The organism is Microcoleus sp. N9_B4, assembly GCF_036701635.1.
Taxonomy (GTDB): Bacteria; Cyanobacteriota; Cyanobacteriia; order Cyanobacteriales; family Microcoleaceae; genus Microcoleus.
Window position 1 is genome coordinate 1 of record NZ_JAUBRC010000036.1, and the last position, 57,671, is coordinate 57,671.

Below are 57,671 nucleotides of genomic sequence, written 5' to 3' on the forward strand. Positions count from 1 at the left end.
TTCAGCCTTGTGGCTGGAAACGCTATGTACGGGCTTTCACCGTGATTTACGTTTCAACGAATCGCACTAATCATTCCGATACAACACAAATTGATATCATTCCAGCATATTTAGTATGAGGTTTCGCGATCGAGAACTTTCACAACTTTGTTATACATCTCCTCAGCTTGTTGCGGCGAATTGCCGATACTCGTCACTCCCAATTTGCCAAACTCCGACAAACAACCCATTAAATGAAACACACTGCCCGTCTCTGTCCCGCTGTCAAAGTGCAGTTGATTGTCAGCAATAATATCCATCAAATCGTTCGGTAATAATCCCCGATAGCGCTCTTTTTTCAAATTGTCCGAAGCGACATAATATTTTGGACGGCCCTGCAGGCTGTAAAATAATCCTGTCGAACGTTCGTACCGACCATTTGTTAACAGCTTCAGCGCCATAAACGGATGAGTTGTGCCTCCTTTCCGCAAGTTAATTTCTATTGCTTGCATATCCCAGTTGCCGTCTGATTGCCGCACCGCGAGAAAATCTACTCCAAATCTCTCTAAAGCCCCTTTTTCGGCTAAATTTTTCCCGACTTTCCATCCCAATTCTTGCAATGCCAGCCGGTAGGATTCGTCCGCCGGAAATTGGCAACCCAAGAAAATTTGACCGTCTGGGCCTCCTAAAATTTGGTCGTGGGTTGAGAGAATTTCTACTTCGCCACTGGGGACAATTCTACCTTGAACGCTGGGCGAGAACTTTTCTTCTCCTTCGATAAATGCTTCGGCAATTGCCCCTAATTCGGGAATGCGGCTGCTAAAATTTTCCCATGTTTCGCCTGTGGATTGAAAGCGCAAATTATGGAAGTGCTCGCCAATTGCCTTCTCTCTTTCTGTAGGTGCTTTACCTGCGAGGGACTTCAGATCTAAAATTGCATTTCCTTCCCCCGAAAAACCTTCATTTAACTTAATTACGATCCGTTGCAAATGCGGCTGCCGTGCCCACAAATCGGCCGCAGCTTCTGCTAAATCTTCCGCATTCCAAACCAACTCGGAACCGTCAGGATAAGGCACGCCACATTCTTTAAAAATTTGCCTGCTGCCGCTTTTGGTTCCCCAGTATAACAGATCGGGATCGCTGGCCCACAAAGGAATCCCCAATTTAACAGATAACTCGCGTTCTAAGGGCGTCGAGTTATAACAAACCATATAGGATTTTGTCGGCCGCACTGCTTGACGAATGCGCTCCATCAAGCGGGGGCGCTCTAAAATTTTCTGGGTGAGGGATTTGGCAGAAGCATCGTAAGCACTGAACAGCACAAGCCGATCGCGCGCGTGAGAAAATGGTATTCCCGGCAGCAATTGCAGGTAATAATCCACAATCATCGGGTGCAAGGGCTCGGAGGTAATGTAAATTAAGCGCGTGCGGGGATTTCGCAGCCGAATTAATGAAAATAAATGCCGCTCTTCGTAATGGTAAGCACCCTCAACTTTCTGCATTTCTTGCTGATCTAAGCTGAGAGAAGGAATGATAATAATGTCACAATCTCCGCTGTCAAATTCTTCGATAGCTCGCCAACGTTCCCGTAATTCTGCCTGAAGATTGCGAAACTTCTGCGCGGATTCGGAAGATGAATTATTTAACTCTTGCATTGCGTTTTATCCTAACTATTCAAATAATTATTGCTGATCGTGTCGGGTGTGTCAGCCCCAATAGTTGAGACAACTCACACAGTTTTTTGTCTGACGCACTTTACTAGGAATATTGACAAAAATGCCCAAATAGTGATTTAAGGTGCGTCAGTCGAAATATTTGAGGCAATTAAAACAGTTTTTTCTGCCCCCGCCCAAAAACCGATACCGTGCCACGTACTCCTGTCGTGAAGATCCAAAAATTTTAGACCAAAGTTTAATCTCCCAGATTCATCTGTGGAATAAATCTAAAATCTAAAATCTAAAATCTAAAATCCACTGACGCACCCTACCGGGGATGATCGTCCATTTCTCTCAATCTGCTCTAAGAAGCTCGCCGCGCTCGAAAAAGTCTGGCATATTCCAATATCGGCTCTAAGCGGCGTTGATTTTGTTTGAGTGCCGATCGCAATTTTTCCGAAGGGCGGAATACCAGGGGAGCCGAATATTTGTTCAGCATCTCGATTTCTGGCGACTGGCTCATCAGGATCAACCGCACGTCTTTGTCGAGCAAATAACTCAGAGACAGCAAATCTCCCATGTTCGTAAAATCGTTGCCGCGATCGCTAATTACAATTGTATCTTTAATCGATCGGTTAGCTATCGCCTCTTTGTTAATAATTTTCGCAACTTCAGCATTAAAATAGCTCAAGTCTTTGCTCCACCAAGTATCAGAAAAAGCGCTAACTGTACAGGAGGCTATACTTGCTGTAAATACCAAGGCTAAAATGACTTGCCAAAACCGCTGCTGAGTTTTCAGGTAACAGGCGAGCAAGTAAGCAACTGCTAGCTGCACTCCCGGAAAGCAGGAAATTAGATAACGGCTGACGGCAGAACGTTTGCCACCTAGGATTAGATCCGGTAATGCCAGGATCAAAAAAGGTACAAAAATTGATGTTAAAATAAACAGCCAAGTTGAAGTGCTAGACCAACGGCATATTTTGTAAAGGGCGGCCGCAATTAACAGCAAAAATGGCAATCTCAGCAGATAAGTCCAAATATTATCAAACCCGAAATCGAAGTCAAAAAATAAGGCTGTAAAGCTGAGCGTCCACAATTTGACAAGATACAGCCAACCCGGAGATACCCGCGTCCAATCTGTCGTAGCTGATGCTCGTTGCAGGTTGGTTGCCAGCACATAAATCCACGGAAAATACAATATTAAAGCTGCTATTACTGCTAGGAAAAATAGGGAATTAGTGACGTGACCTTCTAATTCTCTTTTTTTGACAAAAAACCAGTAAGAAATTATAAAAACTCCGTGTCCAATGAGTGTTAAACTGAAGAAAGGATGAGTGTAGAAACCAAGGGCGATCGCCAGCGAGTAAAATACCCAATCTTGCCAACCCCGCAACCGCACTGCTCTCAGCAGCAACCAACTGCTGCCAATAACTGTGGCTGTCAGCAAACTGTACTGCCTTGCTGTCTGAGCAAACAAGGTGTCAAAGGGAGATAAAGCCAAAAGTGCTGTTGCTAATAACGCAGCCAAATTCGAGGCGAAAAGTTCCTGAGCTAAAGCGTACATCAAAGGCAGCGACAGCAAACTCAATATTGCTGGCAAACTGCGAGATGCTGTTAGAGAACTGCCAAATTGCTGCATCCACCAACGAGCCAGGAGAAAGTATAAAGGCGGATGCTGCGGGTCTTCTAGTGCCAAAGAACGAATTGTGTCTGCTTCTGTAGTTCCCGGTTTAATCCGCTGATATTTTTGCAATTCTGGTGCGGGAACAATCCGGTTTTGGAATAGTTCGTCGTCGATTTCTTGGCGGGTGAAACCAGCGGCGCGGATTGATGTGTAAGCTTCGTCGTGCCAGTAAAGTTTGCGATCGATCTCAAAAAACCGAAATCCGATACCTAATAAAATGCCGATCGCCAATAAGCTCATCAGCCAGCGGGAATTTTTGGTATTAACAGATGTGTCTTGATGTGTTGTAGATCCCATGCTTGTCCTAATTGTGGCGATTACTTGTTACCAGGCTCTGCCTGGTAACACAGATCCGGAGGCTCTGCCTCCAATTTTAATGTAAGCTTTTCGAGGCAGAGCCTCGCTTACATCGGTTCCCAGACAGAGCCTGGGAACCAGTTAAATATCTTCTACATCTTGGGCCTTCTGAAGCCTGGAGCAGGCTGAACCACCCCCAAAATCAAGAATCTTCAGCCAGATCCTCCCAGAACCTCCAGAGCCCAAAAATAACTGCTAACATACGTGTTGTACAGTTAATCAACAAGCTCCGCAAGGGGTCTACCCGCGTACCGCAAATGGCAAAAAAAGAAGCGTCTATAAAAACTTCCACTGAAAACTCTGAAAAGCAAAAAGCCCTAACTTCCGTACTGTCCCAAATCGAGCGCAGCTTTGGCAAAGGGGCGATCGTCCGATTGGGAGACTCCACTCGCATGAGGGTAGAAACCATTCCCACCGGAGCCCTGACACTAGACATTGCTTTGGGCGGCGGTTTGCCAAAAGGTCGAGTTATTGAAATTTACGGCCCGGAAAGTTCCGGTAAAACCACTCTAGCCCTCCACGCGATCGCCGAAGTCCAAAAATCCGGCGGTATCGCAGCCTTCGTCGATGCCGAACACGCCCTCGATCCCACCTACGCCTCAGCTTTAGGCGTCGATATTGAAAATCTCTTAGTTTCCCAGCCGGATACCGGCGAAATGGCCCTAGAAATAGTCGATCAACTCGTCCGTTCCGTCGCCGTCGATATCGTAGTAATTGACTCCGTAGCCGCCCTCGTCCCCCGCGCCGAAATTGAAGGCGACATGGGCGACTCTCACATGGGTTTGCAAGCCCGCTTGATGAGTCAAGCTTTGCGGAAAATCACCGGCAATATCGGCAAATCCGGCTGTACCGTCATTTTCCTCAACCAATTGCGGCAGAAAATCGGCATAACTTACGGCAACCCGGAAACAACAACCGGCGGCAACGCACTCAAATTCTACGCCAGCGTGCGGCTCGACATTCGCCGCATTCAAAGCTTGAAAAAAGGTACAGAAGAATACGGCAACCGCACGAAAGTTAAAGTTGCTAAAAATAAAGTTGCTCCGCCTTTCCGTATTGCCGAATTTGACATTGTATTTGGCAAAGGCATTTCTACTTTAGGCTGTCTGACTGACTTGGCCGACGAAATGGGAGTAATTCTGAAAAAAGGTTCTTGGTATAGCTACAACGGAGAGAACATAGCTCAAGGACGAGACAAAGTGATCCAGCACATGGAGAAAAACATCGATTTCAAAAATGAAATTGAGGAGCTAGTTAAAAAGAAACTTGAGACTGGTGCTCTGGTTTCTGCTAATTCTGTCGCTCCTATTGAGGTAGATGATGTAGATGATGTAGATGATGTAGATGATGTAAATGATGTAGATGATGTAGATGGTTTGGACGAAGAAATCTAAGTTTTTTAGTCCTCAATTGTTACTCGTTTACTGATTGTTTACTCGTTTTCCTCGTTACCAGGCTGGAGCGAAAGTAACACTCAACAGCTACCTAGAGCCTCGAATTTAATTTTCGCTCGCGAGGCTCTTCCTCTAGGTATCAGTTCCCAGGCTCCAGCCATAGAACCAGTAAATTGACCCGACATGATATGAGTTCGGGATTGCCGAATATATTGCCGATTGCTATATTTGTGCAGTAAGTAGTACAAGTGTCAAGTAGATGAATATTGTTTCTTTTAGCGAAGCGAGAAATAACCTCAAGGCTGTTTTAGACAGAGTAGTGGAAGATACGGACTATACCATCATCACTAGACGGGATGCGGAGGATGCCGTGGTGATGTCGCTAGAGTTCTTTAATAGTTTGCTGGAAACAGTTCATTTACTCAAATCTCCCGCCAATGCTGCCCATTTGGAGCGTTCTATTGCTCATTTTAAGCAGGGGAAAGTGGTGGAGCGAAATTTGTTGGATGACTAGAAAGTTAGCATGGACGGATGATGCTTGGGGCGATTATTTATATTGGCAAGGGCAAGATAAGAAAAAGTTCAAACGAATTAACAAGCTAATTGAGGCAACAATCCGATTCCCGTTTGAGGGGATCGGAAAGCCAGAACCACTGAGGGAGAATCTGGCGGGAGCATCTCACATTTGTAAAAATACTTCTTCTAGCTCATTCTTTCTGCCTCTTGCCTCAAAACTCCAATTTCTAGCTTGGCTGCTTTCATTGAGATGCTCCCAATTTACAAACACTTATTCAGGCATAGAAACTGGCTGAAAGTATTGAGAATTAGCGCGCACATAACAGTTTTGTCTTGTCCGCAACCAGGGTTGACCGTTCGCCATCGTAATCGCATTTACTCCCCTGAGTTCAGCAGCAATTGTATCTCTATCTGCGCGGTAAACTTGTTGAATTGCTCCGTTTGGCGTCTTGCGGCAGTTGAGTTGTCCATCTCGCGACGTGACTCGCCAAGCAGGCCAAGTTGCAGAACCAGCAGTTTCAGTCAACCAAGTATTAGAATTGCTAGAAGTATAGTCGCCACTTGCATTAGGACGCGGTAAAGGTTCGACTAAATTTACTTTAAATGTCTGGCCAATAGAAGGACAATTTTCTCCTCGTTTCACCTTCCAAGTAACTTCTGCTCCCAATTGGCTGCTCCTTCTAACTTGACGCCTAACAATGGCAATATCTCCAGAACAAACAATTTTTTTTCCAGGGCCGATGGCACTGTCTTTGAAAGTCCCATTGTAATAGTAAGAGCCTGCTGCTCCTTCAGAACGGGTAATTTGAATATTGCCCAAAAATTCCCGATTGCCTACTTTGGTAAAGTAAAAACCGCTGCGATTGTTCCCTTTTTCTGACAGGTTTAAAGTAGTTTTGCCGTTAGGATTAACATAAGTCGTAGCGCTAGCAGCACCGCACCAAATTAATGACAGAACTCCTGTGGATAACAAAATGTAAAGCTTTTTCATAGCACCACCTTGTATGATATGAATCTCTACTTTATTTGTAGCTGTTGGTGAAGATATTTGACCAGTCGCTCAAATGAGTGTCACTCATTTGAGCGACATTCTAACGACATACGGGCAATCCCCCATGATTGCCACGACAAATTCGGCAACTACGGGGGATTGGCACTATTGCGTAATTCCGAAAAATCAACTCTGCATAACTTCACCTTGCTTCTGCTCCCTTCAACTCTCTTCACTTGTATGCACCTGCATCACGATGCCTGCAAGCTTCCACTTCTGACTCATTGCAAGTTCCAATAATTAGCAGCAGAATAAATTTATATACGTAAGTAAGAGGGTTCCAATCACCGCTAAATACTGTAGATTTTACGGGTACTTCCCAGTGAGTCAAGTTGGGATTCCAAACACTAGGGCGATTTTTACAGATAGCAGATTTCACATCGAAGAAGGTTTGTAAAGAAATGTAAAAGCTCCTGATCGCCGATTGCTGTGACAGAAAGTAAGGTTTCTAAGCTGAGTAGGTAAAAAAAATCGTCTTGATTCAGCGCAAAAATGAACTTGACAAACACAAATTAATTTGCTCAAAACTTAAATCCTTATTGAAGGGATAATAAATTATGGCTGACGGTCAATTAGGAGTTATATTAAAGATGGCTCAAACAATTAATCCTCAAATTGAGAGCGCTCGACACTTTGAAATAGACTTGGCAAAATTGCGCCAACTGCCAGCAGGAACATTAGGGTGCGAAGTGGCGCGATTTCTAGACGAACAAGGCTTTGAGCCGATCGCATCGGGAGACTGGATTCAGCGAAACCACGACGTATGGCACGTTCTGACTGGTCTTTCAGCTTCAACTGAAGATGAATTGATACTTCAAGCGTTTACTCGCGCTCAAGTATTTGGTCCTTCTTGTGCGATTTTAGTGTTAGTGGGACTCATCGGCGGCAAATAATGTGCGATCGGACAAATTATCAAAGGCTTAAAACACGGAAAATTAGCCACTCGGTTAATTAATTGGGACGTTGCATCTGATTGGGAAACTCCTTTATCTGAAGTTCGAGAAAAACTCGGAATTCTACCCTTAATTGATTAGATTTTAACTCATTACCTCATTGCAAAAGTATGCAAAGCACAAGTTACAAACCGGAAATTAGCCTGAGCCCACGCGAAAGAGCGATCGCGCAATTAGTAGCCCAAGGCCTGCCCAACAAATGTATTGCCAAAAATTTAAATATCAGTCACTGGACGGTTGCTACTTACGTAAGGCGGATTTTTATCAAACTCGGTGTTTGTTCCAGAACTGCGATGATTGCACTGCTGATCCAAGAAAATTTGCTCTGGGACTGATCAATAAGTAGGGTGCGTCAGATATTAAGAACGGGCTCTCCGGCCCGTTCCACAAAAATTCAATCTTCTTGTGGAACGGGCTCTCCGGCCCGTTCTTATTTGCAAGCGTTAATTTTTTTCTATGCCAAAGCCAAAGAAGGAGAAGAATTTCTCAGAAAACTCAGCAATTCTCGATTCACCGTTTGTGGCGCTTCCTGCTGAATCCAGTGGCCGCAGTGAGGAACTAATTTCAACTTAAACGGAGCCGTAATTAATCTGTCTAAACCTTCTACAAGTTTGTGGCTCAAAAACGCATCTTCTTCTCCCCAAAGCACCAAAGTAGGTACTGTCACAGGTTCTAATTTCTGCCCCAAATTCCAAAGCCTCTGCGGGTGAAACATCTGGCGGTAATAATTGATAGCGGCGGCTAATACTCCCGGCTTTTCTAAAGCAGTCTGATAAATCTTAGTTTCCTCAGCGCTAAAAGATCCTTTGCGAACAGCTTGTCCTTGGAAAACATTGTGTACAAAATCTTTCAAGTTTTGCCGGATCAACCATTCGGGAATGCCGGGAACCTGAAACGCCAAAACGTACCAACTGCGGCGGATTTGATCTAAATTGCTCGCCATTTCCTGCACGAATCGCTGCGGGTGCGGAGCGTTTAGAATTGCCAAGCGGTTGAGTTGTTCGGGGAATTTTTGAGCTAAGTGCCACGCAATCGCCCCTCCCCAATCATGACCTACAACGTGAGCTTTTGTATAGCCGAGGCTCGCAATCAAACCGCGAATATCCGCGCTCAGCGTATCTAAATCATAGCCGCTTTCCGGCTTGTCGGAATCGTTGTAGCCCCGCAAATCCGGCACTACCACCTTGAAATGACGCGCTAAAGCAGGAATTTGATGACGCCAAGAGTACCAAAACTCTGGAAACCCATGCAGGAGGAGAACGAGCTCGCCTTCTCCTTGAGAAACGCAGTGCAGGCGGATGTTATTGGTTTCGACAAAGATGTGTTGCTGTTGGGAATCGAAAGAATTCATAGTTGGAAAGTTAGACTTATTTTCGGGAAGTACAGAACCCGCCGACTGGTAGCAGGCTAAAACGTCCCAATGGTGTTAATTTTTCTACTTTTATTGTAGCTGCTTTTCGATCCCCGCCGCTGCAATCTAATTAAACTTAAAACTTGTAGGGTTTTGTGGTGTCCTGTGTTTTAGGTGTAACGACTGAATTCAAGTTTATTACCTTAAAAGTATTGTTTTAACAGCGGCGCAGGCGATTCAATAATAGCACAATTTCGTCCGTTGCCGATCGCATTTTTGCAGTCGATAGGTCAGATTGATTGACGATAATGCTAAACACCAGCGGCTCGTAATTCGGAACTTCGATATATCCCGACAGCGCCGAAACTCCGCTCATTGTTCCTGTTTTTCCTTGCAAAATTACGCGATTTGGTGTAAAATTAAAGCGATTTTTCAAAGTGCCGCTCTCGCCAGCGATCGGCAGTGACTGGCGGTAAATAGATGCAGTCGGTGAATTGGCCATCAATCTCAAAGTTTCCACTAAGGCTTCTGGAGTAATTAAATTGTGCCGAGACAAGCCGGAACCGTCGGCTAATATGTAGCTGTTTGGATTTACTCCTAATTGAGTTAAAACTGTCTTTAGCTCTTTCAAACCGCTTTCACCTGTATCCTCTTGTGGCACAGGCATCTTGCCTGTGAGTGTTTGTGGCACAGGCATCTTGTCTGTAACTTTTCCCAGCAATCTCAATAAAACTTCTGCATAAAGATTGTTGCTTTCGCGATTAGTTTCTCTCACCAATTCCGCCAGCGGCGGCGATTCAACGGTCGCTAATTCTTGATTTAAATTGCGAGAAGCCGATGCAACTAAAGCCTGTTTAACAGGAATTCCCTCAGTCGCCAGGGCTTGTTGAAAATACTGCAAAAAATTATTAGCAGGGTTGACAACTGCCACATAAGCTGATTCAGGTTCGCCACCAACTTTCAACTGTCCGCTCACTCGAATTATAGGTCGATCGAACTCCCGGCCAATTTCAATAAACTCGGATTCGTTTTGGGCGACTGTTACTGAATTGTTCTGAAGTTGCCACTGATTTGCCAGCTTTGGTTCGGCAAAAGTAACTTTCAGAGGTTGCCCCACATCCTGCGGGGACAATAGAAGGTCGATCGCGTTTTGATTGAAAATTAAACTATTAATTGGCGCTCCATAGCCAGCTTGCGCGTCTTCCCATTCCCAATTCGGATTGACTGCACTGCCTTGAAAATAGCTGTCATCGCCGATTAACTGGTTAACTTGACTGATTCCCCGCTGCTTCAACTGCTGCGCCAAAGATTTCAACTGAGCCTCAGCAATGCTCGGATCTCCCCTGCCGGCAACGTACAAACTGCCATTTTCGCCGCTGTAAACCGATGTCTTAATCCGAAAATCTGCACCGAGTTTCTGCAAAGCAGCGGCTGTAGTTAGCAGCTTGGCATTTGATGCTGGAATAAAATATTTTTGGGCGTCGCGGCTGTAGAGAGTAGTAGAAGAAGATAGAGGTTGAATCAAAATACCCCAGCGCGATCGACTAAATTCGGGACGGTTGGCGATCGCATCTACTTGCGCCCCCAATTCCCCAGGACAAATATCCCCAGCAACCGCCGACGTTTGAGCAGCAACCGCCGACGGACGCCCCAGAATTAGGACTAACAAACTAAGCGCAATTCCTTGGATTTTCAAAGTGCCAGTTCCTTAACAATAACTATTAAAATTAGATGCGCTAGAGCTTGGAAGTTTCACCGAATCAAGTCAATATTAATAATAATAACGCGCATGAATTCTCGGATTGAACAGCGCCTCTACAGGTTTTCCCTCTTTGAGGTGCTCTTCCACAATCAACGGTACATCACTCGGTTTAACTCGACAATACCAAATTTCGTCCGGGGTAACTCGTACAGTCGGGCCAGTGGTGCACTGTCCCTGACAACTACAGGCCTCCACTTTCACCCCGGCAACTTGTTGAGCTTCAAAAGCAGCTAGCACTGCTGCTGAACCATTTTTCAGGCAAGATTGATACTGGCAAACCAATACACAGCGAGCTTCTGGTTGGGAGTCTGGTTTTCGGGCTGGAGATTCTGGCATTGGTAAGGATTTATCCGCTCTTTAATATATCTTAACAATCTTGTCAGGTCGATCGCTCCCCGGAGTCCGGCAAACGGCAGAATTTTATAGTGCGATCGAAAAAAACACCAAAATTCTGGCATTCAAAATTTTTCCTTCTTTCCTACCTTCAAACCAATCCTTTCAGCAGAGTTGCCTTTCTTCAGTCTGTGTCACGCTTTGCCTATATGATCGATAAGGAGAGATAATTCAATCAACCGCTAATCATGCCAAAAACAGTAGCCGATGTAATGAGCCGCGAGCCGATTTTGGCGCGACCCGAAATGCCCTTGAATGAAGCGATTAAAATTTTAGCCGATCGACGCATTAGCGGTCTTCCCGTCGTAGATGAGAATGACTTGTTGGTAGGAGTCATCTCCGAAACCGACTTGATGTGGCGGGAAACCGGCGTAACTCCGCCCGCTTATATCATGGTGCTCGACAGCGTGATTTATTTGGAAAATCCCTCTCGTTACGAGCGAGAACTCCACAAGGCTTTAGGACAAACAGTAGGAGAAGCGATGAGTAAAGAGCCAGTTACCATCGGGCCCGATCAATCTGTCCAAGAAGCTGCCAAACTGATGCACGATCGCAGCATCCACCGATTGCCAGTGCTTGATACTGCGGGCAAAGTAATCGGCATCCTCACTAGGGGAGATATTATCCGCTCAATGGCTGCCGAATCTTAAATTAACTGTTGCAGTTCCAGGACTGTATCAGAAAATTAGTCGTGAAGCGAAGCTATCCCGTAGGGAATCGCTCTTTCAATCTCGCTCACTTTTGGCAATTACCAATTATCTAGATTCACGACACGGAAGTCAGGAATAGACGCAGAGCAATTTTTTCTTTCTTGCTTCTTCTTCTTCTTCCTTCTTCCCTCTTCCTTCTCCCCTCTTCCTTCTTCCTTCTTCCTTCTTCCTTCTTCCCAATTATCAAATCTAAAATCGAATGAGCATTACCCCTGAGTCTGTCGAACAATTGCTGAATTCCGAGGATTTTGGCGAAAGATTGCGAGCAGTCAACCAACTGCGGCAACTAGACCCCGCGATTGCCTATAAACTGATTCAAATTGCGATCGGCGACAAAAACGTCCGGGTTCGCTACGCAGCAGTCAGCCAATTATCAACCCTCGGCACGCAGAATCTGCCGAACGCTTTAGAGGTACTGCGAAACAGCCTGAACAACGACCCCGAACCCGACGTGCAAGCAGCAGCAGCCGATGCTTTGGGCGCATTGAAATTAACCGATGCTTTAGAAGATTTGCAGCAAGTTTATAGCAGTACCTCTGAATGGCTGGTGCAACTGAGCATCGTCGCGGCTTTGGGAGAAATGGGAGATCCGAAAGCCTTTCCGATGTTAGAAAATGCCCTGACTTCTGAAAACGAATTGATCCAAACCATTGCCATCAGCGCATTAGGTGAATTAGGAGATAAACGGGCGCTGCCGCTGCTACTACCCTACGCTTCCAATGCAGATTGGCAAATCCGTTACAGAGTAGCTCAAGCTTTAGGGCGGTTGGGCGGTGCAGAAGCACAGACAGCTTTGGAAATTCTCGCCAAAGATGAGGTTGAACAAGTTGCTCAGGAGGCTAAAGCCGGACAAGAAAATAGTTTGAAATCTTGAGATTGCTTTCGTGATCGCGAACAACCCTGCGCGGTTGTGAATTTTGAATTAATTTAGAATTTTTGGTGAAGATTCTACTAAAAACTCTGTTCGCGATCGCACACATAATTCAGAAACCCGGTTTCTTCCTATATTTCTTGTTCGTGTCTGCAAAACTCGTAGAAACCGGGTTTCTAGCCAGCCAGCGGGCTGGGTGCGTAGCCCAAACCTTACTAATCAGGAAAAATCTAAAATCTCCAATCTAAAATCTAAAATCTAAAATCTAAAATTGTATTGATGCCACGGGCGATCGCGAATTCCTTGAAAACTCTCCTCAAAGTCGATCGCACTTTTCCCTTTCCCAACCAGAGTCTGCCTCTTGACATCCCCACTTTGACAAAAGCTATAATTAAAATAGATAAAGCAGCGGCAGGGATTAACACAATTATTAAATTGTACCCAACCAGCTAGCGATCGGGGAAACTATCGTTAAGACGGTAAGCCATCTACCAGCAAAGCCAAGTCTTAAAACTCTTGATCATCCCCATGCTTGAACAACTACAAAATTCAGGTTCTCAGTCCTCGGACATTTTAGCAGGAGAGCGATCTGCCTCTCAAGTCGCACCAACTCCAACCAATCAAAACTTTATTTATAGAGTTTTAGAACTTACCAACCTAGAACGCAGTAAATTAGGTTTGTCCCCGCTAACTTTAAATACTCAGTTACTAAATGCGGCGGAAAATCACAGCCAAAACATGGCACTGCAAGACTTCTTTTCGCATACAGGCAAAGATGGTTCGTCATTCACCAGTCGCATTACTACCACGGGCTATCAATTCTCAGCGGCGGCAGAAAACATCGCTGCTGGATCTTCTACACCCGAACAAGTTGTATCATCGTGGATGAACAGCAGCGGCCATCGCACTAACATTCTTAACCCCAATCTCAAAGAAATTGGGATTGGTTACTATTTCTTAGCCAACGATACTGGTACAGAAAATTGGAATCACTATTGGACGCAAGTTTTTGCGACTTCTCTTGACGGTAGTGTCAATCCCGCACCAACTCCCACACCGACACCAACACCAACTCCCACACCAACTCCCAACACATTGGTATCGATTACTTCGCCAATACCCAATGCTATAGGGGACGGCAGCCCGACGACAGCACCCAAAAATACAGCTAGCGACGGCAATTATTTCCTATCAGATAGTGCCGATAGTCAAATACCGACAAATGCTGCGGGATTGCCAATTTTTGCCCTTTCCGGCAAAGACAATATCACGGGGGGAGAAGGTGCTGATAGCATTAATGGAATGCAAGGTGCGGATACAATTAATGGCGCAGGAGGCAATGACAGCTTATCCGGCGGCAAAGAATCCGATGTAATTGATGGCGGTGTTGGCAATGATTTTATCAGCGGCAACAACGATAACGATCGACTAATCGGATCGGACGGTAACGATACTATTCGCGGCGGCAAAGAAGATGATGTCTTGATTGGCGGTAACGGCGATGATTTGTTGGCAGGCGATCGCGGGCAAGATATTCTGACGGGCGGCGCTGGAAATGATACGTTTATTTTAGCAGGAGGTTTGTCTGCTTCGGCTACTTTAATTAGTGCAGATGTGATTACCGATTTTGCGATCGGAGATAGAATTGGTTTGACTGACGGTATGGGATTTCCAAACTTGACTTTTGAATCTGTGAGTTTGCAGTTGGATGGAGGCGCAAGCATCGCTTCTACGGCGATTAAGTCTGGTAGTAATTATTTAGGAATCGTGCAGGGTGTCAGTCAAAGTCAGCTTACATCTTCTGTTTTTGTTAACGCCTAAAAAACAGCATATCGAGATTCCCGACTTCTTGGAGAAGTCAGGAATCTAAAAACGAGAGCGCTTTACGATCGCATTACCAGTGAAAGCCAATGGTTCAGCTTAAATGTGGCTGGCAAGAGCGAGAGATGCTGCCTCAGACTGAAACGACTCGTTTAGCAGTTTGGTGATTGTATCAGCGTTAGCAGGGCGGCTGAAGTAAAACCCTTGACCTTCATGGCAGCCTCGCGCTTGCAGGTAGTCACGCTGCTCCTTGGTTTCAATGCCTTCTGCGGTGATCGTTAATCGCAGACTTTTTGCCAGAGCAATGATCGCATCGGTAATGGTGGCGCTGTCCGGGTTAGACAGTATATCGTTGACAAACGATCGATCGATCTTGAGCATATTAACCGGAAACCGTTGCAGGTAGTTGAGGGAAGAATAACCTGTGCCAAAGTCGTCTAGGGCGAGGGACACGCCAAGTTCTCGCAGTTGCGTTAAGATTTTGACCGATCGCTCAATGTCAGTCATCAAGGCAGTTTCAGTCACTTCCAGTTCTAAATACGCAGCTTCGAGTTCCGTCTCGGCCAAAATTTGGCAAACCATCTCAACCAGATTCGCCTGCTCAAATTGTCGAGCCGACAGATTCACCGAAATCCGCAGCGCTGGCAGCCCAGCCAGTTGCCAGCGACGGGTTTGAGCGCAAGCCGTTCGCAAGATCCATTCACCAATGGGCACGATCTCGCCATTGGCTTCGGCGATCGGAATAAATTTTACCGGAGAGACCAAACCCTCTGTAGAATGCTGCCAGCGAACCAGCGCCTCCGTTGCTGTCACCTTTCCGCTGTGCAGGTCGATCAGCGGTTGATAGTAAACCAGCAGTTCGTTACGTTCCAGCGCTCCGCGCAGGTTATTTTCTAGGGCCAGTCGCTCCTGTAACTGAAGGTTCATTTCTGGTGAATAAAACTGATATTGACTCCGCCCTTGCTGCTTTGCCTGATGGAGTGCGAAGCCAGCTTGCTGAAGAAGTTGCTCTGCAGAATTGGTATTTTCTAGATGGTTCAATGTAATGCCAAGACTGGCGGTGAGGTGGATCTGGTTGCCCTCTACAGAGAAAGGTTTTGCCAGCGTACTCAGCAGCAGTTGGGATAGCTTGACCACACTCTCCAGCGAGGGGATTTCGCTGCGAGCGATCGCAAACTCACCGTCGCCCAAACGCGCCAAGACATCTGACCGATCCATGCACTGTACCACCCGCTGGGAAACGGCTCTAATTAGTAAGTCGGATATCCCAGGCTCCAACGCATGGCGCATCCCCGTGAAATCGTCGATACCCAATACCAGCACTGCGACCAAAGGTGAGTGATTTTGGGATCGGGTTTGATTCAGGCGATCGCAGAATAAGTCACGATTGGGCAATCCAGTCAGTTCATCGTAGTGGGTAATGTAATGAATCAATTCATCTAGTTTGTAAAGCGTTTGTGAGGAATTTGCCATCAGCGTACCGACTTCATCAGCAAACTCTGTGGGTAAGTTCGGCAATGTTTTTGTATCGAGGTAGTTTTGTAGAGCCTCCGAGGTTAAGATTATCGGCAGAAGGAGGTAGCGCAGCGTATAAAGCGTTGCTGCCGTACCCGCTAATGTCGCCAGCAGAGCAACCAGCAGAACCCGGACTGATGTCTCTACAGAGTAAGCGTTTGAGGTAAGAAACCAGACCATTAAGGTTAGCAAAGGAACGTGCGTGCCTAAAAATGCAACCACCATAATTTTGGCAGTGTAGCTTTTTTTCAGCCAGGGGAGACCCCCCAAAGATGAGTATAGGTTAAGGTTAGGCTTTGGTTGCATAGGACTTGGTTTGAAATTTCTAAGTGGGTAAAGTATCCAGCAGTCTGGTACTAGGTGCGTTGGCTTCAGAAACGGCTTTTTTAACTAAGGAGCGATCGCCTTAGATTTGACCGATATTTTACAAATTGATCGACAATACCCGGCCGCGATCACTTGTCTGATAAAATATCCAAGCGATCGCCAAACAACAAATATATATACTGACCCTAATCGCCTTTTTCATAAACGTCAGTGATCCGCGCCACAAATCACCGAAATTAATTTTTGAAAGCTCCAAATTAGATTGACCTTCAGCTTTTAGTCTGCTACTAATAACTAATGACTAATGACTAATAACTAAATTACTCAAAAGGAAATTATGAAAAAAGTAGCCGTGTTTGGTAACGCTGGAGGCGGTAAATCAACTCTCAGCAAGAGATTATCGGAAATCACTGGTTTGCCACTTTACATCTTGGATAAGATTCAATATCAATCTGGGGGCGCTGAGGTTCCAAATGAAGAATACAAGCATACCCACGAGAAAATTATGGCGACCGATCGATGGATTATTGACGGGTTTGGTTGCAGGGAAACCCTCTGGCTGCGACTCAATGAGGCGGATAGTCTGGTTTTTGTCGATTTACCGCTATACGTGCATTTTTGGTGGGTGACTAAACGGCTGATTTCAGGTAGCTTTATACCGCCAGAAGGCTGGCCTGAAAACAGTCCGATATTGAAGAGTTCAATTAATAGTTACCGCGCTCTTTGGTTGTGTCACAAGTATTTGACTCCCAGATATCGCGAGTATGTCGATCGCGCTCAAAATACCAAAAATGTTTATCACATCAGATCCACTGAAGAGATTTCACAATTTTTTGAATCGATATTGCAAATGACAGTTGACAGTTGAATGGGAAATGGGGAATAATATCAAATCCGGCAGCATCGGAATTATGTAGTGCTCGCGAGACGCTCGCTCGCGAGACGCTCGCACTGATATCATCCAAATATATTATTCCGATGCAACAGTCCATGATACAGCGTATTCCAGGTTTATGAAGTACACCCCAGAAACCGGGTTTCTTTACAGTTCTCGCCTATAAAATGATTCTGTTCAAGAAACCCGGTTTCTCGCTCTCTACATCTACATGGAATATGCTGTATAACCAATAACCAATAACCAATAACAACTGACTAATGACTAATGACTACTGACTACTGACTAATGACTGCTGACTAATGACTGCTGACTAATGACTAATTGATGCCACAGCCGATCGCAAATTTCCTTGAAACTCTCCCAAAATTCGATCGCACTCTTCCTTCTCCAAATTAGTCCAGTGCATCATCAAAGCTAATTTAACCGACTTGCCACTTTTTTCGAGCAAAAAACCCGCCTCCTCCCGGTTTAAATCAGTCAAATCCTGCAACATCCGCACAGCCCGATCGCGCAATTTCTTATTAGTCACCGCCACGTCAACCATTCGATTGCCGTAAACCTTCCCCAGCTTCACCATTACCCCAGTCGAAATGATATTCAAAGCCATTTTTGTGACTGTACCGGCTTTCAAGCGCGTCGAACCCGCCACTACCTCCGGGCCAACCAACAACCTAATATCAACATCAGCCTCAAAATTGACTTGTTCGACGGGTACGCAGGCCATAAACACAGTCTTAGCCCCCCGCTGGCGTGCCGCCTGCAAAGCGCCCGCAACAAACGGCGTCGTACCTCCAGCCGTAATCCCGACAACTACATCTAAATTGGTAATTTGACGGTGGGCGATCGCCTCAGCCCCATCCTCAGCCCGATCCTCTAAATCCTCCGAGCTCCGCACCAAAGCCCCCGCACCCCCGGCAATTATGCCCTGTACGAGTTCTGGCGGCGTGCAGAAGGTGGGGGGACACTCGGCCGCATCCAGCACCCCCAAACGCCCGGAAGTACCCGCACCGACGTAAAACAGGCGACCTCCTTGACGTAGAGATTCGGCTGCAATGTCGATCGCTTGGGCTAACTGTTCGCGGGCACGGGCGATCGCGCTTAAGGTTTGGGCGTCTTCCCGGTTGAACAAGTCCACTAATTCGATCGAACTGAGTTGGTCTAAATTCTCGCTGTTGGTATTCACCTGTTCAGTCAGCAGATGGCCCCGTTCTTCCAAATTCTTCATGTTTTTTTATTAGTCATTAGTCATTGGTCATTGTCATTAGTCATTGGTCATTAGTCAACAGTCAACAGTCAACACTCAACAGTCATTAGGTGCACACAATAGGGTACGCATTGCCGGCCCGCTGGTGAGCTTGGTGAAGTCGTGACTCAAAGGCTCAAAATTTGGGGTTCTGGCGATCGGCTAAATCTACTTCCTTTGATAGAGGCAATTACCCATTACCCATTACCCATTACCAATAACTGCTGACTAATGACTAATGACTAATGACTATTACAAAAGTCCTTCGAGTCGGCGGCGAATAGAATCCAGTTCGTTTTGGGAAACCTCAGAATCAGGTTCGGGTTCGGGATCGGACTCCGGTTGCCACTGAGTCTGTGTTACATTGTCTTCTGGCGGAATAGCCAGCGCGCCCGCGGGCACAAGTTCCCAATCATAATCAACACTGTCGCAGAACTCCTTAATTTCCTCATCGTCGATCGCCTCAACAGTGGGCTCGGGGAAATCCTGAGCTTCCAACATCACGCCAAAGCGGGTGGCGTCGTCTTCTGACTCAAACATCAGAACTTTGTTGCGATCGCCGAGTTGAATGGTATGAATTCCCTCATTCTCGGTGCGGGCATTGAAGAGTAAGACGAACACTCGCATAAGTTTTAAAGACCTTCTTAACCACCGTTTTTTTATCTTAGAAGCGATCGGGCAACCAATCAGTCGATTTTAGATTTTAGATTTTAGATTTTAGATTGACGATCGATCGGGCAACCGATTTTAGATTTTAGATTTTAGATTTTAGATTGACGAGGGATCCTGCCCTGGCGGGATCGAAATGATTTGGGGGATGTGGACGACTGGGTTTTTGATTTTAGATTGACCTCCGATCCTGCACTGGGGGGGGGAATCTAGAGGATTTTAGATTTTTGATTTTAGATTGACCACCGATCCTGTACTGGCGCGGGAATCTAGAAGATTTGGGGGAGTTGGAGGACTTGGTTTTAGGTGGTGTTGCGTGTTTTGATTAAGTTCGTTGACACTCCCCGCCCTATAAGGACGGGGATTCTTTCATCGCCGGGAGCGCAATCGCTTTACCCTCAGAAAGCATCTTGACCGTGTGTCCCACGGCTGCAAGTCCTCGAATGAGAACTACTTGAGCGGCTGCAACGTCTCTATCCGTCGTATAGCCGCAATGTTGGCACGAATGAATACGCTCGGAGAGCTGCTTCTTGCCCGTCTCGACTAAGCAGTTAGGACATATCTGACTGGTTTTCTTGCTGTCAACCTTAAGAAAGAACACTCCGCGTTTGCGACAGCACTGCTCTAATACTTGAAAAAATTGTCCCCATCCAGCGTCTAAGCAGTGCTTCCCTAAGAAGCCTCGCACTAGACCTTTGAGTTTCAAATCTTCCACAAATATCATCCCCGCCCAATCGCAGAGATTGTGAGCTACGAGCCAGTAGTAGTTTTTCCGAGTATTTGCAATTCGTTCGTGCAGTTTGCTGACTTTAACTTGCGCTTTCTTGCGGTTATTCGACCCCTTAACTTTTCTCGATACTCTCTGTTGCAGTAATCTAAGCTTGCGTTCGAGCTTCTTGAAAGGTCTGGGATTGGGGAACAACTTACCGTTAGAAACCGCAGCCAAGTGACTGATTCCAACGTCTACTCCAAGCGCTTCGCCATGTGGCATGACATCTGGAACAGATACATCCCACTGCAATGTCAACATGGCAAACCATCCGCTAGCACGTCTCACTATCCGAACCTGTTTTAGCTTTGCGCCATCAGGAATAGAACGCGATTGGCGAAACTTGATCCAGCCAATTACAGGTAGCTTGATAGCGCCATCTCTTACGGCATCTATCCCAACTTGAGGAAAAACGAAAGAGCGCAGGGTTCCACTCTTCTTGAATCGAGGGAAACCATGTCCTTGCTCCCACATGCTGACGAATGCTTGTTCTAACCGACGAAGCGTCTGTTGTAGAACTTGAGATTGGACTCGCTGTAGGTTGCCAGAAGTTTTCCTATAGGCTGTTAATGTCTGGCATTGACTGGCATAAGTAGGGCGTTTGGTTTCTGCTGGAATGATGTATTCGGACTGGAGAGAACAAGCATTTATCTGACAGCTACGAGATTTAAACCAATCTTTGCGTTCGGCTAATGCATAGTTGTAGACGCGCCGACATTGTTCGAGCCAGTCTTCAAATCGGGCAACTTGCGCTGATGTGGGTTTGAGTTTGTATTCGTATGTCAGACTAAACACTTGCATCACCTCCTCTATTTACTATAGCTTAAAAAACGTTGCATCGCTTCTTAAGCTACAGTATTTCAAGAGAAAGCCGTCCTAGAAGGACGGGGCTTTAAACCCAATTTTTCGGTAAAGCTTTCGGGAGTCTACCCTAGAGTAGGGGCGTGAATCAGCCTTCCTTCGATACTCTAGAAGGGCTTCGCTAACGCCCGATCGGCACTTCCGACCTCACTTCTGAGTCTACCAAAGGCAGAAGCCACCCTGGCGAATCACAGAAATCATAACTGTCTAAAATCGGCTGATTCCCTTAATTCCTGAATTCTCTGATTTTTGAGAAACACCCATGACTAACTCGGACGACGACAAAAATCAACTCGCACCCCGTCCCCACCGCCGCTGGTGGCGTCTGCTGCTGCTTAGCGGTACGGGATTGACCATTCTCGGCTTGGTTGGGGTGGCCGTAGCACAGGCGTGGGTGCGGGAAAAGTTAGCTCCTTTGGTGGAAACTGAAGTCAGTCAGTTGCTGAAGCGGCCTGTGCAAATCGGACGTTTGGAGAGATTTTCTCCGACAAGTTTGCGGTTTGGCCGATCGACTTTACCTGCAACTCCAACCGATCCGGATTACGCTTCTACAGAAGCAGTGGAAGTGCAATTTTCAATCTGGCCACTGCTTTTCAACCGCACTCTCAAATTAGATATTACCTTAGTTAAACCCAACGCTTATATCGAACAGGATGCTCAAGGCCGCTGGGTTAATATTCCAACTGCAGAGCAAAAATCTCCGGGTTTATTTAAAACTGAAGTTGAGGCAATTCGAGCTGAAAATGTCGCCGCAGTTTTGGTGCCGAGTCCCGCAGTTGGGCAGAAAACTTCGGCTCCGATTTCTGTAAATTTGAAAAATGGCAGTGCTCTATTTCGCGATAAAAATCAGCGCGTTCTCTACGAACTCAACGGTCAGTTTACTAACAGCGATAATTTTATAGTAAAAGCGGATTCTTTCTTACCTGCGGCTCAAACTAACGTGCAGTTGCAAGGTCAAAATTTGCCTTTGCCCGACCTCGCTCGCTTGCTGAAGCTTCCCGGCATTTCTTTACAAAAAGGTCTTGCTAATGGGAATTTGACCGTGCAAGTGCGAGACAATAAATTATCTGGAATTACCGGAACCGCTAGTTTTGGAGGAGTGCAAGCGAGTATTTCTCCCCTGAAACAAATCATACAAAATAGCAGCGGTCAGTTGCGGTTTCAGGGAACTAATTTGATTGTCGATAGTCTGGCCGCTAATTACGGTTTAATTCCGTTGAGAATAGCAGGAACAGTTGCCACTGGAACTAATTTTAATCTCCAACAAGCTAGCTTCAATCTGACAACTAACGTGCAACCAGTTGCTTTGGCAAGTGTTGTCAGTACGGTGGAAACAGAGTTAGGGCAAAAAGTAGTATTACCCGTGGCTGTGGCGGGGGAAGTGAAGGCGGATGCCAAGCTGACTGGAACAGTTGCAATGCCGGTGCTGACAGGTACGATCGCCTCGACAAAACCCGCTACGGTCGATCGACTGCAATTAAACAATATTAGCACTAATTTCAAATTGGAACGCGGGAGAATGGCTCAAACCCCAACTCCCAATTCTCAATCTTCTATTCCCCCGTTTTCCTCTTTAGCTTTGACTTTGAGCGATATTTTGGTAGTGCCGGCAGCGGGTGGTAAAATTGGCGGTAAAGGTGAAGTCGATATCAGGTTGGGAAGTGAGAATTCGCGATCGGGTTTGGTGTTTGACTTCCAAGCTGAAAACGTGCCGGGAGATAATCTCGCCCAAATTTACACTCTCCCAATTCCTGCTACTGTTACAATTGGCAATGTCTCCGCAAAAGCTCAAATTTTCGGCCCGTTAGATAACATTCAAGCTAGAGTTCAATGGCAAGCACCGCAAGGGACTTTCCCCGCTGCGGGCGAAATTCGAGCCGGAGGAAATTCGGCGGATTTGCAAAATACGGTTGTGAAAATTGGCGACGCTTCTGTTAACGTGGATGCTGCGTTAACAGGCCGTCAATGGCAAGCTATGATCGAGGGCGATCGCGTGGATCTCAACAGTTTGCAGCAAGTCCTGCCAGACCTTAATTTGCCTCCTGAACTGGCGGGTTTGTTCAGCGGAACCGCCGAAGCTGCGGGAACTCTGGACGATTTGAGTTTAAATGCGATCGCTGCGACGGGCAAAGGAACGCTGAATATTGCTGACAGTATTGTTGACGTTAATGGCGAACTAGAATCGGGTAACTGGCAAGTTGTTGGCAACACAGAAAAAGTAGCTGTCAATCAATTGATTGATATTGGATTGCCGTTTTTAACACAGGAAACGACCGCCAATCTCGACAATCTAAAATCCAAAATCCAAAATCTAAAATCGCTCGGCGGGCAGCTAGCAGGTGAATTTCAAGTCGCGGGAAATGTTGACGATTTGACTGCCGGCGGACTCAATGTTAATGCCAACGGTAGGCTCAATTTTGCCGACAGCAATGTGAATTTAAACGGAGAATTGGTAGGGGGAAACTGGCAAGCAACAGCACAAACCGATCGCACTTCCATCAACCGCTTAGTAGATTTGACACTGCCGATTTTAGATGTGGCTTCAGCATTCAATCCCGAAAATCAGCAATCTGCCAATCTCAACAATCTAAAATCCAAAATCCAAAATCTAAAATCGATTGACGGACTGCTATCGAGTCAATTTACAGCATCGGGAAGTCTTGACAATTTGACTGCTAGCAGCATCAATGCCAGCGGCAACGGCAGACTCAATCTTGCCGACAGCAATGTGAATTTTAAAGGAGAATTGGCAGATGGAAATTGGCAGGGAACGGCAGAAACCGATCGCACTTCCATCAGCCGCTTAGTAGATTTAGGATTGCCGCTGTTAGATGTTGGCTTGGCTTTCACTGCTGACAATCCCCAAACAGTCGCCAACCTCAACAATCTAAAATCCAAAATCCAAAATTTCAAATCGCTTGACGGACAAATATCGAATCAAATTCAAGCCAGCGGCAATCTTGATAATTCAACCGCCGCCGATATTTCTGTAAACAGCAGCGGCCAACTCAATATAGGCGACGGTACTGTTGCTTTTAGAGGTAAATTAGAAGACAGACGCTGGCAAGCTTTCGCCGATGCCGATCGAGTTATTCTCAGCCGCTTAGAACAAACTGTTCGCAATCTCCAACTGTTTCCACTAACGGCGACTTTGCCTAAAGGATTTGACGGCAGAGTTAACGGCGAATTCCAAGCAGCGGGCAGTTTGGATAACTTGACAGCGAAGGGAATTAGTGGTAGCGGAGAAGGACGGATTTTGGTCGATCGACTCGGGGCGATCGATACTACGGCAAAATTGGAAAACGGCAACTTGCAAGCATTGCTGGAAACGAACGGAATTGCCGTCAGTAATTTAGAACAAACCCTCAAACAAACAGGTTTGCTGACAGCGGATTTACCGCCAGAAATTGACGGAACCCTCGACGGCCAAGTCCGCATTTTGGGAACAGTAGACAATCTCACCGCCAACGGCATCACCGCCAACGGCGACGGACAAATTCGACTCGCCAACGGCGGAGGAATTGTCAATGCTAAAGGCAGCGCCGCATCGGGGAATTGGCGCGCGTCAATCGAGGGCGAGCAAATTGCTCTAAGTCGCTTCCAGCAAGCCTTTGAAGCCCAGCGACAAAGCTTGCAAACCGGAGGTGTAGTCTCCGGTACCCAAAATCTTCCCCAGCTTGCAGGACTGTTTAACGGCAATATCAATTTATCCGGCCCGATTGCCGCTTCCCCACAAAATGTTCGCGCCGGCGGCAGTTTCCGCATCTCGGAATTGCCGTTTCTGAAACAACCTTTTGAGGCAGTATTTAATTGGGACGGCCAACGGGTGGAAATTGAGAACGCCACAACTCCCGGTTTGACAGCCAATGGCTTTGTTAACGTCGAACTCGCAGGTCAAGGAGGGCCCTCAATTTCCAACTTAGATTTGGATGTAAAACTCGCCAACTTTAACCTGGAAGCCTTACCAGCAGAACAGTTAGGATTTTTGTCTACAATTGCGGACAAAAATTCCTCACAGCAAAACCCACCCCTGCGCGGCAATGTCGATTTTACCGGCAGCCTCACCGGAACCCTTGCCGCCCTCAGCTTGGTTGGCGACGTGGAAGTGCGGGATTTAGCAGTAAATCAAATCGCTTTTGACCCGGTACTGGCGGGAACTGTGAATGCCGATGCTGGGAAAAGTGTAGATTTGCGTTTGGCCGGCGCCAGCGACAAAATCGAAGTAGCTTTAAATCAATCTTTTCTGCCGACATCTTTCTTAGTTCAACGCGGGGAATCTGTGGCTAGCGGCCAAACTGAGGGAGAAACTTTGCGAGTTAATTTAAGCGATTTTCCCCTCGCTGCTTTGAATTTATCACCGGGGAAAGAGGCGGGTTTGGGGCCGATAACTGGCACGGTTTCGGGACAAGTGAATGTGCCCGGTTGGAAGATGCCGTTAAATCCGGCGACTTTACAAGCAACCGGACAAATTGCGATCGCCCAACCGGCGATCGGCTACATTAAAGGTGACAGTTTCCAAGCGGAATTCAGTTACGCTAACGGCAGCGCTACTCTCACAAATGGCATATTCCGCCAAGGCAGCGGTCAATACTTAATTTCCGGCAATGTTCAAACAGGCGCCAACCCGCAATTTGCCGGGAAAGTTAACGTCCAGCAAGGCAATTTGCAGCAGGTTTTAACCGCTTTGCAATATTTCAATTTAGGCGACTTGGCTAGAGGTATAAAACCTCCCGTTTACGGTGACAGTGGCGACGTGCAAACTGTAGCAGTGGGAGAACCGGAAGCCCCGCTAATTGAACAGTTGCGCCGTTTGGCAGAAATTGAAATACTTTTGCAGCAGCAGCAAGCAGTGGAAGCATCAGAAAAATTGCCTCCCTTATCCCAATTGCAAGGCACTTTTGGTGCGGAAATTGCTGTCGCCGGTTCTTTGCAAACGGGCGTGCAAGCTCAATTTAACGTGAAAGGCGATAACTGGCAGTGGGGACAATATGTCGCAGAAAAGTTCAGCATTGAAGGCAGTTTTCAGGAGGGAATTTTAACTGTTTTGCCTTTGGAAATTCGATCGGGCAAAAGTGCGATCGGCTTTTCGGGACAACTCGGGCAAAAAGGTCAATCCGGGCAGTTGCGGGTAGAAAATGTGCCCGTGGAAGAGTTGGCAAAACTGGTGGAATTGCCTTTTGTGGATGTCACGGGAAATTTGAATTTGCGGGCGAATTTGGCCGGCAGTTTGGAAAACCCGCAAGCCACCGGGGAATTGAGTTTGGTTGACGGTACGTTAAACGGAGAACCGATTAAACAAGCCGACGGCAGTTTCAGTTACAGCAACGCCCGCCTGAATTTTGGCGGCAGCGCTTTGGTAACTCAAACCGAACCGATTGAAGTGCAGGGAAGTTTGCCTTTTGAGTTGCCGTTTGCAGCGGTGAAGGCTGACAGCAATCAAATTGATTTGAGGGCGAATTTGCAAAATGAAGGTTTGGCAATTATTAATGTATTGACTCCGCAAGTTGCGTGGGTCAGCGGCAAGGGACAGGTGCAAATTCGCGTGGGAGGAACGCTGCAAGACCCTGTAGCGCAAGGAATTGCAAATTTTGAAAATGCAACTGTCCGCGCGCAAGCCTTCCCAGAACCGCTGACAGGGCTGACTGGGACGGTGCGCTTTGAGGGCGATCGTATTCGGGTAGAAGGAATTCGGGGACAGTTGAGTCAGGGAGAAGTTGTCGCCGCTGGCGTGATTCCGCTGTCTGTGCCGTTTGCGGAGGGCGATGTCGATGCGGATAATCCTTTGGCTGTAAATTTAGACAAGTTGGCAGTGAACCTCAGAGGATTGTACAGCGGCGGCGTAGTCGGTCAAGTGCTGGCAAGGGGCACGGCTAGGCGTCCGCAGTTGAGCGGTAATATTGAACTGTACGACGGCGAAGTATTTCTGCCCAGTGCCGGCGGCGGCAGAACTGAGTTAGCTTCTTCCTCTTCTGCTTCTGATTCTGATTCTGATTCCACATCTTCTGCTTCTCCTGCGACTGATGTTTCTGCTTCCCCTTCCCCTTCCCCTTCCCCTTCCCCTTCCCCTTCCTTTGAAGTTGGATTGAACGATTTGCGGCTGAATTTGGGCCGGGGAATTCGGGTAACGAGTGCGCCGATATTGAGTTTTCAGGCGACTGGGGGCTTGACGGTGAATGGAACTTTAGATGACCTTCGCCCGGAGGGTACGATTCGGTTGACTTCGGGGTCGGTGAATTTGTTTACGACGCAGTTTAGACTCGATCGAGGATACCCGCAGACTGCTACCTTTGTACCAGGACAAGGACTCGATCCGACGCTGGATGTGAGATTAGCAACTTCGGTGCAGGAAGTAACGCGGTTCCGCAGTCCCGGCACATCTGTAGCTTCTGAAATAGCAGACGAACCGACAAGTTTCGGCAATGTGCGGAGTGTCCGAGTTCAAGCGTTAGTGCAGGGAAGGGCTTCTCAGTTGGGGGAAAATCTGGAGTTAAGGAGTTCTCCGAGTCGATCGGAAATAGAGATTGTAGCGCTATTGGGCGGCAGTTTCGTGCAGACTTTGGGACAGGGAGACAGTACACTGGCGATCGCAAATTTAGCTGGTGCGGGTTTATTGAACAACCTTCAATCTGCGGTTACAAACGCCACAGGATTGAGCGAATTTCGCTTATTTCCCACTCGGATTAGAGGCAACGAAGCACAAAGTGCTAGTTCCAGTTCTGGTGCGGGTTCTCTCGGTTTAGGTTTAGAAGTTGGGTTTGACATCACGCGCAATATTTCAGCATCAATCATTCGAGTTTTGTCAGCAAATCAACCGACAGAATTTACTGTGCGTTATCGATTGAGCGATAAACTTTTACTCAGGAGTTCCAGTAATTTTCAAGGAGACAACCGCGTCACTGCTGAATATGAATTGAGGTTTTAGGCATCAGCCAACAGCCAACAGCCAACAGTTACCAATTTCTAAATAATTTGCTATAATAGTAACAGCAGCAAATTGGTACTGCAAACCCCGCACACAAGGTTATAGGAGTTAAGTCAAATGGCAAACCAACTCCAAGTAAAAACAGAGTCGATCGGCTACAGCGACTTTTACTGGAACCGCTTTAGTCCGAGAGTTGCTACTATCAGCAGCGTCCGCAACGCCAATCATTGGGACGGCGGATTTATCACCTATATTGCATTTCCCACCAAAGTCGAAGCTACAGCAGCAATGAAATATTTGCTCTTGCATCAAAAAGCTGGTGATGTCGATATGCGGAAAGCCAAGCGAATGAAAGCAAAAGGCATTCGGTGGGAACTCAAAATTCGGGGTTTAGCTTTTAATGAAGTGCTGAAACTGGCAACAATGGATATAACTGGAAAGCTAGTTATGTCGCCTGCAACTACTACTGAAGCACAGGCTGATAATTGAAAAACTTCGTAGTTGCGCTAAGCGTGCTAAAGCGCAACTACCAACCTAAAAATCCCTAAAATATTGCATTTTCCTTCTTCCCTCTTCCCTCTTCCTTCTATAATATGCGTTTCATCAGCCCCAAAACAGACTTTGCATTCAAAAAAATATTCGCTTCTTCCGAACATCCAGAAATTCTCATCAGCTTCCTAAATGCAATGCTGTATAACGGAGAACCAACAATCCAAGAAATAGAAATCATTGACCCTTATTCAGCAGGCAGCGTTACAGGATTGAAAGACACTTACCTGGATGTCAAAGCCAAGATTACCGGCAACAAAACCGTGATTGTTGAAATGCAGGTACTCAACGTCGCCGCCTTTGAAAAACGGGTAGTATACAATGCAGCCAAAACCTATTCTACTCAACTCAAAGCTGGAGAAGGTTATTTAAAGTTAAATCCGGTCATTGCTTTAACCATCACCGACTTTATCTTATTTGAAAATACTAGCAAACTAATTTCTAACTTTGAATTCACAGAAACCGAAGAGAAATTCGTTTATCCCAACTGCGAGTTGAAATTAGTGTTTGTCGAGTTACCGAAATTTAAAAAAGAATTAAATGAACTCGAAAACCTGCCGGAAAAATGGATCTACTTTATGAAAAACGCGCCCTCTTTGGAAGCAGTACCAGATACATTGGGGTCTATTGAAGAGATTAATACCGCGCTGGGAATTGCCAACCGAGCAAATTTGACACTTGACGAATTGAATGATGTAGACAAGCGAGAAATGTTTATCCAAGACCAAATCGGGTCTGTGATGAAAGGGATAGAAATTGGTCTACAACAGGGGATTGAACAGGGAATACAACAAGGAATCGAACAGGGAATCGAACAGGGAATCGAAAGGGGTAAAATTGAGGGGGAAATAGGATTAATTATGCGTCAGATAGTGCGGCGGGTGGGTGAGGTTACACAGGAAGTTCAAACTCGCATCCAGGGGTTATCTGGGGAACAGTTAGATGATTTAGGAGAGGCTTTGTTGGATTTTAGGAGTCAAGAGGATTTGATGGCGTGGTTGGATTCGGCGGCGGGATGAAGTGATGAGTTAAAAAGACAGTCAGGGATTTTTGCGGATTTGGTATAATTCCTAATCTCTGGATTCATTTAAACTTTAGTATCTGCGGGAACTTCACTTTGTACCAGCATCCAACCTAACAGCGCTAAAATAAGACCGAGGACGAGAAATCCCAAATCCCAAGCTAACTCGTTGATACCGGGTTTGACGTGGTGGATTCCCAAAATTTGATGGTCAACCATGCCTTCTACAAAGTCAAACAATCCAGCACCGATTAATATTGAACCCAAAAAAGTTTGAGTTGACAAAGGAACATCTTTGCGCTTAACAGCACGCCACAAACAGAAGATTCCCGCTACTGTTACCAACCAATCCGCAGCGTGAAACAATCCATCTCCGAGGGTATTTAATTCTAAACCGGCAACAGTAGCATCGGTTTTAACGCTGCTAAACATATGGTGCCACTGGAGGAGTTGGTGCAGCACAATGCCGTCAAAAAAGCCGGATTGACCGATACCGAGGAGAATTCCTGCGATAATTAGAGGTCGGCGGTTGTTAGCTGCGGTGGTTGGTGCGTTTGTGCGATCGTCCAATGGAAAACCTCAGATGCTTTAACTGCTGAGCCTGGGTCTGTGAAGGGATTTGCCAGTACATTTTTTAGTTTTGCTGGGGAGGAGGGGCGATCGCATCATCCGCGAGATAGATTTCTAGATACTCTTGATGCTTAATGCCAACTACAAATCTAGTTTATAATGTGATTAACTATTCATCAACAGTCATATTCTCAAACAAAATAGGTTGAATTCGCCTCAAAACTTCCTCAATTATATCTGATCGACATTCACTAAGAAAACTTGCCTGCCTTGCGCGATAATCTTGCATAACGCAGTTGATCCGTCATAATTACACCTGTTATCGTTTCACCTTCGGGAATGGGAACATAAAACGGATTTTTGCGTTGTGTGTTGCTGATGGGACAAACAAACACAAACCCCATTTTTCGGTTAAATTTAGTTTGACTCACAACCAGTGCAGGTCTAGTCCCCATTTGTTCGTGTCCTGCTTGAGGGTCAAAATTGAGGCGAATAAAATGACCTCGTTCGGGGATATAGTTTACCAAACTTCCTCTCCTTCTGGTTTTCCCCAAGAGACTTCTTCGCTAGATTCTATTTCGCCTGCCAATAATTCATCTAGGGTATACTTTGATATTTTATTATTTACAAGCTCTATGACCAGTTTCCCATTTTCTATGCTGCAAATTACTGAATCTTCGACTTGAAGGTTGAGAAACTTTACTATGTAGTCTGGTATTGGCAAAGCCAAGGAATTACCTAATTTGCTGATGTGTATTTTAGCTGTCATACATTTGCGATGTTAACACTCAGGTTGATTTATTGTAATACAAGATTGGGCGGGGCGGGTTGATTGAGATTGCTGTTTATCAACATAGATGTTGGTGAACCCGCCTCTACACAACCTTTGTCTATGCAAATACTGCTTCTACGGCTTTCGGCAATTCAATCGGCACGAAATATGCGGCTGGATACAAATAATCTTCGCCGGATTCATCAATAACTCGGATAAATTGATGTTCCGCAGCGCGATTATCGGGTATGATTCGATAAATTTTTCGCACTTCCAAGGATGCTTGATAGTCTTGATTGTCAATGCAAACTACAAATTGTGTTTCTAAGTTAAACTTCAACATATTTGCATAAAGTAGTCAGTTCAGAAGCAGTTGCATCTGTCAACAAAATCGTCCCCTCAGTTGTCAATTCCCATCTATCGCGAGGTGAACCTGTTTCTATATATCGCTGAACCAAGCCATCAGCAGCCAGTTTTTTTAAGACAACCATCATGTCAGGTTCTCGCGGTACATCTCGACGGGAAAGTGCATTCGCGAGTTCGTACCAACTCCACTTTCCTTGACCTTTAGCTACTAATTCCAGCAGCACTAATTCAAGCTGGGTTAATTTAGTTAGGTTTTTCATTCTTTGGCATAAAATTTATCTTCGCTAATTGTTACAACCCACAAGTTGCTGGTAGCCTTTTAGCCCAGTCCGGTGAGTGCCAGGTATCGGAAACGTAGAACTGGCGTGGTTTCGTGGTTTATGCCTTTGTAATAAATCTTCACGAAACCCTGTAACGCTTAGATGTTAAACTTTACAAGTCTCGACGCGAGAGAAGAGAAATATTTCCCCGCCATCCCATCGACACCAGTGTACCTAAAAAACCTCTCCGGGCCGGGAGGTGTCCTTCTGGTGCTTTGGTGTTGAATTTTAGATCATTATAATCTAACCAACCACTTTTCCCAACGCGCCAACCTACGCGATCGCCATACGCTTCCCATATTTCTCTATCATATTTCCTGGTCCCCCCCAGACTTTGATAAATGCGTTTCTGCACCGAAAAGCCGAAAAGTCCATTACTGTTTTTTACCCAAAGTTGGTCTATCGTTCGCAAGTCCTCACAGGGAAATTGATCGAGATATTCCTCCTTCAGCCAGCCTTCACTTGTTCTATCCGCTACTTCCAGCATTTTTTTGATCGTTTCCTGATCCGCTTCTTTCCATTTTCCGCTAGCCAACAGCCGATCGAGTTGACGATAATCGACTCCTTTTGCTGAAATCAATTTTACAGGTTGTGGCGGTGGCTGCGGGCTAGGAATCGTTGGCCGAACAACCCCTTTTGGCCTCTCATTGCCAATAGGAGGTTGGGGAAGCATAGCCAACCATTCTTGAACCGACTGAGGGCGCTTTATCGCATCCATTTCCATCCCTTGAAGAATTGCCTCATTCACTTCATCGCTGATGCAGGAATTAATCTGAAGAGGCGACTTTAAAGGATGCTTCAAACCTCTCAAGTCCGCACCAGTTGGCGATGTTTTCGTTAGCAGATAGTATAGCGTTGCCGCCAGAGCATAAACATCTGTGTACTGAGCAAATTTTCCAAATCGGCCGTACTGTTCAGGAGGAGCAAAACCCTGTGTCAGTTCAACAGTGATTTCCTGAGTGCGATTGGGAATAAAACCACGCGCCAAACCAAAGTCAATCAAAACTGCATATTGATTGTCACGCACCATAATGTTTTGTGGCTTGATATCCCGATGGAGCAAACCTTTGTCGTGAACTACTATTACGGCTTCTCCTACTTGACGGACGTAGTTTAAAGCTTCTGTTTCTGACAGAATACCGCGCCTTTTCACCCATTTCCACAAATCTTCTCCTGCCACATATTCCATCGCAATGCAAGGGAAATCATCGTGAGTGAAGTAGGTGTCTATTTGCACAATATTGGGATGCTTGCACACAGCTAGTAGTAGCGCCTCATCGTGAAATTTGTCCCGATACCTGGAAAAATTTGGATGGCTCAATAAGTCGTCTTTCAGCGTTTTGATGACAACCCGCTGCCTGTTTTGCGCCTTGTGCGCTAGGTACGTGACCCCAAAGCCACCCTCACCTAACTTGTCTTCAATGATATACCGATCGCCATTTAAGCGCTGCCCCGGTGTCCAAACCATTCTCCTCACCGCCAACCAATATTAATTTTTATCTCGGCCTAGCCTGTATTTTAACTGTATTTTCTAAGTTGGGTTTAGTTCCACGGGCCCAACTTCATGGCGCTTTCCCGGTGATGGTTGGCTTTTAGTTCGATCGCCCTTTTCCGACATAATTCGATCGACAAATTCGCAGCAATCTCATTAAGAATCATAAATCGTAAAACCTGTTTGTCCAAACAGACCCTTTCTATGGCAACCTGAAAAACAGCAGACACATTTTTATAGACCTTAGTAACAAAACTCTACCAACCAGTTATGCAAACTCTGCCGAATCCCACTAAAACCCCCACCACCGAACCAACCTTCGACACCACCATCAAACGCCGCAAAACCCGACCAGTCAAAGTCGGTAGCGTCACCATCGGCGGGGGCAACCCCGTCGTCGTACAGTCGATGATCAACGAAGACACCCTCGACATCGACGGTTCAGTCGCCGGAATTCGGCGCTTGCACGAGATTGGCTGCGAAATCGTCCGCGTCACCGTGCCCAGCATGGCCCACGCCAAAGCTTTAGCGGAAATCAAGCAAAAACTGCACGCCACCTACCAACCCGTGCCCCTCGTGGCCGATGTCCACCACAACGGCATGAAAATTGCCCTGGAAGTCGCCAAACACGTAGACAAAGTGAGAATCAATCCGGGACTTTACGTGTTCGAGAAGCCGAAAGCCGACAGAACCGAATACACCGACGCCGAATTCGCGGAAATTGGCGAAAAAATCCGCGAAACCCTCGAACCTCTGGTGATTTCCCTGCGTGACCAAGGCAAAGCTTTGCGAATCGGCGTCAATCACGGTTCCCTCGCCGAACGGATGCTTTTTACCTACGGCGACACGCCCGAAGGCATGGTGGAATCGGCCCTGGAATTCATCAAAATTTGCGAATCCCTCGACTTCCGAAATATCGTAATTTCCCTGAAAGCCTCCCGCGCGCCTGTGATGGTGGCTGCTTACCGCTTGATGGTGCACCGGATGGACGAACTCGGCATGGATTACCCGCTGCATTTGGGCGTCACGGAAGCAGGAGACGGCGAATACGGCCGCATCAAATCCACCGCAGGCCTGGCACCTTTGTTAGCTGACGGTATCGGCGACACCATCCGGGTCTCGCTGACAGAGGCCCCAGAAAAGGAGATTCCCGTTTGCTACAGCATTCTGCAAGCCTTGGGACTGCGGAAAACGATGGTTGAGTATGTCGCTTGTCCTTCCTGCGGTCGCACTTTGTTTAATTTAGAGGAAGTGTTACACAAAGTGAGAGAGGCGACGAAGCATCTCACGGGTTTGGATATAGCAGTAATGGGCTGTATTGTCAATGGCCCGGGAGAAATGGCTGATGCTGATTACGGCTACGTCGGGAAGCAACCGGGTTATATTTCGCTGTACCGGGGCCGGGAAGAAATTAAGAAGGTGCCGGAAGACCGAGGCGTGGCAGAATTGATTGATTTGATTAAATCGGACGATCGCTGGGTCGATCCTTAATTGCTGTTGATCGCTCCTAATGCCTGTTGTTAAACCCGGAGATCCCCCCTAACCCCCCTTAGTAAGGGGGGGACAAGAGCGCTCAAAGTCCTTGTTAAGGGGGGGACAATAACGCTCTAAGTCCCCCTTCTTAAGGGGGATTTAGGGGGATCTAGGCTTCGATACAAACGAGAAAGACAGAGGGTTTCACTCTTAAGTTGATACCGCAGAACTCGGCAAAGTTGAATAATATATGTACGCCAACTACGACCGAGCCTTGCCTGTGTTAGATTGAGCGTAATTATTCTGAACTCTTTTCCTCCCGCGCGTCACACAAATGGTTATAACAAAACGAGGGCTTGTTCTAAGTGCAGCAGCGGTGGTACTCACTGCCGTAACTCTTGCGAACACTGGTTGCAGTTCTAAATCTCTGGCTTCTTTTCGGGGAAGCCCTAAAGAGTTAGTTGATGAAGTTTGGCAGATTATTGACAAAAGTTATGTGGATGGCACTTTTAACCAGGTTGACTGGAAAGCGGTGCGGAATGATTATTTGAACCGGACTTATACCAGCGACGAGGAAGCTTACAAAGCTATTCGGGAAATGCTGAAGAAGCTGGACGATCCTTATACGCGGTTTATGGATCCTCAAGAGTTCAGAAATATGCAGGTTGACACTTCTGGGGAACTGACAGGAGTTGGGATTCAGTTGACTCAAGACGAGGAAACTAAGAAGTTGGTGGTGATTTCGCCGATCGAAGATACCCCTGCTTTTAGTGCTGGTATTCTGGCAAAAGATATCATTACTAAGATTGACGGCAAGAGCACAGAAGGCATGGATACGAATCAAGCAGTAAGTTTGATTCGCGGTCAGGTGAATACTGAGGTGACGCTGACTATTTTGCGGGGAAACAAGGAATTAGACTTTAAACTGAAACGCGCTAAAATTGAAATTCATCCTGTGCGGAAGTCGGTGCAGAAAACTCCCATCGGAGAAGTCGGCTATATTCGCTTAAATCAGTTTAGTGCCAATGCTGCATCGGAAATGCGATCGGCAATTAAGGATTTGGAACAGAAAAAGGTGACGGGCTATATTTTAGACTTGCGTTCCAATCCCGGCGGGTTGCTGTACGGAAGTATTGAAATTGCTCGGATGTGGCTCAAAGAAGGTACGATCGTCTCGACGGTCGATCGAGTCGGCGAGGCCGATAAACAAACGGCAAATAAAGCAGATCTCACAAACAAACCGTTAGTTGTACTGGTAGACGGCGGTTCAGCAAGTGCTAGCGAGATTCTATCCGGTGCTTTGCAAGACAACAAACGCGCGGTTTTGGTGGGAACAAAGACGTTTGGTAAAGGTTTAGTTCAGTCAGTACGCGGCGTGGGAAATGGTGCCGGTTTAGCGGTGACAATTGCCAAGTATTTTACTCCCAACGGCACTGATATCAACCACGCCGGGATTGAACCGGATTTTAAGGTAGAACTCACCGACGCTCAAAAACAGGAATTGAGGCGCGATCGCGATAAAATTGCTACGACGGCCGATCCGCAGTACGCGAAAGCTATGGAAGTTTTGACACAGCAAGTTACTGGTAAAACAGGGAACAATAAGGCGGAGTCGAAACCGAATGCTACCCCACCTAAGCCGACTGCGGCGCAGGCAAAACCGAGTGCAGCACCTTCTAAATCTAGATAGAAAACCTGTGTAGGGTTTCAGTTAAAAAAAGCATTCGGGGGAAGATTTACGGCTAAAAGCCAAGATTTTAAACTCGAATGCTTCGCTATTTTTGGCAATCCGTCATTGCGGCTGGCATTTGCCGGCGCGAATTAATCCGATGCGGCGGGCTATGGCATCTTCGGGCGAATCGTAAGGGCCCCACTTTTCAATAATACTGGGGTTTTGTTCTTCGAGTTGGGCGATCTGCAAAATCTCGCAATTACCGGCAGGACGTTTGATAATATAAAATTTGGGTGTTTCTGTCATAGCTAAATTCGTGAAATAAAAGCTGGATACTAACTAGGCAATTGGCTCATTATATCAAATAGGGAAACGGCACTGCCGTACCCAAAGTGTGTCTTAGCATTAAACTCGCATTCCGACAGTAGTTGAAACCCCTGCCCGACGAAGGATTTAACCGCCTGCAACTAATAAGAATTAAAAAAAACTAACACTTTTGGAAGATGCCACAATATTTATCTATGATAAAAATATAGACATTTGTCTAAACAGTGCATTAAACCCTTTCAGAACTACCCAAATATTCTAATCAATACCAAAAAAACCATGCAATTTTTGCCAAAAACAATTCCCGAAATTCAACCAGAAATCCTACCAGTTAAAGAATCACCGCCAGAACTTGTTACTTTCGATGTCGGCGGGATGAAATGTGCCGGCTGCGCGAAAGCTGTGGAACGCCAACTCATGCAGTATTCAGGCGTCATTTCAGCTTGCGTTAACTTGGCCGTAGAAGTCGCGACGGTTGAGTGTCAACCGGGGGCTGTCGATGCAGAGGCTTTAGCGAAAAAGTTGACTGATAATGGATTTCCCTCTCAGTCTCGTTTAGGTGAAAATCAGCGGGAAGCAGAAGCGGCAACAATCGAACGGCGACGGCAAGAAATTCGACAGCAAATCAAGCAATTGACGATCGCCCTTATCCTAATTATTCTATCCGGTTTAGGTCACGTACTCGGCACAAAAGCCCCAATTCTCAGCAATATTTGGTTTCACTGGGGACTCGCCACCCTAGCTTTGCTGCTACCGGGCCGCCCGATTATTGTTGACGGGTGCCGCAGTTTGTGGCGAAATGCACCCAACATGAATACTTTGGTAGCTTTAGGCGCTGTTACAGCTTACACCGCTAGCAACGCGGCGCTGCTGTTTCCACGGATGGGATGGGAGTGCTTTTTTGACGAACCGGTGATGCTGCTGGGCTTTATTTTGTTGGGCAAAACTCTCGAACAGCAAGCCAGACGGCGCGCTGCATCTGCTTTGCAAGCTTTAATCGCATTGCAACCTGCGAAAGCCCGCTTAGTTGATTTTAAACTCTCGACTTTAGATTTGCGATCGGAAGAATTGCCTTTAAATTCGACATCAGAGGTCTACGATCCACAATACATTGAAATTCCAGCCGATCGCGTCCGAGTCGGAGAATGGCTGCAAGTTTTGCCAGGAGAAAAAATACCGGTAGATGGTGAAGTCTGCGAAGGCAAAACAACTATAGATGAGTCGATGCTGACTGGCGAATCAATGCCGGTTTTGAAGCAACCAGGAGATACAGTTGCCGCCGGAACTATCAATAAATCCGGGGCAGTTGTGATGCGGGCAACTCGCACCGGTAAAGAAACAACTGTAGCTCAAATGGTAGCTTTGGTGCAGGCAGCCCAAACTCGCAAAGCGCCGATTCAAAATTTAGCTGATACTGTGGCGGGATATTTTGTGTATGGGGTAATGGGGATATCGGTTTTAACTTTCCTATTTTGGTATTTGGCCGGCACTCATATTTGGCCTTCTGTGCTTCTAGGACACGGGGCAATGGATATGGGACACGGGGCAATGAATATGGGAAATGAATTGCCTATTATCCATTATCAATCGCCTTTGCTGTTAAGTTTGAAATTGGCGATCGCAGTTTTAGTCATTGCTTGTCCTTGCGCTTTGGGACTGGCTACCCCAACTGCAATTTTAGTCGGTTCTGGCATCGGGGCGGAGCGCGGGCTTTTAATTCGCGGTGGTGATGTTTTAGAACGGGTGCATCAATTAGATACGGTGGTTTTTGACAAGACTGGCACTCTGACAACCGGAAATCTCACACTCACAGATTATTTGCCGATTTTCCAGAATTCGGAGTGGGATTTGAACTCAGATATTAATGTTGGCAACAGGCAAGATGCCTGTTCCACAATTGATGGATTTTCTGGAGACAAACAAGATGTTTGTTCCACAATTGATGGGGTTTCTGGCAACAAACAAGATGTTTGTTCCACAATTGATGGAGTTTCTGGAGACAAACAAGAGGTTTGTTCCACAATTGATGGAGTTTCTGGTAACAGGCAAGATGCCTGTTCCACAATTGACTCAAAACTGCTGCAAATTGCGGCGGCGGTGGAAAGGGGCGCTTGTCATCCCATCGCTGCAGCGATTTTGCTGGAAGCTCAACAGCAAGGTTTGCCGCTGCTAGCTGCTGAGGATTTCTGCACGGAACCGGGCTTGGGGGTTTCGGCTTTGGTGGAGGGCCGGCGCGTGTTCGCGGGGAATGCCGAGTGGATGAAGGAGCAGGGGGTCGCTGTGGCGACGGAATTGTCGGGGTCTTTGCAAGGCAAAACGGCGGTTTACGTGGCTTCTGGGGGCGTTTTGCTGGGGGTAATCGGGCTAAAAGATACTCTGAGGCCGGATGCTAAGGCTGCGGTGGAACGTTTGCGGAGCATGGGATTGCGGGTGATGATGCTGACGGGGGATACGCCGTCGGCGGCGGCGGCGACGGCGCAGCAGCTAGATTTGATGGCGGCTGATGTTTTGGCCGGGGTGCGGCCGGAGGGGAAGGCGAGGGCGATCGCGACTTTGCAAGCCCAAGGCTGTAAAGTGGCTGTGGTGGGGGATGGTATCAATGATGCGCCGGCTTTGGCTCAAGCTGATGTCGGTATCGGTTTGCACTGTGGCACTGATGTCGCAGTTGAAACTGCTCAAATTGTGCTGATGCGAAATGCTTTGATGGATGTTGTTGAGTCGATCGAGCTGGGGCGCGCTACTTTTAATAAGATTCGCCAAAATTTATTTTGGGCTTTTGGTTACAATACTCTGGGAATTCCGGTGGCCGCGGGTATCTTGCTGCCTGCAACCGGAATTCTACTCAGTCCTGCGGCGGCCGGAGCATTTATGGCGTTTAGTTCAGTTAGCGTGGTTACAAATTCTTTGCTGCTGCGCCGGGGATTTCGAGCTTAAATTTAGGGATTGCATATAAAAGTCGGAGGCCATCGGTCATTAGTTAGAAATTAATGACTGATGACCTCATCCCAAGAGGGAGACAAACCCCTCACACTAGGAGTCGAGAGCCAAGAAGTTTCCACCTTAGTTAGAACCCCCTGATTCATCTGTAGAGTCAAGCGAAAATCTCACACCTCAAATTGACTGACTGATGGCTAGAGTGCCATACTTTCCAAAAGTCGCCAGTTATTGTTGTTCATAATTGAACGACTCACTAGCTCGAACATTTGACGGCAGTGGTTGTTGGTTTGCAGGGGCAGTTCTTCGTTTTTAATCACGAAGTTCATGCGAACCTCTGAGTCGCTAGCCGTGTTTTTCTCAATTAGGACTTCTGCGGTGACAAGTTTGGCAATGGAAACTTGACCGGGAAGCTCGCGAGCCATGACGGAATCTCCTGTATTGTAGATAATATCAAGATTGCATGACTCTAAAATTTCAATCAGGGATTGACGGAGACGGTCGATCGGAACGGCAACGATAAAAAAACCAGTATAGCGAGCCATAGACAACTCCAGCCGTGAGGCATTTAGACTTTATTATCATACCGAACCTAGAACAGATGCACAGAACAATATGGATTTATTTTATTCAGGTGGAAAGTTAGGGCAATGAAAGGCAAACTTATCGTGTTTGAGGGGGTTGAAGGTGCGGGTAAAACTACGCAAATGCAGCGGTTGATACAGTTCCTGCAAGCAAGTTGCTCTCTGAGAGTCCGCTTGGTGGCTACTCGTGAACCGGGGGGTACTGAGCTGGGAAGGGGACTGCGACATTTGCTGCTGAAACAAGATGGGGGCGAATCTGTATCCGATCGAGCAGAATTACTCATGTATGCTGCCGATCGCGCTCAACACGTCGAAACTTTTCTCAAACCCGAGTTATCTAAGGGAACGATTGTTTTATGCGATCGTTTTACTGACTCTACGATCGCTTATCAGGGCTACGGCCGCGGTCTTAAGTTAAATTTAATTAAGCAGTTGAATGAAATTGCCACCGGCGGCTTGGAAAGCGATCTGACTTTGTGGCTGGATATTAATGTGGAGGCGGGTTTGGCGAGGGTAAAAGCTCGGGGAGGGTGCGATCGGATCGAGCAAGCTGATTTGAAGTTTCACCGCCTTGTGCAGCAAGGTTTTGCGGAGTTAGCCGAGGAAAATAAATCTCGAATTGTCCGGATAAATGCCGATCGGCCTGAATATGAAGTCGCTCAGGAAATTCAAGCTATTGTAACTAGCAGGTTAGAAGCTTGGGGATATTTAAATAATACCAATTCTGAAAAGTAAGCTTACATAGATAGCCAGAAACCGGGTTTTTTACGAAATATTTGCTAAAAATCCTCAAGTTCGAGGAAAAACCCGGTTTCTTCGTTGTAACTAACTCACCATAGGGTAGCGGGGCAAAATTCTTGAATAGGTAGTCATTACATTCAGTGCCCCTGACGCACCCTACAATAACTTCCTTCTGTCAACTGAATACTGTCAACTGTCAACCCTTCGACTGCGCTCTTCGGGCAAGCTGTCAACTGTCAACTGTCAACTGTCAACTGTCAACTGTCAACTGTCAACTGTCAACTGTCACATGAATTATTTCACATCATTAATCGGACAAGAGCGAGCAGTAGAATTGCTAACACAAGCAGTCGAGCGAAACCGAATTGCTCCTGGTTATTTATTTGTCGGCTCTAACGGCATCGGCAAAAGTTTAGCCGCTCAGTGTTTCATCGAGCTGTTATTCTCAGCCAATCTTCCCGAAACCAGACTCATAGCCTCCGTGCAAAATCGCGTGCAGCAGCGAAATCATCCAGACTTACTTTGGGTAGAACCAACTTACATGAACCAAGGTAAACGGCTTACGCCAAAGGAAGCAGAGGAAGCCGGTTTAAAGCGGAAAGCACCCCCACAAATTCGCTTAGAACAAGTTCGAGAAATCGGTGATTTTCTCAGCAGACCGCCGCTAGAAGCTGCGCGTTCAGTCGTAGTTTTGGAACAAGCAGAAACAATGGGTGAGGGAGCCGCTAACGGCTTGTTGAAGACATTGGAAGAACCGGGAAAAGCAGCCCTCGTTTTAATTGCTCCGACTGTGGAAGTTTTGTTGCCAACTTTGATTTCCCGTTGCCAAAAAATCCAGTTTTCTAGGCTGAATCCCGAAGCAATGGCACAAGTTTTGCAGCAAGCCGGATTCGCGGAGATTTTGGAGCATTCCGAGGTACTGGGGATGGCTCAGGGCAGTCCTGGCGAGGCAATTGCTATTTGGCAGCAACTGCAATCAATACCCGATGATTTGCTGCAAAAGGTGAAGCAGTTGCCTCAAAATCTGCGATCGGCTTTGGAATTGGCCAAGGAAATTGATAAAACTTTAGATACTGAATCTCAGTTGTGGTTAATCGATTATTTACAACACTGTTATTGGCAGCAATTTTTGGCAGGGGGAATTAGTCGATCGCCCTTAGAGCCCTTGGAGAAAGCACGACAATATTTGCTAAACTACGTACAGCCGCGATTAGTTTGGGAATGCACACTGATGGGAATATGTCAAGCATAATTTAGTGCCAAGTTTGAACCCAATACGATGAGTAACACGATGGAAAAAGCCACATTTGCCGCCGGTTGTTTTTGGGGAGTTGAACACAAGTTTCGCGCCGTTGCGGGTGTCGTCTCAACTGCTGCGGGCTATACAGGAGGTCACTGGCCGAATCCTTGCTACCTCGATGTTTGCGCCAGAGTCACCGGTCACGCTGAATCTGTGCTGATAGAGTACGATCGATCGCAGGTGAGTTACGAAGCACTGCTAGATGTATTCTGGAACTGTCACGATCCTACCCAAATCAATCGCCAAGGCCCCGACAGAGGCGAACAGTACAGGTCGGTGATTTTTTATCACAATTCCGAACAAGAAAAAGCCGCTCGCGCATCCAAACAAAAATTGCAAATTTCCGGTAAATACGACAAAGATATTGCCACCGAAATCAAACCTGCGGGGGAATTTTATATGGCAGAGGATTACCACCAGCAATATATTGAGAAGAAGCGGCTTTCGTCAAAAGTTATTAGTTAAAAAGTAGGCAGACGCGACAAAAAATAAAATATCATAGGGGTGGGTAAGGCAATACTCTATACTAGCCACCAGTTTATTTTTAATACAAAACTCTGCCTCCTCCAAGCCATGTTGATTTTCACCTACTCAGTAATAAATCATTAGTTATGAGATAGTGTTTGGCAGTGCCAATCCTCCCGTGGTATACCAATGCGATGGCGATGCGGCACCAATCTCAGTTTTGACAATTGCTAAAAGAATATAGATGCGGGGCGGGGAATGCCACTCTGAAGAGGATTGATAGCGTTTTAAACAGCTTGTTACCTGAGTCATAATATTATAAAATGCTGTAGTAGTTGGGCGCGTAAAATCCCAACAATTTTGCAAGAAATCCTAAATGAAGATTGGGAACCTATGTTTCAATTCTCTTGAGGTAATCCCACTTTTTGCATCTAGGATTGTAGTCATTAGTCAGCAATTATTAGTCATTAGTCGGATGACAGGAGGAAAAGGGAAGAATATCTACTTTTGCAGTCTTGCCTGTTTATTTGCTAAGCTAGAGGTGGCGCTCTGTCATCAATAAACCTTAGATTTATGCACAGGTTATTAACTGGAAAACTGCGAGTAGAGTATTTAACAATACCGATCGCCAATCTTCCAGCAAATCTATCCGGTACTAAAATTGTACAGCTTACTGACTTTCACTATGACGGGGTGCGGCTGTCGGAATGGTTGCTAGAAGAGGCGATTGCAGCAGCCAATGCAGCCGAACCCGACCTTATTTTTTTAACTGGTGACTTTATTACCTACGATCCCGCACCTATTTACGGCTTAGTGCAGCGATTGAAAAACTTGCAAAGTCGAGTGGGAATTTACGCGGTTTTGGGCAATCACGACCACTATTGGCCGAGGGCAAAAACAGAGGTTGCTAATGCTTTAAATAGCGTCGGGATTCGGGTTTTGTACAACGAAGCAATCTATCCTTTGGGGTCAGAATTGGCTTTAGTTGGGTTGGCAGATTTTTGGTCGGGCGATTTTGCACCTGAACCTGTAATGGCATCAATAAATCCCGCGATCCCTCGGATTGTCTTGTCTCACAATCCTGATACTGCTGAAAAGCTGCAAAATTGGCGAATAGATTTGCAGTTGTCTGGGCACACTCACGGCGGTCAAATCGTTATTCCCGGTATCGGGCCTTTGTACGCTTGGGTCAGAAAAATTGGCTATTTGATTCCTAAACGAATCCGAAAGTTCATTCCTTTTATGTCGGCTTGGGATCGAGTAGTTACTCACTGGGAATGGGCTAGCGGTTTGCATTCGGTTGGGAGTAATTTGCTGTACGTGAATCGCGGTTTGGGAACTTATGCGCCCGGGAGGCTATTTTGTCCCCCGGAGGTGACAGTAATTACTTTGGTTTGTCAAGATACGTAAAGGCTGGCTTAGGGTGCATACTTTCCCGATAAGAGATAATATAGCCGAAGGAAGAAGGAAGTTCGGCAACGGATTATGTAACGGATGTAACGGATGTAATGGATGCCAGGAAGAGGGAAGTTCGGCAACTGATTGTGTAACGGATGTAACGGATGTAACGGATGTAACGGATGTCAGGAAGAGGGAAGTTCGGCAACGAGCACTGTACAAGATGTAACGGATGTAATGGATGTCAGGAAGAGGGAAGAGGGAAGAGGGAAGAGGGATTTTTTTACAATTGCTATTATTTTTAATTGGCTTCTCCAAAGCGATAGCCTCTGCCGTAGACTGTGTGGATTAGCACAGATTCGCCCGCGGCTTCTATTTTGCGGCGCAGCAGGCGAATTTGAGCTGCTAATACATTGCTGCTGGGTTTTTCTGCTTCACTCCACAAATACTGGTGGATTTGTTCGTGTGTTAGCAATTGACCGGGATGGCGCATGAAGTATTCTAACAACTGACATTCTTTTTCTGATAAATCAATTGTGCGATCGCCCCGATAAGCTAATTGATTGTCGTAGTCTAGCTGTAAATCTGCAACTTGCAGCCGCCCGACAGCAACCTCGGCATCAAAAGTAGGAGGCCGCCGCAGCAAGGCGCGGACTCTGGCTAGCAGTTCTCGCAGTTCAAAAGGTTTGACTAAATAGTCGTCTGCACCGGCGTCGAGTCCTTGTACGCGATCGTCTACGGTATCTTTGGCGGTGAGAAATAGGACTGGTGTATTCCGTCCTTGCGATCGCAAATTCTGACAAATTGCTAGTCCGGTTTGTCTCGGCAGCATCCAATCCAAAATTAGCAAATCGTAATTGCCCTGCATTGCTAAATTGCCGCCACTTTGTCCATCAAATGCCACATCAACTGTATAACCTTCGCGGCTTAAGACTCGACTTAAAGGGTCAGTTAACTCAACTTCATCATCAACTAAAAGAATCCGCATCCTGATTTTATATTTGAGACTTGAGATTTGATATTTTAGGTTAAGTAAACTGATTTTGGCTAGATTTTAATTTGTGGAATACTTTCTGTTTCGCTGCAAGCTGCTGCTAGCCATTCCTGGATGGCAGGCAAGGCCAAAATCGCATCCGCATAAGCTTTTGCTACTGAATCTAATTTGACTCCGTAGGTGACAAAACGCATGACAACGGGGGCAAACATAGCGTCAACAACTGTGAATTTGCCGAACAGCATATCGCCACCTGTTCCGAATTTTTGGCGGCATTGACGCCAAATGGTAAAGATGCGATCGATCTCTGCTTGTACACCGGGAGTCATCCCTTCTCCCGGATAGCGGTTGCGGCAGTCCATCGGCATATTTTCGCGCAAATTTTGGAACCCCGCGTGCATTTCGACGCAGATGGAACGGGCGATCGCCCGTTCCGCTACATCTGTCGGCCACAAATCATTTGCAAAGCGATCGGCAACGTATTCGCAAATTGCTAAAGATTCCCACACTTTCAAGTCGCCGTCGATTAAAACTGGCACTTTTCCCGAGGGAGAATAGCGCCGAATTTCTTCATGGGTTGTCGGCCAGTCTAAGGGGATTCTCACCTCGGAAAATTCCAGTCCAGCTTGTTTCATCGCCAGCCAAGCGCGCAGCGACCAAGAGGAATAATTTTTGTTGCCGATTACCAGAGTCAATTTGGTCATAATGTAGCTGTTAGCTATTTCCGATCGCCCGTGCAATTTTAAGTTTTAGAGTTGAATACACAAAGCCGTGACACACAATGGCGATCAGGCGATCGGCCCGTTTTCTGCACCAGCCTCTGCAAGCATTTTACCAAAAAATTGGGTCTAAAGCCCCGTCTTTCTAGGACGACTTTTTATTCTTGGTCGTGATAATATTGTAATGTGGCTAGGGTATTCAACCACATTAAAAACCCAGTCGCCGGAAGGCAACGCACCTTGAAAACTGAAGTTATGGGCTTGGGCGCAGAAAAGCTTGCGCGGGTAAAAACTTCGAGCAACAAGTACCAGAGAAACCAGTATTTTTGGTTTTGAATTGTACCGTGGGGCACACGGGAACAAGACTCTGCAATGAGTCGAAAGCTTGAGGACAGAACCATCTCTGGTAAGTACAGGAAGCTGTACTTATTAAGTGGAGTGAATGATACAAGAATCTCTGCCCTTCTAGGGCGGAGAGTTGTCAATAAATATAATATATACCCAAACAAAGGATCGAGCAATACCCGAAATTTATTTTTCCCTAGGAACTCTATGTGTTATTCTGAGTTGGGTAAAAGCTGTTTATGCTTAGGCCGCGCTCTCCCCCTTCCCAAATTAAGAAATTTACCCTCTAAAAATTGACATGATTACTGTTGCACTTCCCAAAGGCGGATTGTTAGGAGATAGCATTCGGCTGTTTAAATCGGTTGGATTAGACTTCAGTGCTTTTCTCGATTCCTCTAACCGACAACTTCAAATTTATGACCCGACCGGCACTGCCAAAGCTTTGCTAGTAAGGACGCACGACGTACCGGTTTATGTGGAATACGGTCAAGCGGATTTGGGGATTGCTGGCTATGATGTTTTGCGGGAAAAAAAGCCAAAAGTTGCCAATTTAATTGATTTAAAATTTGGCAAATGTCGGCTGTCGGTGGCGGTGAAGGAATCTAGTTCTTATAGACGAACGGTGGATTTGCCTCCTCACGGTAGAGTTGCTTCTAAGTTCGTACACTGTGCAAGGGAATATTTTCACAATTTGAATTTGCCGGTGGAAATTGTGCCGCTTTACGGTTCTGTGGAATTAGGGCCGATTACGGGTATGTCGGAGGCAATTGTGGATTTGGTTTCGACTGGCAAAACTTTGCGAGAAAATGGTTTGGTGGAAATTGATGTTTTGTTTGAAAGTTCAGCTTATTTAATTGGTCATCCTCTGAGTTACCGTTTGAATGCGGGGGGGGTGAATGAGTTGATCGGGAAGTTGAGAGAGCAAGTTTTGACGACTGTTTGATGCTAACTCCAATTACAGTAGACTTATTGCATAAATCTTTCATTGATAGGGAAAGCACAGACGCAACGTAGATGCAATGCAGGATTGTTAGCGACTTTTGCAAGAGGTCTAAACTCTTGTGGGGAGTAGGGGTTGGGCTTATAGCCCGCCCTAAAATTTAAATCGAGCTGCTATTTGCAGGTAGAAAGCCTAGTTTTTCCTGGCAGCGATTTATATAAAAACGGACGACTGTATCAGCAGGGTTTTGTTCGATTAGTTGCTGAAAATATCCCAAGGCTGCGACAAATCTTTCGGATTGCCATCCTTGAATTCCTTTGTCAAATAAACCCTGGGTAAGCTGCTTGGCCTCAGAGTCGGCACAGGAGGCAGCCCAGATTTCGTAAATTTCAATAGCTTGCTGCTTGCCGCGCGGGGTTACTCGATCGATCCAGCGATAGTAATAATTGTTGCTGGGCAAATGGCTGTCAGCAGCAGTCGCCCCAGAAGTAGAAATAATACTCTCCTGTGTTTCCACTTCTAAGTCGCACTTTAATAATAGACTTTCTTTTGAGTGGGAGTTTGAACTTATGCCATTTAAAAATTCTCTCGCACGAACAATGGCATTTTCGCTAACAATAATTTGGCAGCCGTATATTTTAGTTAAATTTTCTAACCGAGAAGCTGTATTTACCACATCGCCTATGACTGTAGAGTCCATGCGACGATCGGAACCTAAAGTGCCGATCATGCCGATACCTGTGTTAATTCCCGTACCAATATTGACGGGAGATTCTAAATTATATTTGTGGCGACTGGCATTAAATTCTTGCAAAGTTTCTTGCATTGCTACTGCGGCTTCGATCGCATTCAGGGCGTGAGAATTGGGCTTGTCAAATACTGCCATGATTGCATCGCCTAGGTATTTGTCAATAAACCCGCCGTGAGACGTTATGCACTCGTTCATTTTAGTAAAAAAAGCGTTCAACCATTCAAAAGTCTCGCGAGCTTGTTGAGATTCGGCGATCGTAGTAAACCCGCGAATGTCGCAAAATAAAACAGTCAGCTCTTCTTCTGTGACATTTCCCAACTGAATAGATTCTATTCCTTGCGGCGCAATTCGTCCCAGAAGTTGCTCTGGCACAAATAGCTGAAATTTTTCTGAAAGATATTCGTTGGCTTCCCAAGCTGCGGCGATTTGGCGTTTGCTTTGCTCTCTGACTTGCTGGTGGAATTGGGAAGATACAGCTTGCGATCGCATTTGACTCAACTGCAAAATATTTTCCACTTTCGCCAGCAACAAACGACTGTTAAAAGGCTTTGTCAAATAATCATCTGCCATCATTTCTAACCCTTTGATGCGAGAGGTATCGTCATCGAGGGCAGTCAAAAAAATCACTGGTACAGTTTGCAATGCCGTATCCTTCCGCAGGCGATCGCACACATCAAAACCGTCCATCTCCGGCATCATAATATCTAATAAAATTAAATCAGGTCGAGAGGCGCGGGCGAGGGAGAGCGCTTCATCGCCAGATAGCGCGGATACTGTGGTGTATCCTTTCATGAGCAATAACTCTTCCAGTAAAATCAGATTAGCTGGCTCGTCATCAACCAACATGATGCAGGGCGACTTGTGTGACATGGAATATGATATAATATATTGAATTTAGCTCTGGAGTTGCGCGTGGGAAAGCTCGAAAACTGGTTGATTCCTATATTTCTCCTTACTAAACTCGATATTTTTGGTAGGAACCGGATTTCGGAGGCAAGTGCGGGCAAGTCATATAGATATTTATCTACTATTGAGTTTAACCTTTCTTGTTATCAATTATCATAAATGGCAGTGCTGGAACTGCAAATAATTATTGTTAGCCAAGAAAAGAACGGACTGTAGCGATCGTCAAATTCAAATCCAGCGGCTTGCTCAAATAACCAGAAGCGCCTGCTTCCAAACATCGATCGCGATCGCCGGGCATCGCCATCGCCGTCACCGCAATCATCGGTACCGAATCCCAGACAGGATCTGCTTTAACTCGGCGCATCAACTCAAAGCCGTCAACATCCGGCAACTGAATGTCCATCAAAATCAAATCCGGCAGCAACTCCGGGGCTGCAGAGGCGGCGAGAATACGATCGGCCATCGCCTTCCCATCCGCGAGTATCTCTACCCCGTACCCCTCCAATTCCATCACCTCAGAAATTAACATTTGGTTAAAAGGCTGGTCTTCGACAACCAAAATCCGCTTGCTGCCAATGGGTAAAGCAATTGCAGAAGCAGGAACTAACTTGGTATCCAAAGCACAAGAAGCAAAGTTTCCCAACTGTTGACGCATCTCCGTCAAAGGCAGCCAAACGCGGAAAAGACTTCCCCGATCGCAAACAGATTGAAAAGAAACAGTTCCCCCGTGCAATTCTGCCAAACGCTTAGTCAAAGCCAAACCCAAACCTGTACCTTCGTGCCGCCGAGTCAGGGAAGAATCCACCTGTTGAAAAGGTCGAAATAACAAGTGCCAGCGGTCTTGAGGAATGCCGATGCCGGAGTCTTTCACCTCAAAACAAAAATAAGGAGTGCTGGCATTCACAGGAGAACAATCCGGCCGGTAGTCGCCGTCTATTTCACTGCCGTAGGCCAGACGCCCGCTGAGTTTAACTTGTCCCTGTTCGGGGGTAAATTTGATGGCATTGGAAAGTAAATTAATTACAATTTGTCGCACTCGCCGTTCGTCGAGCAAAACTTTAGTAATGCGGTAGTCGAGTTCTAAAGACAAACCAATTCGCTTTTTGTCTGCCCGTGGCTGCATCATTTTCAGACAGTCTGTCGCGAGTTCTTGAACGCGAACAGGCTGTAAGTTTAGTTCTACTTTCCCGGCTTCAATTTTAGAAAGATCGAGAATATCGTTGATTAGCTGCAACAAGTGCTGGCCACTTTTTTCGATCAGTTCTACATAGTTGATTTGTCGATCGCTCAACTGTCCGGCCGTTTGTCGCAGCAGCAAGTCAGAAAAGCCGAGAATGCTGTTGAGAGGCGTCCGCAATTCGTGGGACATTGATGCTAAAAACTCAGATTTCAACTGAGAAGAATACTCTAATTGTTCGTTAACTTGGCGCAGGTTTTCTTGTGTCTGAGCCCGCTCGATCGCAGCCCCCAAAGTCCGGCAAGCAGCCTCCAGCACTTCTTGGTTGAGGGCGGTTTGCAGTTTTTTGACGTTGCGAGACTCCAGCGTCAGTACGCCAATAATTGTGCCGTTGGTAGCTGCGATCGGAAAAATGCCCAGTTGTCCAATTCCCGGATGCCGAAATTCTGGCACGGCATTGGGATGTTGGGCATAATCCTCTACGAACAAAGGTTTACCAGTTTTCACCACTTCCCACAGCAAACCGATGCCGTAGGGAATGCCTTGATCGAGCAATTCTTGCATTCCTGCGACTACGGGTTCCCCGTAAGTAGCCAAAAATTGACTAGAAACTTGGTTGCAAATCCCCGACGCTTGCCGGTCGTTTCCCTTGCCGTTAATCACCTTGACATCTCCGAAAGCTGCATTCATTGCCTCTACTAGATAGGTGAGGGCAAACTGACCTATTTCTTGCAAACTGTCAGATTTTTGCAGGCGTTCGGTTAAACCTAAAAGAAATCTCAGCCGCCTGACTTCTGCGTTCAAGCTAGCTTGGGAGTTTTGGTATACCGTAACGTCTCGAAACGTAAACAGCCGTCCGCCGCTGTTGGTAATCGTGGCGCACACCTCCAAACAAACCGCATTGGATTGCTCGAAATAAAATGATAAACTTTCATGCTGAGATTTTTCGAGTGCTTGCTGAAACTCTTGCCACTGCTGAAGGGACAAGTAACCCCGATCGACAATTTCCGCAAACAGCAAGTGGCACTTCGGCTTTGTTTCCAGCCATTCTGGGGACAGTCCCCAGATTCCCGCCAATTTTTTGTTAAACAAAACTAAGCAATCAGACGAGTCGAACAGAGCGATCGCATTGTCTACTTGATTGAGAATCAGTTCTTGGTCTGCCCTCAACTGGTGCAAGTCTCTCTCCATTTTCTCTGTGTGTGTAGCTCTTAGTTTCGTTGTCATAACTTTCTACGGATATGGCAAGAGTTATTTTATAACCCCTTACTTAAGGTGACATAATTTTAGGTTTTTGGGCAGTGAGGGCGATCGATCGGTTTTGTGATCTGAGACACTTGCTAGTTTCCGAGGGCGATCGGAACCCGCTTTGAACTGCGTCGGTTACACTGCTTAATCATGAGGCAATAAGGAGAGAAAGCATTATGACAGAAGCACAATCTTTTAATAACAATGCTCTCGAAGTTGATGGTTCTGACTTGAAACTATTGTGTCCAACCCTGTGCTAAATTGACCCATAATAAAAACTAATTCCGGTGATAAGAAATCAGCATATAGCAATCGTAAATCATTTGTGAATTTCTTACGGACTCCCAGCGGGTTCGGGGAGGATTTGGGTGGGGTAAAAAATTTACGACTCCTGCAAGGATTGCTCTATGTCAAATGCAATCATGACCTTACCCTTAAATTTTATTAGCAATAACTTGGTTATTTGTATTAACTGCTCAAGCAAGTGTTGGATTCAAAAACATAGGCATAAGGCTCGCACGGATCACCCGGAGACAGTGATATCAGTTTCAAAAAAGCAACTGTAGGCTCGTGATCCCAAGCCATAGATAATAACTTATTCGCAGTAATTGAACCTAAAATTCTGCGACTGAGCGCTCACGCCGAAGTCTAACTTATGAGTAAGGTGTGCAGTGCACGCCCTACAAATGTGAGTTAAGCTAATCCGCATTTAAATTGCAGAGTAAAATAAATCTTTACTCTTGTGGGGAGTAGGGGTTGGGCAGGATATCCCGCACTTAACATACAATTTAAATGCAGTACAGCTTAGAGCGTAAGTATTGTTAATGTTTCTTAGGATTTTTCGGAAAAGGAATGCCCAAACTTTCGTGAAAAACAAGCTGAGTTTTATAAGTCAAGCGCCGGTTAACTTGTTTGATAATTTTTTCCAAAAGCGCATCGCCGGTTTTTTCTATTAAAGGTTGAGACATCGATCGAATAAACTTGGGAAAGCAAACTCCCACAGCCAAATCCAGCTTCCATGTAGCGCTGGTAATCGCAGGCGGCAGCTTAGCACGTTCCGAGCTCGGCCAATCGGCGGCAAACTCCTGAGACGGTATCTCCACTAGCTTCATAGCCGATCGAAAATCCACTTCATACCCAGGCGAGGTATAATTCGGAACCGGAATAGTCTTAATCAAATAGCAGCCTTCAGCGTCAGGCGGCAGCAACTCTAAACCAATTCTCGCTTCAACGCGGTAGCCGAAAGCCCCAAAACGCCCGATTAATAAATCATAGCCGTTTTCCCCGATCGGCTCGGCCTTCATCGGCGAAGCGCACTGGCAAAACCAAGTCTTGTGGTTGTTCAAATGCTGCGCCACCGTCTCCGCATCGGCGTACATCTCCATGCTGTCTTCAAAATGCGTGTGAAACCAAATCGGCTCAACTTCCTCTCCTGCATCCGCGCTTCCACTTTCGGGCTGTCGGAAACTCGCATCTGGGTAGTAATTTTCCTCAGAAGCTTCAAGAGTTTGATATTCAGCGGAATCCTGCTTCATCGTATGCTCTCCTGGTATACACGCCAATCGGGTTGGGGATGTGTTAAGGGAGTTTCCTCCCTACAATTGAGAAATTGATAGTAACAAAACTTACCCTAGTTCAGCATAACTCGACATATGAAAGCATTTGTAGCAGGAGCCACAGGTCAGACTGGCCGCCGCATCGTCGCAGAATTGGTCAAGCGAGGTATTCCCGTGCGCGCCTTAGTCCGAAATCTAGACACAGCTAGACAAATTTTACCACCGGAGGCTGAGTTAGTGACTGGGGATGTATTAAATGCGACTTCTCTGGGCGATGCCATCGGCGATAGTACGGTATTGCTGTGCGCGACAGGGGCGACCCCTGGTTTTGACCCGACAGCGCCTTACAAGGTGGATTTTGAAGGTACTAAAAATTTGGTGGATGCAGCTAAGGCTAAGGGCATTGAGCATTTTGTGCTTGTGACTTCTCTGTGCGTCTCTGAGTTTTTTCACCCGCTGAATTTGTTTTGGCTGATTTTGGTTTGGAAAAAGCAAGCCGAGGAGTATTTGCAAAAAAGCGGCTTGACTTATACGATCGTCCGTCCGGGCGGTCTCAAAAATGAGGATAATTCAGATGCGATCGTCATGACTGGTGCGGACAAAATGTTTGAGAGCAGCATTTCCCGCACCAAGGTAGCCCAAGTGTGCGTGGAGGCGCTGTTTCAGCCGACTTCGCGCAACAAGGTTGTGGAAATTGTGGCGAAGTCGGAGGCTCCGCAAAAGAGTTTTGAGGAGTTGTTTGCCAGTGTGATTTGATTGAATTAGGCTCGCTTGGGTTCGGTGTGTCAGACCAAAAACACTTTGATTTGGATCTGATATCAAATCCGTTAGCATCGGAATAGTAAATTCGAGTTCACTGTTGACTGTTGACGGTTGACGGTTCACTCTCAACAGTCAACCGTCAACAGTCAACATCATTCCGGTGTAACCGGAAATGATATGAGATGTTGCACCATTGTCAAGAACAGGCTTTCCGGCCTGTTCCACAAAAAGTGGATTTTATTGTGGGGAGTAGGGGTTGGGCATCCTGCCCGCCCAAAAAAGGCTGATCGAGAATGGTGCAAGATGTGATTTGGGTCAAAGATTTGGGCTGACGCACCCTACAACAATTTTCCGATCGCCAAATCTGGCAAAATCTTAATAGTTTTACGATTCGCCTTTGAAATTTCCCTCTCTCAGCATGAAAACTCTCAAGTGGCCAGCTTGGTTCCCCTATCCGATTTCGTGGTTAAGGGCATTTGCTCTCGCTCAGAGTTTTAGTTTTGTCCTTCGCAGGGGCATTCCTTTTGTCAGCGACGATATCGGCTTTCTGACTCTACTGCTGGCGGCTTGGCTGATTCAGTTGCCTGTGTTTTTTGTTTGTCACTTTTTAGCAGTCAAAATCTTAAATCCCTTACTAATTATGCTGCCGGGGCGCTTTCGCGTTGCGCGCAAGTTCAAGCGCAGGCACACTGGCATTCGATCGCACTTGCGAGAAGGCTTGAATGCTGTTGTAGTGATTTTTTTTGCATTCAATCTGTCGCTGTTGGTGCAACTTGCGATTTTTTATTGGCCCGCGCGATCGATCGATCCGGCTCAGTTACTAACAGGAATATCTACTCTGACAAATGTTGCCGTAGCCGGTGAATTAGATTTCTGGCTGATTAAATTGGCTGGGGTTTTATCGAGTCTAACGCTGGTAGCCGCGCCGCTATATCAATACGATTTTCGGGTGCGCCGGATGCGGGCGGCTCGAAAATTAGCCGAAATTTCGGAAATGGAAATGAGTTGGCTAGAAGCTGAGAAATTCGGCCGTCGCCAAAGAGGTTTGCTGAGGCGATCGGAGATTCAAATCCTCGGATTTATACTTTTAATCGGCGCTGTGATTGGCGGCGGTGTTTTTTTGGTTGACAGTTTGCGGGGAAATCAGCAGTTATCGCAGTCGGTAAGCGGGGTGGGAAAATTCCCGCCGCTGGCTATTAAAACGGGCGATCCTTACATTCGGGCCCTGATGCGAACTATTTCTGCTAGCGAGTCGAATGTTTCTCGGCCTTATCACGTGGTTTACGGTGGCAAATATATATTAGATTTGAGCAGGCATCCTGACTGGTGCGTGAAGATTGTTAATGGCCCGAATCGGGGCAAGTGTACTACGGCAGCGGGCAGGTATCAATTTCTGACTACGACTTGGAAGGAGAAGGCTAAGCGCTATCAGGCGCGTCGTGCTAATTTTTTATTCTGGGAAGATTACAGTTTTGAACCAGAAGATCAGGATGCTGTGGTTTATGCTTGGTTGAGCGATCGCAAGTTTTGGAAAGCTGATATTTCTGAGATGTTGCGGCAGGAAAGATTAACGGACGTGTTGCGGATGCTTTCGGGAACTTGGACGAGTTTGGGATATGGAATTGAGAACAATTCTATGAGTTCTCGTTTGCCGAAAGTCTACCGGGAAATGCTGCGGGAAGAATTGGAAAATGCTGGTTCTTAGGGAGTTAAATGTTGGCTGTTGACCGTTGACTGTTGACTGTTGACTGTTGACTGTTAACTGTTGACTGTTGACTGTTAACGAATGTTATTGGTTATTAACAAGCCAAAGCGATTAAGAAATAACCACTAACAAGTAACGAATAATATCGTTTCCGGTTGCATCGGAATCATAAAATCGAGTCAACAGTTAACACTCAAATATTCAGTTTTTCGACACATCCTTCTACAGTCAACAGTCAACAGTCAACAGTCAACAGTCAACAATCACATGACGGTGTAACCGGAATTGATATAACTAATCCTTCAATTTAGGTAAAAATGCGGTCAAACATTTGTACAATTCTAATCCCGGCCCTGCTTGCAGGGGATAAAGCCTGTCGAAATTAATGGGGTTTCCCGGTGCTAATTTCCACTCGTTTTCCTGTGCTGTTTTTGGGGAAATTTCGATCGCTACCGTGATGTTAATAATGTTGTTGTGCTGGGGGATGCCCCGGAAGCAGTAACTTTTGCCCGTGCGTTTGTCGGAATCGCTGCCGGTGATGTATCTGTCTTGTTTGCGAAATTGGATTTCTCGAAAAGGTCGATCGATCGCAAAGGAGTCTCGGTAGCGGTAGTCTCCGTCGCGCAAGCTTTCGACAGTCGGCCTGATTTGACTTATAACTGCTGCTGGACTAAGAGTTAGCATCATTGATCCGCGTTCCTCCTGTGAAATCGGTGATTTTTGTTGCTGGTGTCTGTGTCACTGTGGGCGATCGGCTGAAACAAACGCGCGCCGTGTAACAAATTAATAAAAGCCCTTAAGCAGTTTAAGTTGATCCCTAGCTATCGTGAATAATTATTTCACGGTTTCATCTCTGTTACCTATCTGAGTAATAATAGAAACATACAGCAAGCCGTAAGTAATTTTACGGGCGCATATTTAAGGATTAATTGACGATACTGCGAGGATACTGCTATGTTGTGCGTGACGCGAGAAACAAAAAATTTAGGGCGGCTTGAAACCGAAAATTCCCAACGGCGAGGCTCTTTCACCTCTGCGTCTAAAAGTACCCGTATTCTGCGATCGCGAGTTTACAAAGATGAGGCTTTGGTGTCGGCCACGCTAGCGGGACTGCCAGCTCTTTTGGCATCCCTGGAAAGCTTTCGCGAGCAGTAGAGCTTGGTATTTTCTATTGCTATATATGGCGCGTGGATGTTTGTGATAGCGGCTGCAAACCGAGCAAGGGCTGTTTTGATTGCACCTAAACTTCTCCTCGATTTGAGTAGAGTTTTGCTGTACTGAACTATTGCAGGACTCAGAAACCTGGTTGTTTATACACAAACATTTTTACAGCCCTTTGTTATGGTATGAAAAATGGTATAAAAACCAGGTTTCTTGGTATGTGTCCGTAAGTCTTGTGTTAACAAAATTTATTTGTCAGTGTCATCGGGTGCGATCGATGTTTCTACCTCTTGGGAGGAACGGCTTAACATAGAGTCGTGCAGGTGTTCGTTGTGCTGCCTTTCTTGAGCCATTAATTCTCTGGCTTTTTCTTCAGCAATTCCCTCGCCAGGTGTTTCTAGCTCGTGGGAGGAACGGTTGAGCATAGAGTCGTGCAAGTGTTCGCTATGCTGCCTTTCTCGTGCAATTAGTTGTCTAGCTTTTTCTTCGGCGTTCATGAGTAGTATCTCCAAGTGTTTGTGAGAACTGATTCTTATATAAAGATGCCACAATCCGAGGGTAAATGTAGCAAGATTAACATAAAATTTTACAAATAATTGTATGTAAAAAAAATGTAGAAAAAAAATTGAGTTTGCTGGCGGTGGGTATCGGGATCGGTGGTTGCCGAGCTAATTATTGCCAGACGCCGGAAAAGATATTCTTGACTGCGATCGCAATTCGATTTAAGTCTTCCTTCAGCAGCGGTGGCCAAGAAACTCCTCTGCGGAGTCCAGCTTCAAATTGCTGCAAACCTTCTACTGACAGTAAATGTAGTGCCGAGATTAATTGTCGATCGAGCATTGGAGATTCTTGCAGGCCTTCAAACAATATTTTTAAAGCTAATAAAATCGATGTCACCTGTCCGGGTACGGGCGGTTGACCTTGTTTGAGACGCATCAGGAAGGCGTCGGGATTTTTCTTGGTTTCCAGGGCGGTTCCTTGGTCGATCAGAAAACTGCGGGCTGTTTTGTAATCCATTTGACGTGCGATCGATCTCCTACAATTAATTAGGTGGCATTATATCACTTTTTGGCTCGCTCAATTTGGTAATATATTTCCATACAGCCTAAACTACAGCTACTGGTGAGGTGCGCCCATAAGCACGCTACAGCTACTGATTAGAGGCCTAGCATTCATCCCACAGTCGCTTTGAGCGAAGTGAAACGGACAGGGAAAAATAAAACAATGGCAAAACACCCAGGAAATAGCAGAAAATCCAAGATTTATCGCTACTTGTGGCTGCTTTTTTTGTGTCTGAGCTTTCTGTTAGTTCCGCTCATCAAAAAAATAGTAGCCTCTACGCCATTTCCCCCACCCGCTCCTATAGAAAATAATGCTAGTTTTGGAGCTAGGATTCAAAGGACGATGGGGTTACTTGCTGCTAGCACTCCAACAGACCGCCGCCAAGTGCGTATCCTATTTTACGGTCAATCCATCACAGAACAAGATTGGTGGCAAGATGTAGTAAAGGACTTGAAACAGCGATTTCCAAATGCAGATTTGATTGTGGAAAATCGGGCAATCGGAGGATTTGCAGCACCGATTTTAATCCGCCCCAGCGAACATGATTTGTATCCTTTTTATCCAGACTTGCTAATTTTTCACGTCTACGGAGGCGGTGAAGATTACGAAGCGATAATTGCCAATATCCGCAGCCGCACTGCTAGCGAAATACTCTTGCAT

Annotated in this window: 52 protein-coding genes (1 of these 52 running past the window's edge); 24 read left to right on the top strand and 28 right to left on the bottom strand. The window is 46.3% G+C overall.

The genetic code is table 11. From position 1 onward, the window contains the following. Nucleotides 1-110 precede the first annotated feature (110 nt). Together QUA43_RS21820 and QUA43_RS21825 are read right to left on the bottom strand one after the other, a co-directional pair. The gene (locus tag QUA43_RS21820) at nucleotides 111-1,634 is read right to left on the bottom strand and encodes a peptide ligase PGM1-related protein (protein ID WP_333376429.1); all 1,524 of its coding nucleotides are present in this window, start codon (nucleotides 1,632-1,634) and stop codon (nucleotides 111-113) included. A 364-nt stretch (nucleotides 1,635-1,998) separates the two neighbouring features. Next, a complete protein-coding gene (locus tag QUA43_RS21825) occupies nucleotides 1,999-3,615 on the bottom strand; it encodes a glycosyltransferase family 39 protein (protein ID WP_333376431.1) in 1,617 nt (538 codons plus the stop codon). Between the two features lie 317 nt (nucleotides 3,616-3,932). Here QUA43_RS21825 and recA point away from each other — a divergent pair, with 317 nt between their 5' ends. The 3 genes from recA (at nucleotide 3,933) to QUA43_RS21840 (ending at nucleotide 5,881) form a co-directional block, all read left to right on the top strand. Further along, nucleotides 3,933-5,069 carry a recombinase RecA gene (recA, locus tag QUA43_RS21830; protein ID WP_333376433.1) on the top strand — a complete coding sequence of 379 codons (1,137 nt, stop codon included), beginning with the start codon at nucleotides 3,933-3,935 and terminating at the stop codon, nucleotides 5,067-5,069. A gap of 259 nt (nucleotides 5,070-5,328) precedes the next feature. Further along, the gene (locus tag QUA43_RS21835; RefSeq protein WP_333325836.1) at nucleotides 5,329-5,583 is read left to right on the top strand and encodes a type II toxin-antitoxin system prevent-host-death family antitoxin; all 255 of its coding nucleotides are present in this window, start codon (nucleotides 5,329-5,331) and stop codon (nucleotides 5,581-5,583) included. Next, nucleotides 5,576-5,881, top strand: a complete 306-nt coding sequence (locus QUA43_RS21840) for a Txe/YoeB family addiction module toxin (protein ID WP_333376435.1) — start codon at nucleotides 5,576-5,578, stop codon at nucleotides 5,879-5,881. The genes QUA43_RS21835 and QUA43_RS21840 overlap by 8 nt, the downstream gene beginning before the upstream one ends. On the opposite strand, the gene QUA43_RS21845 is transcribed toward QUA43_RS21840, so the two are convergent. After that, the gene (locus QUA43_RS21845) at nucleotides 5,857-6,576 is read right to left on the bottom strand and encodes a hypothetical protein (RefSeq protein ID WP_333376437.1); all 720 of its coding nucleotides are present in this window, start codon (nucleotides 6,574-6,576) and stop codon (nucleotides 5,857-5,859) included. The two genes, QUA43_RS21840 and QUA43_RS21845, sit on opposite strands and share 25 nt — an antisense overlap. Before the next feature lie 617 nt (nucleotides 6,577-7,193). Here QUA43_RS21845 and QUA43_RS21850 point away from each other — a divergent pair. Both QUA43_RS21850 and QUA43_RS21855 read left to right on the top strand, forming a co-directional pair. Further along, nucleotides 7,194-7,529: a hypothetical protein gene (locus tag QUA43_RS21850; protein ID WP_333376439.1), complete on the top strand. Its 336-nt coding sequence runs from the start codon at nucleotides 7,194-7,196 to the stop codon at nucleotides 7,527-7,529. 170 nt (nucleotides 7,530-7,699) lie between these two features. Continuing rightward, a complete protein-coding gene (locus tag QUA43_RS21855) occupies nucleotides 7,700-7,924 on the top strand; it encodes a response regulator transcription factor (protein WP_083888111.1) in 225 nt (74 codons plus the stop codon). Between the two features lie 119 nt (nucleotides 7,925-8,043). Here the strand turns inward: QUA43_RS21855 and QUA43_RS21860 are convergent, their stop codons facing one another. The 3 genes from QUA43_RS21860 to QUA43_RS21870 form a co-directional block, all read right to left on the bottom strand. After that, nucleotides 8,044-8,940 (bottom strand): alpha/beta hydrolase, encoded by an 897-nt coding sequence (locus QUA43_RS21860; RefSeq protein WP_333376441.1) that lies wholly within the window; start codon nucleotides 8,938-8,940, stop codon nucleotides 8,044-8,046. Nucleotides 8,941-9,157: 217 nt separating this feature from the next. Continuing rightward, the gene (gene dacB / locus QUA43_RS21865; protein ID WP_445301992.1) at nucleotides 9,158-10,630 is read right to left on the bottom strand and encodes a D-alanyl-D-alanine carboxypeptidase/D-alanyl-D-alanine endopeptidase; all 1,473 of its coding nucleotides are present in this window, start codon (nucleotides 10,628-10,630) and stop codon (nucleotides 9,158-9,160) included. Between the two features lie 81 nt (nucleotides 10,631-10,711). Next, nucleotides 10,712-11,038, bottom strand: coding sequence for a (2Fe-2S) ferredoxin domain-containing protein (locus tag QUA43_RS21870; protein WP_333140546.1), 327 nt, complete (start codon nucleotides 11,036-11,038; stop codon nucleotides 10,712-10,714). A 245-nt stretch (nucleotides 11,039-11,283) separates the two neighbouring features. On the opposite strand from QUA43_RS21870, the gene QUA43_RS21875 reads away from it, so the two are divergent. Further along, the gene (locus QUA43_RS21875) at nucleotides 11,284-11,745 is read left to right on the top strand and encodes a CBS domain-containing protein (protein WP_333140544.1); all 462 of its coding nucleotides are present in this window, start codon (nucleotides 11,284-11,286) and stop codon (nucleotides 11,743-11,745) included. A 115-nt stretch (nucleotides 11,746-11,860) separates the two neighbouring features. Here the strand turns inward: QUA43_RS21875 and QUA43_RS21880 are convergent, their stop codons facing one another. Then, nucleotides 11,861-12,034 carry a hypothetical protein gene (locus QUA43_RS21880; RefSeq protein ID WP_333376445.1) on the bottom strand — a complete coding sequence of 58 codons (174 nt, stop codon included), beginning with the start codon at nucleotides 12,032-12,034 and terminating at the stop codon, nucleotides 11,861-11,863. On the opposite strand from QUA43_RS21880, the gene nblB reads away from it, so the two are divergent. Further along, nucleotides 12,005-12,679, top strand: a complete 675-nt coding sequence (gene nblB, locus QUA43_RS21885; protein ID WP_333376446.1) for a phycobilisome degradation protein NblB — start codon at nucleotides 12,005-12,007, stop codon at nucleotides 12,677-12,679. The genes QUA43_RS21880 and nblB overlap by 30 nt on opposite strands. A 248-nt stretch (nucleotides 12,680-12,927) precedes the next feature. Here the strand turns inward: nblB and QUA43_RS21890 are convergent, their stop codons facing one another. Continuing rightward, nucleotides 12,928-13,101 (bottom strand): hypothetical protein, encoded by a 174-nt coding sequence (locus QUA43_RS21890; RefSeq protein ID WP_333376448.1) that lies wholly within the window; start codon nucleotides 13,099-13,101, stop codon nucleotides 12,928-12,930. A 103-nt stretch (nucleotides 13,102-13,204) separates the two neighbouring features. Here QUA43_RS21890 and QUA43_RS21895 point away from each other — a divergent pair, with 103 nt between their 5' ends. Continuing rightward, nucleotides 13,205-14,497: a CAP domain-containing protein gene (locus QUA43_RS21895; protein WP_333376450.1), complete on the top strand. Its 1,293-nt coding sequence runs from the start codon at nucleotides 13,205-13,207 to the stop codon at nucleotides 14,495-14,497. A gap of 99 nt (nucleotides 14,498-14,596) precedes the next feature. Here the strand turns inward: QUA43_RS21895 and QUA43_RS21900 are convergent, their stop codons facing one another. Beyond that, nucleotides 14,597-16,237 carry a bifunctional diguanylate cyclase/phosphodiesterase gene (locus QUA43_RS21900; protein WP_333376452.1) on the bottom strand — a complete coding sequence of 547 codons (1,641 nt, stop codon included), beginning with the start codon at nucleotides 16,235-16,237 and terminating at the stop codon, nucleotides 14,597-14,599. Nucleotides 16,238-16,676: 439 nt separating this feature from the next. Here QUA43_RS21900 and QUA43_RS21905 point away from each other — a divergent pair, with 439 nt between their 5' ends. Beyond that, entirely contained in the window at nucleotides 16,677-17,207 is a 531-nt protein-coding gene (locus tag QUA43_RS21905; protein ID WP_333376454.1) for an adenylate kinase, read from the top strand. Nucleotides 17,208-17,547: 340 nt separating this feature from the next. Here QUA43_RS21905 and murQ read toward each other — a convergent pair whose 3' ends face one another. From murQ to QUA43_RS21920, 3 genes are all read right to left on the bottom strand, one after another. After that, nucleotides 17,548-18,462 (bottom strand): N-acetylmuramic acid 6-phosphate etherase, encoded by a 915-nt coding sequence (gene murQ, locus QUA43_RS21910; protein WP_333376455.1) that lies wholly within the window; start codon nucleotides 18,460-18,462, stop codon nucleotides 17,548-17,550. 270 nt (nucleotides 18,463-18,732) lie between these two features. Further along, nucleotides 18,733-19,107 carry a DUF3110 domain-containing protein gene (locus QUA43_RS21915; protein ID WP_333376457.1) on the bottom strand — a complete coding sequence of 125 codons (375 nt, stop codon included), beginning with the start codon at nucleotides 19,105-19,107 and terminating at the stop codon, nucleotides 18,733-18,735. 391 nt (nucleotides 19,108-19,498) lie between these two features. Further along, nucleotides 19,499-20,713 carry a transposase gene (locus tag QUA43_RS21920; protein WP_333376459.1) on the bottom strand — a complete coding sequence of 405 codons (1,215 nt, stop codon included), beginning with the start codon at nucleotides 20,711-20,713 and terminating at the stop codon, nucleotides 19,499-19,501. A 328-nt stretch (nucleotides 20,714-21,041) separates the two neighbouring features. Here QUA43_RS21920 and QUA43_RS21925 point away from each other — a divergent pair, with 328 nt between their 5' ends. The 3 genes from QUA43_RS21925 (at nucleotide 21,042) to QUA43_RS21935 (ending at nucleotide 29,269) form a co-directional block, all read left to right on the top strand. After that, the gene (locus tag QUA43_RS21925) at nucleotides 21,042-27,701 is read left to right on the top strand and encodes a translocation/assembly module TamB domain-containing protein (RefSeq protein WP_333376461.1); all 6,660 of its coding nucleotides are present in this window, start codon (nucleotides 21,042-21,044) and stop codon (nucleotides 27,699-27,701) included. A gap of 117 nt (nucleotides 27,702-27,818) precedes the next feature. Beyond that, a complete protein-coding gene (locus QUA43_RS21930) occupies nucleotides 27,819-28,190 on the top strand; it encodes a hypothetical protein (RefSeq protein ID WP_333376463.1) in 372 nt (123 codons plus the stop codon). 104 nt (nucleotides 28,191-28,294) lie between these two features. Then, a complete protein-coding gene (locus tag QUA43_RS21935) occupies nucleotides 28,295-29,269 on the top strand; it encodes an Rpn family recombination-promoting nuclease/putative transposase (protein ID WP_333376465.1) in 975 nt (324 codons plus the stop codon). A gap of 68 nt (nucleotides 29,270-29,337) precedes the next feature. Here the strand turns inward: QUA43_RS21935 and QUA43_RS21940 are convergent, their stop codons facing one another. From QUA43_RS21940 to QUA43_RS21965, 6 genes are all read right to left on the bottom strand, one after another. Next, a complete protein-coding gene (locus QUA43_RS21940) occupies nucleotides 29,338-29,841 on the bottom strand; it encodes a DUF2243 domain-containing protein (RefSeq protein ID WP_333376466.1) in 504 nt (167 codons plus the stop codon). A 251-nt stretch (nucleotides 29,842-30,092) separates the two neighbouring features. Continuing rightward, a complete protein-coding gene (locus QUA43_RS21945; protein WP_333376467.1) occupies nucleotides 30,093-30,368 on the bottom strand; it encodes a type II toxin-antitoxin system PemK/MazF family toxin in 276 nt (91 codons plus the stop codon). Continuing rightward, entirely contained in the window at nucleotides 30,362-30,610 is a 249-nt protein-coding gene (locus tag QUA43_RS21950; RefSeq protein WP_333376469.1) for a hypothetical protein, read from the bottom strand. Before QUA43_RS21950 ends, QUA43_RS21945 begins: the two co-directional genes overlap by 7 nt. 121 nt (nucleotides 30,611-30,731) lie before the next feature. Continuing rightward, complete coding sequence (locus QUA43_RS21955) at nucleotides 30,732-30,956, bottom strand: hypothetical protein (protein ID WP_333376471.1); 225 nt, start codon at nucleotides 30,954-30,956, stop codon at nucleotides 30,732-30,734. Continuing rightward, nucleotides 30,943-31,239, bottom strand: coding sequence for a hypothetical protein (locus QUA43_RS21960; protein WP_333376472.1), 297 nt, complete (start codon nucleotides 31,237-31,239; stop codon nucleotides 30,943-30,945). Before QUA43_RS21960 ends, QUA43_RS21955 begins: the two co-directional genes overlap by 14 nt. Before the next feature lie 172 nt (nucleotides 31,240-31,411). Further along, nucleotides 31,412-32,767 (bottom strand): serine/threonine-protein kinase, encoded by a 1,356-nt coding sequence (locus QUA43_RS21965; protein ID WP_333376474.1) that lies wholly within the window; start codon nucleotides 32,765-32,767, stop codon nucleotides 31,412-31,414. Nucleotides 32,768-33,061: 294 nt separating this feature from the next. On the opposite strand from QUA43_RS21965, the gene ispG reads away from it, so the two are divergent. Beyond that, entirely contained in the window at nucleotides 33,062-34,282 is a 1,221-nt protein-coding gene (gene ispG, locus QUA43_RS21970; RefSeq protein ID WP_333376476.1) for a (E)-4-hydroxy-3-methylbut-2-enyl-diphosphate synthase, read from the top strand. 316 nt (nucleotides 34,283-34,598) lie between these two features. Then, nucleotides 34,599-35,954 (top strand): carboxyl-terminal processing protease CtpC, encoded by a 1,356-nt coding sequence (gene ctpC / locus QUA43_RS21975; protein WP_333376478.1) that lies wholly within the window; start codon nucleotides 34,599-34,601, stop codon nucleotides 35,952-35,954. A 102-nt stretch (nucleotides 35,955-36,056) separates the two neighbouring features. Here the strand turns inward: ctpC and QUA43_RS21980 are convergent, their stop codons facing one another. Continuing rightward, nucleotides 36,057-36,242 (bottom strand): DDE transposase family protein, encoded by a 186-nt coding sequence (locus QUA43_RS21980; RefSeq protein ID WP_333376480.1) that lies wholly within the window; start codon nucleotides 36,240-36,242, stop codon nucleotides 36,057-36,059. Nucleotides 36,243-36,542: 300 nt separating this feature from the next. Between QUA43_RS21980 and QUA43_RS21985 the strand changes: the two genes are divergently transcribed. Further along, nucleotides 36,543-39,197 carry a heavy metal translocating P-type ATPase gene (locus tag QUA43_RS21985; RefSeq protein WP_333376482.1) on the top strand — a complete coding sequence of 885 codons (2,655 nt, stop codon included), beginning with the start codon at nucleotides 36,543-36,545 and terminating at the stop codon, nucleotides 39,195-39,197. A gap of 197 nt (nucleotides 39,198-39,394) precedes the next feature. Here the strand turns inward: QUA43_RS21985 and QUA43_RS21990 are convergent, their stop codons facing one another. Then, nucleotides 39,395-39,742 carry a hypothetical protein gene (locus tag QUA43_RS21990; protein ID WP_190659999.1) on the bottom strand — a complete coding sequence of 116 codons (348 nt, stop codon included), beginning with the start codon at nucleotides 39,740-39,742 and terminating at the stop codon, nucleotides 39,395-39,397. Between the two features lie 105 nt (nucleotides 39,743-39,847). Here QUA43_RS21990 and tmk point away from each other — a divergent pair, with 105 nt between their 5' ends. The 4 genes from tmk to QUA43_RS22010 all read left to right on the top strand — a co-directional run bounded on the left by tmk (nucleotide 39,848) and on the right by QUA43_RS22010 (nucleotide 43,697). Further along, nucleotides 39,848-40,516 carry a dTMP kinase gene (tmk, locus tag QUA43_RS21995; protein WP_333376484.1) on the top strand — a complete coding sequence of 223 codons (669 nt, stop codon included), beginning with the start codon at nucleotides 39,848-39,850 and terminating at the stop codon, nucleotides 40,514-40,516. Between the two features lie 295 nt (nucleotides 40,517-40,811). Then, nucleotides 40,812-41,774 carry a DNA polymerase III subunit delta' gene (locus QUA43_RS22000; RefSeq protein WP_333376486.1) on the top strand — a complete coding sequence of 321 codons (963 nt, stop codon included), beginning with the start codon at nucleotides 40,812-40,814 and terminating at the stop codon, nucleotides 41,772-41,774. Nucleotides 41,775-41,813: 39 nt separating this feature from the next. After that, on the top strand, nucleotides 41,814-42,287 hold the full coding sequence (gene msrA, locus QUA43_RS22005) for a peptide-methionine (S)-S-oxide reductase MsrA (protein WP_333376488.1): 474 nt from the start codon (nucleotides 41,814-41,816) through the stop codon (nucleotides 42,285-42,287). Nucleotides 42,288-42,860: 573 nt separating this feature from the next. Continuing rightward, the gene (locus QUA43_RS22010; RefSeq protein WP_333376490.1) at nucleotides 42,861-43,697 is read left to right on the top strand and encodes a metallophosphoesterase; all 837 of its coding nucleotides are present in this window, start codon (nucleotides 42,861-42,863) and stop codon (nucleotides 43,695-43,697) included. A gap of 289 nt (nucleotides 43,698-43,986) precedes the next feature. On the opposite strand, the gene rppA is transcribed toward QUA43_RS22010, so the two are convergent. Both rppA and QUA43_RS22020 read right to left on the bottom strand, forming a co-directional pair. Next, the gene (rppA, locus tag QUA43_RS22015) at nucleotides 43,987-44,673 is read right to left on the bottom strand and encodes a two-component system response regulator RppA (RefSeq protein WP_333376492.1); all 687 of its coding nucleotides are present in this window, start codon (nucleotides 44,671-44,673) and stop codon (nucleotides 43,987-43,989) included. A gap of 59 nt (nucleotides 44,674-44,732) precedes the next feature. Beyond that, nucleotides 44,733-45,383: a glutathione S-transferase family protein gene (locus QUA43_RS22020; protein WP_333376494.1), complete on the bottom strand. Its 651-nt coding sequence runs from the start codon at nucleotides 45,381-45,383 to the stop codon at nucleotides 44,733-44,735. Nucleotides 45,384-46,041: 658 nt separating this feature from the next. Between QUA43_RS22020 and hisG the strand changes: the two genes are divergently transcribed. Then, nucleotides 46,042-46,686 (top strand): ATP phosphoribosyltransferase, encoded by a 645-nt coding sequence (hisG, locus tag QUA43_RS22025; RefSeq protein WP_333076539.1) that lies wholly within the window; start codon nucleotides 46,042-46,044, stop codon nucleotides 46,684-46,686. A 157-nt stretch (nucleotides 46,687-46,843) separates the two neighbouring features. On the opposite strand, the gene QUA43_RS22030 is transcribed toward hisG, so the two are convergent. From QUA43_RS22030 to QUA43_RS22040, 3 genes are all read right to left on the bottom strand, one after another. After that, nucleotides 46,844-48,304, bottom strand: coding sequence for a response regulator (locus QUA43_RS22030; protein WP_333376496.1), 1,461 nt, complete (start codon nucleotides 48,302-48,304; stop codon nucleotides 46,844-46,846). Nucleotides 48,305-48,530: 226 nt separating this feature from the next. Further along, nucleotides 48,531-50,744 carry an ATP-binding protein gene (locus QUA43_RS22035; RefSeq protein WP_333376498.1) on the bottom strand — a complete coding sequence of 738 codons (2,214 nt, stop codon included), beginning with the start codon at nucleotides 50,742-50,744 and terminating at the stop codon, nucleotides 48,531-48,533. Nucleotides 50,745-51,586: 842 nt separating this feature from the next. After that, complete coding sequence (locus tag QUA43_RS22040; protein WP_333376500.1) at nucleotides 51,587-52,300, bottom strand: DUF1997 domain-containing protein; 714 nt, start codon at nucleotides 52,298-52,300, stop codon at nucleotides 51,587-51,589. A gap of 117 nt (nucleotides 52,301-52,417) precedes the next feature. Here QUA43_RS22040 and QUA43_RS22045 point away from each other — a divergent pair, with 117 nt between their 5' ends. Continuing rightward, nucleotides 52,418-53,077 (top strand): NAD(P)H-binding protein, encoded by a 660-nt coding sequence (locus QUA43_RS22045; RefSeq protein WP_333376502.1) that lies wholly within the window; start codon nucleotides 52,418-52,420, stop codon nucleotides 53,075-53,077. Between the two features lie 424 nt (nucleotides 53,078-53,501). Further along, nucleotides 53,502-54,788, top strand: a complete 1,287-nt coding sequence (locus QUA43_RS22050) for a glycoside hydrolase family protein (RefSeq protein WP_333376504.1) — start codon at nucleotides 53,502-53,504, stop codon at nucleotides 54,786-54,788. 294 nt (nucleotides 54,789-55,082) lie between these two features. Here the strand turns inward: QUA43_RS22050 and QUA43_RS22055 are convergent, their stop codons facing one another. Beyond that, on the bottom strand, nucleotides 55,083-55,475 hold the full coding sequence (locus tag QUA43_RS22055; RefSeq protein ID WP_333376506.1) for a hypothetical protein: 393 nt from the start codon (nucleotides 55,473-55,475) through the stop codon (nucleotides 55,083-55,085). A 267-nt stretch (nucleotides 55,476-55,742) separates the two neighbouring features. Between QUA43_RS22055 and QUA43_RS22060 the strand changes: the two genes are divergently transcribed. After that, entirely contained in the window at nucleotides 55,743-55,943 is a 201-nt protein-coding gene (locus QUA43_RS22060; RefSeq protein WP_333376508.1) for a hypothetical protein, read from the top strand. Nucleotides 55,944-56,197: 254 nt separating this feature from the next. Here the strand turns inward: QUA43_RS22060 and QUA43_RS22065 are convergent, their stop codons facing one another. Both QUA43_RS22065 and QUA43_RS22070 read right to left on the bottom strand, forming a co-directional pair. Next, nucleotides 56,198-56,446, bottom strand: a complete 249-nt coding sequence (locus tag QUA43_RS22065; RefSeq protein WP_333376509.1) for a hypothetical protein — start codon at nucleotides 56,444-56,446, stop codon at nucleotides 56,198-56,200. A gap of 175 nt (nucleotides 56,447-56,621) precedes the next feature. Continuing rightward, complete coding sequence (locus QUA43_RS22070; RefSeq protein ID WP_015174589.1) at nucleotides 56,622-56,966, bottom strand: hypothetical protein; 345 nt, start codon at nucleotides 56,964-56,966, stop codon at nucleotides 56,622-56,624. Between the two features lie 207 nt (nucleotides 56,967-57,173). On the opposite strand from QUA43_RS22070, the gene QUA43_RS22075 reads away from it, so the two are divergent. Further along, nucleotides 57,174-57,671, top strand: the beginning of a protein-coding gene (locus tag QUA43_RS22075) for an SGNH/GDSL hydrolase family protein (protein ID WP_333376511.1). The gene runs 1,011 nt beyond the window's last position; the window shows 498 of its 1,509 coding nt (coding positions 1-498); it begins with the start codon at nucleotides 57,174-57,176; its stop codon lies beyond the right edge, outside the window.

Coding starts and splice junctions, on each gene's coding strand:
- QUA43_RS22070 (WP_015174589.1), bottom strand. CDS start 56,966: ATGGATTACAAAACAGCCCGCAGTTTTCTGATCGACCAAGGAACCGCC.
- QUA43_RS21930 (WP_333376463.1), top strand. CDS start 27,819: ATGGCAAACCAACTCCAAGTAAAAACAGAGTCGATCGGCTACAGCGAC.
- QUA43_RS22030 (WP_333376496.1), bottom strand. CDS start 48,304: ATGTCACACAAGTCGCCCTGCATCATGTTGGTTGATGACGAGCCAGCT.
- QUA43_RS22060 (WP_333376508.1), top strand. CDS start 55,743: ATGTTGTGCGTGACGCGAGAAACAAAAAATTTAGGGCGGCTTGAAACC.
- rppA (WP_333376492.1), bottom strand. CDS start 44,673: ATGCGGATTCTTTTAGTTGATGATGAAGTTGAGTTAACTGACCCTTTA.
- QUA43_RS21905 (WP_333376454.1), top strand. CDS start 16,677: ATGAAAAAAGTAGCCGTGTTTGGTAACGCTGGAGGCGGTAAATCAACT.
- QUA43_RS21915 (WP_333376457.1), bottom strand. CDS start 19,107: ATGCGAGTGTTCGTCTTACTCTTCAATGCCCGCACCGAGAATGAGGGA.
- QUA43_RS21960 (WP_333376472.1), bottom strand. CDS start 31,239: ATGAAAAACCTAACTAAATTAACCCAGCTTGAATTAGTGCTGCTGGAA.
- QUA43_RS21845 (WP_333376437.1), bottom strand. CDS start 6,576: ATGAAAAAGCTTTACATTTTGTTATCCACAGGAGTTCTGTCATTAATT.
- QUA43_RS21925 (WP_333376461.1), top strand. CDS start 21,042: ATGACTAACTCGGACGACGACAAAAATCAACTCGCACCCCGTCCCCAC.
- QUA43_RS21935 (WP_333376465.1), top strand. CDS start 28,295: ATGCGTTTCATCAGCCCCAAAACAGACTTTGCATTCAAAAAAATATTC.
- msrA (WP_333376488.1), top strand. CDS start 41,814: ATGGAAAAAGCCACATTTGCCGCCGGTTGTTTTTGGGGAGTTGAACAC.
- QUA43_RS22045 (WP_333376502.1), top strand. CDS start 52,418: ATGAAAGCATTTGTAGCAGGAGCCACAGGTCAGACTGGCCGCCGCATC.
- QUA43_RS21860 (WP_333376441.1), bottom strand. CDS start 8,940: ATGAATTCTTTCGATTCCCAACAGCAACACATCTTTGTCGAAACCAAT.
- QUA43_RS21895 (WP_333376450.1), top strand. CDS start 13,205: ATGCTTGAACAACTACAAAATTCAGGTTCTCAGTCCTCGGACATTTTA.
- QUA43_RS22010 (WP_333376490.1), top strand. CDS start 42,861: ATGCACAGGTTATTAACTGGAAAACTGCGAGTAGAGTATTTAACAATA.
- QUA43_RS21855 (WP_083888111.1), top strand. CDS start 7,700: ATGCAAAGCACAAGTTACAAACCGGAAATTAGCCTGAGCCCACGCGAA.
- QUA43_RS21850 (WP_333376439.1), top strand. CDS start 7,194: ATGGCTGACGGTCAATTAGGAGTTATATTAAAGATGGCTCAAACAATT.
- QUA43_RS21820 (WP_333376429.1), bottom strand. CDS start 1,634: ATGCAAGAGTTAAATAATTCATCTTCCGAATCCGCGCAGAAGTTTCGC.
- murQ (WP_333376455.1), bottom strand. CDS start 18,462: ATGAAGAATTTGGAAGAACGGGGCCATCTGCTGACTGAACAGGTGAAT.
- QUA43_RS21825 (WP_333376431.1), bottom strand. CDS start 3,615: ATGGGATCTACAACACATCAAGACACATCTGTTAATACCAAAAATTCC.
- QUA43_RS21870 (WP_333140546.1), bottom strand. CDS start 11,038: ATGCCAGAATCTCCAGCCCGAAAACCAGACTCCCAACCAGAAGCTCGC.
- ctpC (WP_333376478.1), top strand. CDS start 34,599: ATGGTTATAACAAAACGAGGGCTTGTTCTAAGTGCAGCAGCGGTGGTA.
- QUA43_RS21965 (WP_333376474.1), bottom strand. CDS start 32,767: ATGGTTTGGACACCGGGGCAGCGCTTAAATGGCGATCGGTATATCATT.
- QUA43_RS22040 (WP_333376500.1), bottom strand. CDS start 52,300: ATGAAGCAGGATTCCGCTGAATATCAAACTCTTGAAGCTTCTGAGGAA.
- QUA43_RS22065 (WP_333376509.1), bottom strand. CDS start 56,446: ATGAACGCCGAAGAAAAAGCTAGACAACTAATTGCACGAGAAAGGCAG.
- QUA43_RS22020 (WP_333376494.1), bottom strand. CDS start 45,383: ATGACCAAATTGACTCTGGTAATCGGCAACAAAAATTATTCCTCTTGG.
- QUA43_RS22035 (WP_333376498.1), bottom strand. CDS start 50,744: ATGACAACGAAACTAAGAGCTACACACACAGAGAAAATGGAGAGAGAC.
- QUA43_RS22055 (WP_333376506.1), bottom strand. CDS start 55,475: ATGATGCTAACTCTTAGTCCAGCAGCAGTTATAAGTCAAATCAGGCCG.
- QUA43_RS22000 (WP_333376486.1), top strand. CDS start 40,812: ATGAATTATTTCACATCATTAATCGGACAAGAGCGAGCAGTAGAATTG.
- recA (WP_333376433.1), top strand. CDS start 3,933: ATGGCAAAAAAAGAAGCGTCTATAAAAACTTCCACTGAAAACTCTGAA.
- QUA43_RS21990 (WP_190659999.1), bottom strand. CDS start 39,742: ATGGCTCGCTATACTGGTTTTTTTATCGTTGCCGTTCCGATCGACCGT.
- QUA43_RS21840 (WP_333376435.1), top strand. CDS start 5,576: ATGACTAGAAAGTTAGCATGGACGGATGATGCTTGGGGCGATTATTTA.
- QUA43_RS21950 (WP_333376469.1), bottom strand. CDS start 30,610: ATGACAGCTAAAATACACATCAGCAAATTAGGTAATTCCTTGGCTTTG.
- QUA43_RS21955 (WP_333376471.1), bottom strand. CDS start 30,956: ATGTTGAAGTTTAACTTAGAAACACAATTTGTAGTTTGCATTGACAAT.
- QUA43_RS21835 (WP_333325836.1), top strand. CDS start 5,329: ATGAATATTGTTTCTTTTAGCGAAGCGAGAAATAACCTCAAGGCTGTT.
- QUA43_RS21980 (WP_333376480.1), bottom strand. CDS start 36,242: ATGACAGAAACACCCAAATTTTATATTATCAAACGTCCTGCCGGTAAT.
- tmk (WP_333376484.1), top strand. CDS start 39,848: ATGAAAGGCAAACTTATCGTGTTTGAGGGGGTTGAAGGTGCGGGTAAA.
- hisG (WP_333076539.1), top strand. CDS start 46,042: ATGATTACTGTTGCACTTCCCAAAGGCGGATTGTTAGGAGATAGCATT.
- QUA43_RS21875 (WP_333140544.1), top strand. CDS start 11,284: ATGCCAAAAACAGTAGCCGATGTAATGAGCCGCGAGCCGATTTTGGCG.
- nblB (WP_333376446.1), top strand. CDS start 12,005: ATGAGCATTACCCCTGAGTCTGTCGAACAATTGCTGAATTCCGAGGAT.
- QUA43_RS22050 (WP_333376504.1), top strand. CDS start 53,502: ATGAAAACTCTCAAGTGGCCAGCTTGGTTCCCCTATCCGATTTCGTGG.
- QUA43_RS21985 (WP_333376482.1), top strand. CDS start 36,543: ATGCAATTTTTGCCAAAAACAATTCCCGAAATTCAACCAGAAATCCTA.
- QUA43_RS21900 (WP_333376452.1), bottom strand. CDS start 16,237: ATGGTGGTTGCATTTTTAGGCACGCACGTTCCTTTGCTAACCTTAATG.
- ispG (WP_333376476.1), top strand. CDS start 33,062: ATGCAAACTCTGCCGAATCCCACTAAAACCCCCACCACCGAACCAACC.